The following is a 55,618-nucleotide window of genomic DNA, read 5'->3' as shown; positions in this document are numbered from 1 at the left end:
CAGGGTGTCACCGGTGAACAGCTCGCCGCGGCCGTCGGCGCCGTCGGCCCAGTGCGCCACCGCGCTGCCCGGGAAGTGACCGCCGGCCTGGACGAGCGTGACGCCCGGGAGCACCTCGGCCGTGCCCGTCCACCACCGGACGTGGGCGTCATCGCTGCGCAGCCAGCGGCGGTCGTCGTCGTTGAACCAGAACGGCGCGTCGAACCGGGCGGCCCACGTCGCGGCCGCCCCGACGAGGTGCGGGTGGCTCGCGGCGACCGCCGCGACGCCGCCGAGGTCGCGGACGTCCTCCACCAGCCTCTCGGTGACGACGCCGGACGGCTCCCACAGCAGGTTGCCGCCCGGGGTCCGCAGGAGCAGCGTGTGCTGCCCGATCGCGAACCGCGGCTCGACGACCAGGCCGTGCAGCCCTGGCTCGAGCTGCACGACGTCCGTGCCGTGCGAGTCGGCGAGCTGGTCGGGGGTGGCCCAGGCCTGACCCTCGGGCGGGACGTACTGGCGCTCGTCCGCGCAGATGTCGCAGACCTCGGGTGGCACGGGTGACTCGCGGTGCTCGACACCGCACGCGACGCAGATCCAGGTGCTCATGCCTCCACCGTCCACCCTCGACCCAGGTTCAGGTCAAGACCGAGAGGTCAGGTGCCGACCACGGACGCCGCGTCCTGGACGAGGAGGATGCCGATGATCGCCAGCGCCCAGTACAGGGCGTTGCCGGACTGGCGAAGCAACCAGTCCGACAGTCGGGCCAGCGGGCGCTCGAGACGGCGTCCGAGCGTGAGCCTGACGCCGAGCAGCACGAGCGCCGGCAGCACCATCACGGCCGTGTAGGCGAGCACGAGGGGCACCCAGCCCACCGCCGGGAGGTCGGCGGCGGTGATGATGCCGACCGCGGCGAGGAACGGCAGCATCGACGCCACCTCCACCAGCGCGGCCAGCAGACCGACGCCCGCGACGGCGGCGTAGCTCGCGTCAGGTCCGACGAGCCGGTCGCGCCACTGCGTCGCGCGGGTGGGCGTCCCGTCGGGCCGGGGCTCCGGCTCGCGTCCGAACCAGCGCCGTGGGTCGCCGAAGACCCCCACGGCCAGCATCGCGGCGCCGACGACGAGCTGGGCGTACCGGAGCGGCCGGTTCTCCGCGAGACCGGACGCGACCTCGACCAGCCACCCGGCACCGGCGACGAGCGCGACGCCCACGACGGCGTAGAAGCCCGCGACCGTCGCGAGGTAGACGCAGTAGCGGCCCACGTGCACCCGGGGCGACAGCAGGATCAGCACCGGCAGCACCAGCGTCCCGATGCTCGTGCTGTCGACCAGCGCCAGGCCGACCAGACCGGCCACCGACGCGATGCCCATGACCTCCCCCTTTTCCACACGGCTGTGTCGTCATCCATCTCAACACACCTGTGCTACAAAGTCCACGTGCCCAAGATCGTGGACCACGACGCCCGTCGCGCCGAGCTCGCCGCCGCCATGCACCGCGTCATCCTGCGCGACGGGGTCGAGGCGGCCTCGGTCCGCGGCGTCGCGGCCGAGGCCGGCTGGTCGCCCGGCGCCCTGCGTCACTACTTCCCCGACCAGGCCGCGTTGCTGCGGTTCGCGGTCGCCCTCATGCTCGCGGACGTCCCGGCGCGCGTCGCCCGTCATCTCACGGACGGACCTGCCGGCGTCGAGGAGGTGCAGGCCCTCCTCGAGGAGGTGCTGCCCCTCGACGACGTGCGGCACGTCGAGATGCACGTCTGGCTCGCGACGATGGACCGCGCCCGCCACGACGCGGGGTTCGACGAGGTGCGACGCCAGGCCTGGGAGGGCATCGAGCAGGTCTGCCGCGTCGGCGTCGCCCGTCTGCTCGGCCGGCCGCTCACCGACTCGTCGGCACCGCTGGACGACGTCGCCGAGGTGGAGGTGGGACGCACCCAGGCCCTCGTCGACGGCCTGGCGGTGGAGGCGTTCCACTACCCCGAGCAGATGCCCGCCGACCGGCTCCGCCGCATCTTGCGCGCCCACCTGGACGCCCTGGCAGCGGGTTAGGACCCGCCCCGCTTCAGCCGACGCTGCTCGCGGTCCTGCTGCTTGGTGAGCCGTCGGACCTTGCGGGTCACGATCTGCTCGTGCTTGAAGAAGGTCTGCGCCACCGGGATCGCGGTGAACACCAGGGGCCAGGCGGGCCAGAAGTAGTAGAAGCCGTCCGGGATGCTCGTGAGCAGGTAGATCGCCACGAGCAGCGCCGAGAGGCCGAGGTAGCCCATCAACGAGGTGCGCATGTCGTGGCGCCACGCCTCCTGGGCGCGGCGACGCAGCTCGTCCGGGCTTGCCCGGCGCACCAGGTCGGTCGTCGGCACCAGGTCGGTGATGAGCGCGGGCACCTCGCCGAAGGTCTTGACCGACTGTGCGGTGCCGACCCGCTCGTCGTGCTCCTCGGGGTCCAACCGACCGTCGGCGTAGGCCTCGCCGAGCGCGTCGAGCAGGTGCGCGCGGTCGCGGTCGGACATCCTCAGCCCCGACACGGAGGGGTCCCGCGGGTCGCGCGTGAAGCCGCTCCAGAACGTCCCCGGCGTCAGCGCGTCTCCCATGTCCCGATGATTCCACGCAGGGCCCAGCGGGCGGGAGTGCGAGACGTCCCGGTTCGGCCGTGACAGGCGTCAGGGGAGCACGTAGGTGTGGACGAGGGGGTGGGGCCCGGCTGGACCGAACCAGTCGGCCGGCCGCGACCCGGTGCGCCGCCAGCCGCGGCGCTCGTACAGCGCGACGGCGGCGCGGTCGTCGTCCATCACGAGCAGGCTCAGCGTCGCCCCGACCTGCCGGGCGTGGTCGTCGATGACGTCGAGCAGCGCGGAGCCCAGGCCCAGCCCCCGGGCGTCGGGGTCGACGAAGAGCCGGACGACCGACAGCACGCCGTCGCCGTCGTCCTGGAGCGCCACGTGGCCGACGACGGTGCCGTCGACCCTCGGCCACCCAGGCGACCTCGACCTGCTCGACGAGCCACGCGGCGTCGACCCGGCTCGCTCTCACGGGGTAGGCGTCGAGCCGGTGGGTCCGGCCGAGGATCGCGACGAGCGGCTCGAGGTCGTCGTCGCGCCTCGCACGGACCGGCGACGTCACCGGGTGGCGATCAGCTCGGCGATCTGGACGGTGTTGAGCGCGGCGCCCTTGCGCAGGTTGTCGTTGCTGACGAACAGCACGAGGCCGCGGTCGTCGTCGACCGACTGGTCCTGACGGATGCGTCCCACGTAGCTGGGGTCGCGGCCCGCGGCCAGGAGCGGCGTGGGCACGTCGGCCAGCTCGACGCCCGGGGCGGACGCGAGCAGCTCGGTGGCCCGCGCCACCGTGAGGGACGACGCGAACTCGACGTTGAGCGACAGCGAGTGGCCGGTGAAGACCGGCACGCGCACGCAGGTGCCCGACACCCGGAGCTCGGGGATGCCGAGGATCTTGCGGCTCTCGTTGCGGAGCTTCTGCTCCTCGTCGGTCTCGAACGAGCCGTCGTCGACGACCGAGCCGGCCATCGGGAGCACGTTGAACGCGATGGGCGCGACGTACTTCTGCGGCGCCGGGAAGTCGAGCGCGCCGCCGTCGTGCGTCAGCTCGGACGCCCGGTCGACGACCTTGCTGGCCTGCGACTGCAGCTCCTCGACGCCGGCCAGGCCCGAGCCCGAGACCGCCTGGTAGGTGCTGGCGACGACGCGCACGAGGCCCGCCTCGTCGTGCAGCGGCTTGAGCACCGGCATCGCGGCCATCGTGGTGCAGTTGGGGTTGGCGACGATGCCCTTGACGGCATGCTCCAGCGCCTCGGGGTTCACCTCGCTGACGACCAGCGGCACCTCGGGGTCCTTGCGCCACGCCGACGAGTTGTCGACGACGATGACGCCCGCCGCGGCGAAGCGCGGGGCCTGCTCGCGGCTGGTGCTCGCACCGGCGGAGAACAGCGCGACGTCCAGGCCGCTCGGGTCGGCGGTGGCGGCGTCCTCGACGACGACCTCGCCGCCGGCGAAGGGGAGCCGGCGACCGGCCGAGCGGGCGGAGGCGAACACGCGCAGCTCGGCGATGGGCAGGTCGCGCTCGGCGAGCAGGCGCAGCATCACGGTGCCCACCTGGCCGGTGGCGCCGACGACGCCGACGCGCAGGCCGTGGCCGGGGGTCACGTCGCTCATCGGCCCGACCCCCCGTAGACGACGGCCTCGACCTCGGTGGCGTCCAGGTCGAACGCGTGGTGCGCGGCGCGGACGGCGTCGTCCACCCCGGCCTCGTTGACGACCACGGAGATGCGGATCTCGGAGGTGGAGATCATCTCGATGTTGACGCCGGCGTCGGAGATGGCCTTGAAGAAGCGGGCCGTGATGCCGGGCTCGGTGCGCATGCCGGCACCGACGAGCGAGATCTTGCCGACCGCGTCGTCGAACTGGATCTGCTCGTAGCCGACCTCGTCCTTGAGGCGCGCGAGCACCGACATGGCGGTCTGTCCGTCCGCGCGCGGCAGCGTGAAGGAGATGTCGGTGAGCGCCGTGGCCGCGGCGGAGATGTTCTGCACGACCATGTCGATGTTGATGTTGGCGTCGGCCAGGACCTCGAAGATCCGGGCCGCCTCGCCGATCTTGTCCGGGACGCCGACCACGGTGATCTTGGCCTCGCTCCGGTCGTGCGCGACTCCGGAGATGATCGCTTGCTCCATGGATGGGTCCTCCTGGACGGCGTCCGCCGGCACGACCCACGTGCCGGTCTTGGTCGAGAACGACGAGCGCACGTGGATCGGCATGTCGTTGCGTCGGGCGTACTCCACGCACCGCAGGTGCAGGATCTTCGCGCCGTTGGCCGCCATCTCGAGGGTCTCCTCGTACGACAGGCGCGGGATCCGGCGTGCGGTGGGCACGATGCGGGGGTCGGCGGTGAAGATGCCGTCGACGTCGGTGTAGATCTCGCAGACCTCGGCGCCGAGCGCGGCGGCGAGGGCGACGGCGGTGGTGTCGGAGCCGCCGCGTCCGAGCGTGGTGATGTCCTTGCTCGACTGCGACACGCCCTGGAAGCCCGCGACGATGGCGATCGCGCCGGTCTCGAGGGCCGAGACGATGCGGCCGGGCGTCACGTCGATGATCTTGGCCCGGCCGTGCTCGGCGTCGGTGATGACGCCGGCCTGGGAGCCGGTGAACGAGCGCGCCTCCATGCCGAGGTTGGCGATGGCCATCGCGACCAGCGACTCGCTGATCCGCTCGCCCGCGGTGAGCAGCATGTCGAGCTCGCGGCCCGGGGGCAGCGGCGACACCTGGTGCGCCAGGTCGAGCAGCTCGTCGGTGGTGTCGCCCATCGCGGAGACGACCACGACGACGTCCTTGCCGGTCTTCTTGGTCGCGACGATGCGCTGGGCGACCCTCTTGATGCTCGCGGCGTCCGCGAGGGAGGAGCCGCCGTACTTCTGCACGACAATGCCCACGGAGTTTCCTGACGTCGGTAGCGGTGACTTGGCGTTCGGCGCCACGCTGCGCACCGGCGAGTCTAGTGGACGCGCGTCTGCCGCTCCCCCGCGGCGAGAGCGGTGAGATCCGCGGCGGCGAGGTGGCGACGCAGGGTGGCGGGGTGAGGCAGGATGGCGGGGTGCGTGACACCTCGGCGTTCGACCATGGTGCCTCCGACGACACCGCGTTCTCCCGGGCGTGCCACGAGGTGCTCGACTACCTCCAGGGCACCATGCCGTTCAGCACCTGGAGCGTGTCGCGGCTCGACGACCACGAGCAGACCCACGTCTACGTCAGCGGTGGGGGCTTCCACCAGCCCGGCGACTCGCTCGCCGCGGACAAGACCTTGTGCCACCGAATGATCGACGGGGCCCCCCGCGTCGTCGGCGACGCCACCACCCACGCCGCCTACGACGACGTCGCCTCCGCGCTGGGGATCCACGGGTACGCGAGCGTCCCGATCCGCCTGAACCCCCGGGAGCCGGTCGGCGCGCTGTGCGGCCTGAGCGACGCCCCGATCGACCCCGACCTGGTCGACGAGGACCTGCTCACGCTGCTCGCGAGCATGCTGTCGCACGCGTTCGCCCTGACCCAGCGGGCACGCCGGCTCGACCTGCAGCTGCGGGTGGCGCGCGACGACGCGATGACCGACGCGCTCACCGGGCTCCTCAACCGCAGGGGCTGGGAGGAGGTCAGTGCCGAGGCGGCCCGCCGCACCCTCGTCCTCGGCGACCGCTTCGCCGTCCTGGTCGTCGACCTCGACGGCCTCAAGGCGGTCAACGACGCCGAGGGCCACGCCGCCGGTGACGCCCTCCTCGTCCGGGCCGGGCAGGCCCTGTCACGGCACATCCGCCAGAGCGACTCGGTGGTCCGCATGGGGGGCGACGAGTTCGTGGTCCTCGTCGAGTCGGCCTTCCAGCGCTCCGACGGCGAGGTGGTGGCCCGGCGTCTGCGCCGCGGCCTGCAGGAGGCCGGCGTGGAGGCGTCCGTCGGGCACAGCGACCTCGGCCGCGGCGAGTCGCCCGCCCTCGCCCTCGCCCGCGCCGACCGCTCCATGTACGCCGACAAGAAGGCCCGTCGCACCCCCTCGACCGCCTGAGCACGCACCTGACCGCGTCGCCTCGTCAGGCACGCCCTCGGGCGGCCGAGGCACCAAGACCGGTCACGCGGGAACACCGAAGCTCGCGAGCACCTCCTGGTCGTACTCGCGGGGGGCCCCGAGGTGGAAGCCCTGCCCGAGGCCGACACCGAGGGACCCGAGGAGCACGGCGGTGGCCTCGTCGACGACGTACTCCGCGACGGCCTGGCGTCCCGCACCCTGGGCGAGGGCGACGACCGAGGCGATGATCAGACGGTCCATCGGGTCGCGCGTGCAGCCGCGGACGAACTCGCCGTCGATCTTGATGTAGTCGAACGGCAGGTGCTTGAGGTAGTAGAACGAGCCGTAGCCGGCACCGAAGTCGTCGAGCGCGAGGCGGCAGCCGAGCGCCTGGACGCGGGTGGCGAAGGCGCGGGCGCGCTCCATGTTGCCGATCGCGGCCGTCTCGGTGATCTCGAAGGTCAGCCCGTTGGGGTCGATGCCACCGGCCGCGATCTCGTTCTCGACGTCGTCGGCGAACGCGGGGTCGTTCAGCGAGTGCGCGGACACGTTGATGGCGATCTCGAAGTCGGGTCGCTTGGCCTGGATGTCGGCCAGGCGGGCGATGCCCTCGTGCACGACCCAGCGGTCGATGTGGGGCACCAGACCCATCCGCTCGGCGATGTAGAGGAACCGGCCCGGCGGCACCAGGTCGCCGTCCTCGTCGACCATCCGCAGCAGCAGCTCGGCGCCGACGGCCGTCCGGGTCTGCAGGTCCATGACGGGCTGCGCGTGCAGCACGAAGCGGTCCTCGCGCAGCGCCGCGCGGATCTTGGCGCCCCAGGCGATGCGTGCGCCCGAGCGCGGGGTGTCGTGGTCGCGGAAGTCGAAGATGGCGTAGCAGTCGCGGCCGGCGTCCTTGGCGTCGTACATCGTCAGGTCGACCGTCGACAGCAGCTCACCCGCGGAGATGTCGGGCTCGTTGATCGTCACGACGCCGATGCTCGCGGTGACCGTGCGGCCGAGCGCGTCGTCGAAGCTGGACGAGTGGTTGCGCACCGCCGCCACCAGGCGGTCGGCCACCAGCTCGGCCTCGTCGCGGTTGGCGTTCGGCAGCAGGATCGCGAACTCGTCGCCGCCGAGACGCGAGATCACGTCGGAGTCGCGCAGGGTCTCGCGCAGCACCGCCGTGACGCCGACGATCAGCTGGTCCCCGGCCTCGTGACCGAGGGTGTCGTTGACCTCCTTGAAGTGGTCGAGGTCCATCATCATCACCGCACCCTGGGCGCCGTAGCGCTGGCAGCGTCGCAGGTGGCCCTCGAGCTCGTCGTCGAACCGGCGACGGTTGGCCAGGCCGGTGAGGGGGTCGTGCGAGGCCAGGTGCTCCAGGCGCTCCTCGAACCGGCGCCGCTGCGACACGTCGTGCACGTGGAAGAGCACGCTGGACGGCTCGCCCGCCGCGTCGTGCAGGTACACGCTGCTGACCGACAGGTCGAGCGGACGACGTCCGGTGCCGTCGATGCGCACCTCGGTGAGCAGCCGCCCGGACGGCGACCCGGTGACCTGGGCCAGCGCGTCGGTTCCCCGGTGGTCGCCGAGCAGCCCGAGCTCCATCACCGTCGTCGAGCGCGCGTCGGCCTCGGACCGACCGAGGATCTCGAGCAGCGCGACGTTGACGCGGGTGACGCGACCCTCCAGGTCGCAGACCGCGATGCCGGTGGGCGCCTCGCGGAACAGCTGCTCGACCTGCTCCCTCAGGACCTCGATCTGCGCCTCGCGCTCGCGGGCCCGGCTGACGTCGCGGGCGACGACGAGGATCTGGTCTTCGCCGTGGTGGTTGAACGGCGCCACGGCCACCTGCTGGGCCGAGCGTCCGTGCGTCGCCGGCATCTCGTCGGTGCTGGAGCGTCCGTCGAGGGCGTCGCGGTACATCGGCTCGAGTCGCGCGACGTTCTCGGGCGAGGAGGTCTCCTGCAGGGTGCGGCCCACGTTGTGCTCGAACTTGACGCTGCCCGCACCGGCCCCGCCGATGAACTGGTAGCGCATGTCCCTGTCGGCGACCATGACGATCGTGTCGGGCAGCTGCCCGAGCAGCACCCGCCAGCGACGCTCGGCGGTGTTCGCGTCCTCCACCGCCTCGGAGCGCTCGCGCTCACGCTGGTGCAGCGTCCGGACGACCGACTGCACGGTCGGCCCGATGAACGCGACGATCGCGATCCAGACACCGGCGCGACGCCAGTCCGAGACCGGGTAGGTGGGGTCGCCGATCACCAGCAGCGGACCGATGAACACCGCGGCGGTGCAGAACGCGGCCAGGACCATCTCGTTGCGGGTTCCGTAGAGCGCGACCCACAGGACGGGCAGGGCGACCATGTTGTTGGCGGCGCTCTGCGCGCCGGAGACGTCGCGCAGCAGGACGATGACCGCGAAGAAGGCGAAGGGGAGGATCGCGTGGGTCCAGAGCGGCCAGCGCTCCCACGGCAGGGCCACGGAGAGGGCCGCCATGACGGCCATGAGCAGGCCGCCCACCAGGAGCTGGGCCAGGTTGCCGTGCGACGGGGGCAGCAGCAGCGTGCCCCAGCAGACGAACCCGCAGAGCACGAACGGGTACAGCGCACTGGTGCGGATCGGGGGTCGAGCCCGGTCGGCATATCGGGCGGGCACGGCCGCCTCCCTTCTCCCCACGCGCCGCTCAGTATGGCGCGCCGGGTGTCCGGGAGCGAGGAGATCACGACGGAAAGTCGCGGCGAAACCGTCGAGATCGGCGGTCCGGGGGCCCCAGAGGGGAGGAACCGACCGTCAGGGGAGCTCGGCGGCGATGACGACCGCGTCGAACTCGCGCTCGGCGAACCCGTCGACCTCGGCGTCGAGGCGGTCGTGCGCGACCACCGACTGCAGCGCCCGCAGCGCGGCGCTCGCCTCGCTGCCCCAGGCCGAGACGTAGGAGAACTGCCACCACCACAGCGCCTCGTCGATGCGGCCGGCGGCGTGGTGCTGCAGGCCGTGCGCGACGCTCTGCGCGATGGCGGCGACGTCGTCGGAGATGCGGGAGACGACGAGCTCGGGCTGCTCGTCGTAGGGGTCGAACACCTCGGTGTACTCGTCGAGGCCGCCGAGCACGTCGCCGAGCGCGATGCGGACCGCGTCGAGGTCGGGGTCGGGGCCGGCGTCGGGCTCGTACCGGTCGCTCGGCACGAAGTCGACCTGGGCGCCGAGGCGGGCGCCGGCGAGCAGCAGCTGGCTCACCTCGAGCAGCAGCAGCGGCACCACCTGGCCGGCGTCGCGCGTCTGGGCGAGCTCGCGCACCGCGAGCAGGAAGCTGGTGGCCTGGTCGGCCACGGACTGCGCGAGGTCCTCGAGGTCGGAGTGGCTGGAGCCACCCGCGGCACTCGCGCTGCTCACGTCACTGGACACTGCGTCTCCCCTCGAAGGCTCGGCCGAGGGTCACCTCGTCCGCGTACTCGAGGTCCCCGCCCACGGGCAGTCCACTCGCCAGACGCGTCACGCGCAACCCCACGGGCACCAGGAGTCTCGTGAGATACGTCGCGGTGGCCTCGCCCTCCAGGTTGGGGTCGGTGGCGAGGATGACCTCGGTGACCTGCCCGTCGGCCAGGCGCGTCATCAGCTCCTTGACGCGCAGCTCGTCGGGCCCGATGCCCTCGATCGGCGAGATCGCGCCGCCCAGCACGTGGTAGCGGCCGCGGAACTCGCGCGTCCGCTCGATCGCGACGACGTCCTTGGACTCCTCGACCACGCAGATGACGGTGAGGTCGCGACGCGCGTCGGAGCAGATGCGGCACTGCTCGGACTCGGCGACGTTGCCGCAGACCACGCAGAAGCGGACCTTGTCCTTGACCTCGGTGAGCACGGACGCGAGCCGGCGGACGTCGACGGGGTCGGCGTCGAGGATCCAGAACGCGATGCGCTGGGCGCTCTTGGGACCCACGCCGGGCAGGCGGCCCAGCTCGTCGATCAGGTCCTGGACGATGCCTTCGTACACGGGAGGGTCGCGTCCTCAGCCGAAGCCGATGGGGCCGGGACGCCCGCCGTCGCGGTCGCCGGAGCCACCCGGCAGACCGGGGGTGTCGTCGCCTCCGCCACCGAACAGGCTGCCGAGGTCGCCCATGCCGCCCTCGCCACCACCGCCGGCCAGCGGGCCGAGCCTCTCGGCGGCCATCGCGTCGGCCTGGGCGCGCGCGTCGCGGATGGCGGCGACGACCATGTCGCCGAGCGTCTCGGTGTCGTCGGGGTCGACGGCCTCGGGCTTGATCGTCACCCCGACCACCTCGCCCGCACCGGTGACGGTGGCCGAGACCAGCCCGTTCGCGGCGGAGCCCTCGACCTGCGCGGCGTCGAGCTCGGCCTTGGCCGACAGCAGCTGCTCCTGCATCTGCTGGGCCTGCGCCAGCAGCGCGGACATGTCGGGCATCTGCGATCCGTCTCCGAACACGGTGGTCCTGCCTCACTTGGGGTGCGTCGGGGGCTGTCCGACCAGCCTAACGGGGACCCGTCGGCACGCCGGACGGCCGCGCGGGCGGCGTCAGCTGCTCGGGAACTCGTCGATGACCTCGGCACCGAGCTCGCGGCTGAGCAGCTCCTCGTGCGTGAGGTTCTCGCTCTCCTCGGTGGGGTCGTCGCGGTGGGCGTCGGCGTCGGGGTCGGACGGCGGACCGGTCTCGGCCCGCGGGGCCCGCATCTGCTCGCGCGCCGCGGCCACGCCCTCGGCGGAGGCGCGCGGACGGGCGGGCTCGGGCGGCGGCGCCGGTGCCGCGGGCTCGGCGGGAGCCGCGGGGCGTCCCGACGGGGGCGGCGGCGCGACGTTGCCGGGGCCGGCGTCGGGCGACACGACGGCCTCGATGCGCCACTCGCCGCCGATCACCTCGGTGACGGCCCGGCGGACGATCTCGTCGGACCCGCTGCGCGTGAACGAGTCGCGCGCACCGGAGTTGACCAGCGCGATGGTGAGCACCTTGCCGTCGACGGCGTGCACCTGCGCGTTCTGGCTGAGCATGACCCAGGTGAACCGGCGCAGGCGCATGACCTCGTCCAGGATCTGCGGCCACAGCCTGCGGATGTCGGTGACGCCGGGGGTGCCCGTGGCGGGCGGCTCGGCCTCGGCCCGGACCGGCTCGGGAGCCGGGGCGGGCTCGGGTGCGACCGGCGCCTCCTGCGCGGCCGGTGCCGGTGGGGCGGCCGGCTCGGGCTCGGGCTCGGCAGCCACCTCGGCCGGCGTGGGAGCGGCGGGCTCGGGCGTGGGAGCAGCCGGCTCGGGCGTCGGCGGAGCCGGGCTCGGGGCGACGTCAGCGTGGGACGTGGCGGCCACCGGGACGACGGTGGGCTCGGGCATCGGGCGCGCCGGGGGCGTCGCGGGCGGGCCGTCGCCGACGATGGCCAGGCGTCGCTCGATACGGTCGAGGCGCGCCTGCAGCCCCTCGGTGGAGTGGTCGGCGCCGGGGAGCATGACGCGCGCGCAGATCAGCTCGAGCAGCAGCCGCGGCGCCGTGGCTCCGCGCAGCTCGCCCAGCCCGTCGCTGACGACGTCGGCGGCGCGCGTCAGGTCGGCGGCGCCGAAGCGGTTGGCCTGGTTGGCGATGCGGTCGGCGCGGTCGCCCGGGATCTCCAGCAGGCCCTTGCCCACGGCGTCGGGCACCGCGGACACGATGATCAGGTCGCGCAGGCGCTGCAGGAGGTCCTCGGCGAAGCGTCGGGGGTCCTGCCCGGCCTCCATCACCTTGTCGACGACGCCGAACACCGAGCCACCGTCGCCGGCGGCGAACGCGTCGACGACCTCGTCGAGCAGCGAGTCGGGGGTGTAGCCGAGGAGGTTGGCGGCGAGCTCGTAGGTGACGCCCTCGGGTCCGGCGCCGCCGAGCAGCTGGTCGAGGATCGAGAGGGTGTCTCGCACGGACCCGGCACCGGCGCGGACGACGAGCGGGAGCGCGGTGGGCTCGAGGACGACCTGCTCGGCCTGGCACAGCTGGGCCAGGTAGTCGCCGAGCGTCTTGGGCGGCACGAGCCGGAACGGGTAGTGGTGGGTGCGCGAGCGGATGGTGCCGATGACCTTGTCGGGCTCGGTGGTGGCGAACACGAACTTCAGGTGCGGCGGCGGCTCCTCGACGAGCTTGAGCAGGGCGTTGAAGCCCTGGCTCGAGACCATGTGCGCCTCGTCGATGATGTAGACCTTGAAGCGGCTGCGGACGGGCGCGAAGAAGGCCCGCTCGCGCAGGTCGCGCGCGTCGTCGACACCGCCGTGGCTCGCGGCGTCGATCTCGTGCACGTCGACGCTGCCGGGCCCGCCGCGCGCGAGGTCGACGCAGCTCTGGCACTCCCCGCACGGCTCGGCGACGGGCGCGCGCTCGCAGTTGAGGGTGCGGGCGAGGATGCGCGCGCTGGTGGTCTTGCCGCAGCCGCGGGGGCCGGAGAACAGGTAGGCGTGGTTGACGCGGTTGTTGGCCAGCGCGTGCCGCAGCGGCACGGTGACGTGGTCCTGACCGATGACCTCGGCGAACGTCTCCGGCCGGTAGCGCCGGTACAAGGCGAGGGGTGCGTCCACCCACCGAACCCTACTGACCGGCTCCGACACCGACGAGGCCGTGTCCACGCGCGACGGGGACCGCGGGGGTGCGGGCATGAAAGGACCCCTCGCGCACCCGGCAGAGCTTGCTGACCCTTGCTGCCTTCCGGCCCTGGGGGAGTTGGGCTAGGTGCCGCCGCGCGAGGGGCTGGGGCCAGCGTACCGGGGACCACCCCGTCGGGGACAGCCGGGCGAGGAGGCCGGGCGAGGACTAGGTTCGGCCCGGTGAGCACCCCCGACGCCCCCGTGACGCCTCCCCCGCTACCCGGCACCGGTCGACGTCGGGTGGTCGTGGCGGTCGTGGCCGCGCTCGTCGTGGTGGTGGTCGCGGCCGCGGCGGTCGTCGCGGTGCTCTCGAGCGGCGGCGGCGACTCCCGGGCCGACGCCGAGGACGCCGCCCGCGCGTTCGGCGTCCAGATGAACACCTACGACGCCACCGAGCCCGACGACTTCCTGGACCGGATGGAACCGTTCCTCACGCCGGGCTACCGCGCCGACTTCGCCGGCCTGGTCACCCCGCTGCTGGGGTCGCTGGCCGAGGTGGAGCAGACGAGCGACCGGGCCAGGGTGGACGGCGTCGACCTCGTGGGCGTCGACGGCGACCGCGCCCAGGCCCGGCTGGACGTCAGCTCGCGCGTCAGCCGGTTCGGTGAGCCCGCCCCGCAGCGCGTCCGGCAGGTGTGGCGGGTGGAGCTGCAGCGGGTGGACGGCCGCTGGCTCGTCTCCGCGTTCGCCTTCGGTGCCGGCGGGTCCCAGGCGCTCGACAGCGGCCCGACCGCCGACGCCTGACGCACGACCGGTAATCTCCTCGACGGAGGATTCGCATAGTGGCCTAGTGCGCACGCTTGGAAAGCGTGTTGGGTTAACGCCCTCAGGGGTTCGAATCCCCTATCCTCCGCCAACGTGCTGTGGCCCCGCCCGAAGGGTGGGGCCACAGTGCGTTTCCCCCCGTCCCGCCGAGTGGCGCAAATTCGGGGCCGACACGCGTCCGGCAGCCCGATCTTGCGCCGCTCGAGTCGGGTTTTGCGCCACTCGACGGATTGGGATCGCCGGGGTCAGGGGCGGGTGAGGACCGTGGCGAGGTCGGGGACGCGGGCGAGGTGGGTCTCGACGATGGCCCGCGCGCTGGTCACCGAGTCCACGAGCGGGTGCAGGGCCAGGGCCTTGACGGCGGTGGCGCGCGAGCCCGAGAGCGCCGCCTCGATCGTGGTGCGCTCGACGGCCTTGACGGTGGTGACGAGGCCCTGCGCGTGGGCGTCGAGCGGCGAGACGTCGAGCGGACGGGGGCCGCGGGCGTCGACCACGCACGGCACCTCGACGACGGCGTCGGTGTCGAGCCCGGCGAGCAGCCCGCGGTTGGGCACGTTGAGCACGAGCGTCGCGGGCTCGTCACGGGCGATGGCGCGCATCAGCTGGAGGGCGACGCGGTCGTAGCCACCGCCGTCGAGGTCCTCCTCCTCGCGCTCGCCGGCACCGCTCGCGTCGCGGCTGTCGGCCATGTACGACTCCTCGCGGTCGCGACGGGTGCGCACCCACCGCGCGAGCGCGTCGTCGGTGCCCCCGTCGTAGAACGCCCCCTGCTGACGGGCCAGGTACTCGCCGCGCGTCTCGCCGGCCTTGGCGATCGCCTCGACGGCGTCGCGGTTGTAGTACCAGTACCAGAGGTACTCGTTCGGGACGGCGCCCAGCGACGCCAGCCACGCCGGGTCGAACAGGCGGCCCTCCTCGGTGCGCAGCATCGCCGACGGGTCGGCCAGGAAGCGCGGCAGGACGTCCTCGCCGTCGACGACCACGCGACGCAGCCAGCCCAGGTGGTTGAGGCCGGCGTAGTCGAAGAACGCGGTCCCGTGGTCGACGCCCAGCACGCGCGCGACCCGCTTGAACATGCCGACGGGCGAGTCGCAGATGCCGACCACCCGGTCGCCGAGCACCTCGGCCATGGCCTCGGTGACCATGCCCGCGGGGTTGGTGAAGTTGATGACGAAGGCGTCGGGTGCGTGCCGGCGCACGGTCCGCGCCACGTCCACCGCGACGGGCACCGTGCGAAGCCCGTAGGTGACGCCGCCCGCACCGGTCGTCTCCTGGCCGAGCACCCCGACGTCCAGCGCGGCGCGCTCGTCGCACACCCGGCCGGCGAGCCCACCGACGCGGATCGCCGAGAACACGAAGTCGGCGCCGGTCACGGCGGCCGTCAGGTCGGTCTCGGTGCGCACCCGCGGCACCGGACCGGTCGCCGCGGCGGCCTGCTCGGCGAGCACGGCGCCGACGGTGGCCAGGCGGCCCGCGTCGTGGTCGTGCAGCACCAGCTCGGTGACGGCCGAGCCGGGCGACGCAGCGGCGTCGTCGAGCAGGGCCTGGAACACGAGCGGCACGCGGAACCCGCCACCGCCCAGCACGACCAGCCTCATGGGTTCGTCCTCTCGTCGTCGGCGGGCGCGCGGACCACGTCCGCACCGGCCTCGGTGAACGCGGCGAGGGTCGCCACGTCGGCGCGGGCCCCGGTGACGACGACGTTGACCGCGTCGGGCCCGCACACGCGGGCGAACCCGCTGCCCGGGAACTTGGAGTCGTCGGCGACCAGCACGACCCGGTCGGCCGCCTTCAGCATCGCCTGCTTGACGGGCACCTCGACGGCCGTCGTGTCGAGCACGCTCCCGTCGGGACGGACGCCGCTCGTGCCGAGGAACAGCCGGTCGGCGTGCACCTGCGCGACGGCGTGCTCGGTCAGGAACCCCACCAGCGAGCGGTAGTTGCGACGGACGGTGCCGCCGAGCAGCAGCAGGTCGACCGCCGGGTCCCGCCCGAGCTCGTCGTAGACCGCGAGGCTCGAGGTGATCACCGTGACCGGACGGCCACGCAGCCGGCGGGCGATGGCGGCGGTCGTGGTGCCGATGTCGAGGAGCACCACCTCGCCGTCCCCCACGAGCGAGGCTGCGCGCGCGGCGACCGCCTCGCGGTCGGCGGCGTGGTGCGACACCACCTGCTCGAACGGCGCCTCGGCGCTCCCGCTCGGCGCCGCGCCGCCGTGCACCCGGTCGAGACGGCCCTCGGACTCCAGCTGCGCGAGGTCGCGGCGCACGGTGGCGGCGCTGACGTCGAGCATCGCGGCGAGGCGGGCGACCTCGGCGGGGCCGTCGTCGCGCAGCGTCGCGAGGATGCGCTCGTGACGGCGGCGGGCCAGCATGCGCGCACCATAGCAATCAAAACCGCGCAAGGTCACGCAGAGGTCACGGGCTCTTGCGCAGATGTGCGCATCTGGGTGAGACTCGGCGCCGGGAGGTCCACCGTGCCGTCACCTGAGCCGCACCAATCCGCCGACGCCTCGAGCGACGCGGAGCCGTTCGACGTGCTCGTGGCCGGCACGGTCTTCCTCGACATCATCTTCACCGGCATGGCCGCCGCACCCGTCGGGGGCCGGGAGATCCTCACCGACGGCATGGGCTCCAGCCCCGGCGGCGCGGCCAACCTCGCGATCGCCGCCTCCCGCCTGGGCCTGCGGACGTCGCTCGCCGCCGCGTTCGGCGGCGACGTCTACGGCGAGTACTGCTGGTCGACGCTGTCCGACGCCGAGGGCGTCGACCTGTCGCACTCCCGGCGGTTCCCCGAGTGGCACTCCCCCGTCACCGTCTCGCTCGCCTACGACGACGACCGCGCGATGGTCACGCACACCCACGCGCCGCCCGCCGACGGGCCCGACCTCGTCGCCGACCCGCCGCCCACCCGCTCCTGCTTCGCCGACATGGGGGCCGAGCGGCAGCCCTGGCTCGACACCGCGATCTCCCGCGGCAGCCTGGTGTTCGCCGACGTCGGCTGGGACCCCACGGGCGCGTGGGACACCGCCCTGCTGCGCGACCGGCTCGAGGGCTGCCACGCCTTCGTGCCCAACGCGTCCGAGGCGATGGCGTACACCGGCACCGACAGCCCCGGCGCCGCGCTGGAGGCCATCCGCGACTGGGTGCCGCTCGCCGTGGTCACCGCGGGCAGCGGCGGCGCCTTCGCCGCCGACGCCACCACCGGCGAGACCGTGTGGGTCCCCGGCCTCAGCGTCCCCGTCCTCGACCCGACGGGCGCCGGCGACGTGTTCCTGGCCGCGCTGGTCTCGGGCACGCTCGCGGGCTGGGACCTGCAGGAGCGCGTCCGCTTCGCCAACCTGTGCGCCGCGCTCTCGGTGCGCGACTTCGGCGGCGCCCTCGCCTCGCCGGGCTGGGCCGACGTCTGCGACTGGTGGAACGGCGTCGACCCCTCGAGCCGACAGGCCCGCGACTACGCCTTCCTCGTCGACGTGCTGCCCACCGTCGAGCACCGCGTCTACGACCGCGCCCTGCCCACCATCGGCTTCCCCCGCCCGTTCCACGACCACTCCCGCCACGGCGCCCCCGCCGTCGGCACCACGTCCGACCCCGTCCCCCCGCTGGGGCAGAGCTCCGAGGAGAGCGCATGAGGATCCCCGCACGACGACTCACCGGCGGGCTCGCGGTGCTCGCCCTGCTCGCGACGGCCGCCTGCGCGCCCGGCAGCTCGGGAGGCGAGGGCACCGAGACCAAGGCGTCCGACGTCGAGACCAACGTCGCCGACATGGGCGACATCACCCTGACCGTGTGGGACCAGGAGGTCCGCGGCGGCCAGGCCGAGCAGATCAAGCAGCTGAACGCGGCGTTCCAGGAGAAGTACCCGAACGTGAAGATCAAGCGGGTCTCGCGGTCCTTCGACGACCTCCGCAAGACGCTGCGCCTCGCGATCACCAACGACGAGGCACCCGACGTCGTCCAGGCCAACAACGGGCGCTCGGACATGGGCCAGTTCGTCTCGGCCGGGCTGCTCCGCTCGCTCGACGGGTACGCCGAGACGTACGGCTGGGACGACCGCTTCCCCGAGTCGATCCGCGCGCTGTCGTCGTACGGCGACCAGGGCAAGGCGTTCGGCGAGGGCAACCTCTACGGTCTGCCGCAGGCCGGCGAGCTGGTGGGCCTCTGGTACGACAAGCAGAAGCTCGGCGAGCTCGGCCTCGACGTCCCGCGCACCACCGACGACCTCGAGAAGGCCCTCGCCGCGGCCAAGCAGGCCGGTGAGACCCCGATCCAGTTCGGCAACCTCGACGGCTGGCCCGGCATCCACGACTACGGGTTCGTGCAGAACCAGTTCGTCTCCCGCGACGACGTCCGCCAGCTCGGCTTCGGCCGCGAGGGCTCGTCGTGGACCTCCGACGCCAACCAGCAGGCCGCCGACACCTTTGCCGACTGGGTCTCCAAGGGCTACTTCACCCAGGACTTCAACGGCCTCGGCTACGACGCCGCCTGGCAGGACTTCGCCAAGGGCAACGGCGTCTTCCTCGTCGCGGGCACCTGGCTGCTCGCCGACCTCGCCAAGCCCATGGGCGACCGCCTCGGGTTCGCGCTGCCGCCGGTCGGGGCCGACGGCGAGCAGGCCGTCACCGGTGGCACCGGCCTGCCGTTCGCGATCACGCAGGAGAGCAAGCACGCCGACGCCGCCGCGGCCTACATCGACTTCATCACCGACGAGAAGGCGATGCAGATGATCTCCGACGCGGGCAACCTGCCGGTCGTCGACGCCAGCGCCGACGGCCTGAGCGGCGCCCAGGCCGAGGTCGTGAAGGCCTGGGAGAGCGCCAGCGACGACGACGCGATCGTGCCCTACCTCGACTACGCGACGCCCGACTTCTACGACCTGCTCGTCTCCGAGGTGCAGAAGCTCGGTGCCGGCTCGGTGAAGCCCGACGCGTTCCTGTCGACGTTGGAGGACGAGTACTCCTCGTTCACGAAGGGCGATGGCTGACACGACCGCCGCCGCCCCCCGGACGGACGACGACGTCCGCCCGGGGGCGTCGCCCAGCCCCGGGCGGCCGCGGCGGCAGGGCCCGCCGGGGGAGCCGCGCCGGGTGGCCTACCTGTACCTCGCGCCGGCCCTGCTGGTGTTCGGCCTGTTCCTGCTGCTCCCGCTGCTGCACGCGGTCTACCTGTCGTTCTTCGAGTGGGACGGCCTCGGCCTCGGCACCTGGGTGGGGCTCGGCAACTACGCCGACGTCCTCACCGACCCCGAGCTGCGGGCGCCGTTCTGGCACGCGCTCGTCCTCGTGGCGTTCTTCTGCGTCGTCCCGGTCTCGCTGGGCCTGCTGCTCGCGTCGCTGATGACGCGCAGCGCCGTGCGCGGTGCGGGCTTCTTCCGCTCGGTGATCTTCCTGCCGCAGGTCGTCGCCCTGACGGTCGTCGCCGTCGCCTGGCGCGACATCTTCGCGCCGCAGGGGCCGCTCAACGACGTTCTGCGCGCCGTCGGGCTCGACGCCTTCGCCCGCGGATGGCTCGGGGACGCCTCGTGGGTGCTCGTCGCCGTCGGCGTCGTGGGCGTCTGGGTCGGCACCGGCCTGTGCATGGTGCTGTTCCTGGCCGGCCTGTCCAACGTCGGCCGCGAGCTGTACGAGGCCGCCCGCATCGACGGCGCGGGGTTCTGGCGCGAGCTGGTGTCCATCAGCCTGCCGTCGTTGCGCGGGGAGATCGCCGTCGCGGTCACGTTGACGATGGTCGCCGCCCTGCGCACCTTCGACCTGGTCTACGTGATGACCGGTGGCGGTCCCGGCCGGGCGTCGACGGTGCCGTCGTACGAGGTCTACCAGCGCGCGATGGAGAGGGGACAGGTCGGCACCGGCGTCACGGTCGCGCTGCTGCTCACCGCGGTGATCCTGCTCGCGACGGTGCTCGTGAACCGACTCGCCGAGGAGCGCGACCGATGACCGGCCGGCTCGAGCGGTCGCTCACCTACGTCGTGCTGGTCGCCGCCGCGGCGTTCGCGCTCTACCCGCTCGGGCTCATCCTCGCCACGGCGGTGCAGCCCGACGCCATCGGCGCCGCGGGCGGCATCGACCTCGGCAACTTCGCCACCGCCTGGCGCGAGGGCCGGTTCGGCACCTACCTGCGCAGCAGCGTGGTCGTCTCGGTCAGCGTGGTGGTGATCGCGACGCTGCTGTCGTCGATGGCGGGCTACGCCTTCGGCACCATGAGGTTCCGGGGCTCGACGGTGCTGTTCTACCTGCTGCTGCTCGGCCTGATGGTGCCGAGCGAGGCCATCGTCGTCCCGCTCTACTACGACCTGCGCGGGCTCGACCTCGACAACACCTACGTGTCGCTGATCTTCCCGCAGGTGGCGCAGTCGCTCGCGTTCGGCACGTTCTGGATGCGGGCGTACTTCCGCAGCACGTCGCGCGAGGTGGTCGAGGCGGCACGTCTCGACGGCGCCGGCCACGTGCGCGTCTTCTGGTCGGTGCTGCTCCCCATGGGGCGTCCGGCCGTGCTCACGATGATGGTCCTGTTCTTCATGTGGACCTGGAACGAGTTCCTGCTGCCACTGGTGATGATCACCGACGAGGGCCTGCGCACCGCGCCCCTGGGACTCGCGTTCTTCAAGGGCCAGTACACGGCCGGCACCTCACTGCTCGCGGCCGGCGCCGTCCTCGTCGCGCTGCCCGTCGTCGTCTTCTACCTGTTCGCCCAGCGTCACTTCATCCGCGGCATGGTCGAGGGGTCGGTGAAGGGCTGAGCCCTACCAGCCGCACGTCGGAGGAGCACGAGATGAGATCACCGTCCAGGAGGACCGTCGCCGTCCTCGGTTCACTGCTGCTGTCGGCGGGGCTGCTCGCGGCGCCCGTGCAGGCGGCGTCCGCCGCGAGCGCCCCGTCCAGCGGGTGGGGCAAGGCCGCGAAGGTGCCCAAGGCCGACCTCGACGTGCTGTACGTCGGCGCCCATCCCGACGACGAGGCCGGCCGGCTCTCGATGTTCGGCGAGTGGCGCGAGCGCTTCGGCGCGAAGACCGGCGTCGTGACGATCACCCGGGGCGAGGGCGGCGGCAACGCGGTCGGCCCCGAGGAGGGCCCCGACCTCGGCCTGATCCGCGAGCGTGAGGAGCGCGGCGCGGTCGCCGAGGCCGGCGTCACCGACGTCTACAACCTCGACAAGGTCGACTTCTACTACTCGGTCAGCGCGCCGCTGCACCAGCAGGCCTGGGACGAGAAGGAGACGCTGGCCCGCCTGGTCCGCGTCATCCGCTCGACGCGTCCCGAGCTGGTCGCGACGATGAACCCGGCGCCCTCGCCCGGCAACCACGGGGGCCACCAGCTCGCGGCGCGGCTGGCCGCCCAGGCGTACCAGGTGGCGGGCGACCCGAAGGTCTTCCCCGAGCAGATCACCAAGGAGGGCCTCGAGCCCTTCGCACCGTCCAAGCTGCTGTCCAACTCGGCAGCCGGCACCCCGGGCGCCAACGGGGCGTCGTGCACCACGACGTTCAAGGCCGCCGACCCCACCGACGACGTCTACGGCGTCTGGTCCGGACGTCGGGCACGCTCGGGCCAGACCTGGGCGCAGATCGAGCGCGAGGCGCAGCGCGAGTACGCCTCGCAGGGCTGGAGCGGGTTCCCCGACGTCTCGGCCGACCCGGCCGGCCTCGGCTGCGACTACATGCTCCAGGTCGAGTCGCGGGTGCCGTTCACGCGCGGCGACATGTCGCCCGACGCGGCGCCGTCCGACACGATGCTGCAGGGCGCGGTCCGCCAGGCGCCCGGAGGACTCCCGCTCGGCACCGGTCTTGCCGTGACCACGTCCGACTTCGAGGTCGTGCCCGGCGGCTCGACCACGGTGAAGGTCCAGCTCACCGCACCGCGCCGCACCACGCTGCGCGACGTCCGCGCCGCCGTCACCCTGCCGCAGGGATGGCAGGGTCCGAGCACCGTGCGGATGGGCACCGTCAGGGCCGGCCGCACCGTCACCCGCACCCTGACCGTCACGGCCGCCGACGACGCGACCACCGGCAAGCGGGCGCTCGTCGGCGTCGACGTCACGTCCGGCAGGCGGTCGGGCCACAACAGCCAGCAGCTCGAGGTCGTCGGCGCCGCCGACGGCAAGCAGCAGGCGCTGCCGCAGGTCTCGGAGTACGACACCTGGGCCGCCGACAACGGCCTGCCACAGCTGGCCGGCCGCGTCACCCGCGTCCTGACGCTCCCCCAGGGCGGCAGCAGCGGCGGCGGGTGCTCGTGCCCGTCGTGCTGCGGTCGCACCGTGGGCGTCGACGTCCGCAACAACGGCGGGTCGGCCGAGTCGGGGACCGTGACGCTCGACCTGCCCGACGGCTTCACCGCCGACGCGACGTCACGTCGCTACGAGGGCCTCGCACCGGGCGAGACCAGACGCGTCGACTTCGAGGTGAGCGTCGAGGACCCGGACCTGCCGACGTCCAACCAGGGCGGCGCGGCCGGCGACTACGCCTACACGATCACGACCACCAGCAGCACCGGCTCGTCCACCAGCACGCCCGCGCTGGAGCTCGTGCCGACCGCGCAGGCCGACCAGACGGCGGCGCCCACGCTCGACGGCACGGTCGGCGAGGGCGAGTACGCCGCGAAGATCGACCTGTCGCGACGCTGGGAGGGCGACGCGTGCACCAGCGCGGCCGACTGCTCGGCCACCGGCTGGATCACCCGCAGCGGTGACGCGCTGTACGTCGCCGCCGAGGTCACCGACGACACGCTCGGCACGGTGCTGTCGGCCGAGGACTGCAAGCGCCACTGGCGGGTCGACTCCGTCGAGATCGCCATCGACCCGACGGGCCGCTCGGAGAACACGTCCACGACCTTCAAGGCCGCCGTGCTCCCCACGACCACCGAGGGTGTCGCCTGCGCCTCGCGCGACGCCGACAACCGGCAGGGACCGATCGGGCAGTTCCCGCAGGTCGACGGCACGGGCACGCCCGCCGAGGGCGACGGCGGCACCGCTCCGGGGTTCGAGGCCGTGTCCAAGGTCAGCGAGCCCTACACCGGCTACGTGATCGAGGCGAAGATCCCGTTCTCGGCGCTGCCGGGGACGGTCGACCCCGAGCAGATGGCGATGAACATGTTCGTCTACGACTCCGACACCCAGGACAAGACCGGGCAGACCCGGATCGGGTGGTCCACCTGGGGCGGCGTCCAGGGCGACCCGTACCGCTGGGGCCGGGTCGCGGTCGGCGGCGACGCACCGCCGCAGGTGGAGACCCGTGAGCCGGAGCTGAACTTCCCGGCCCTGGACAGCCTCGACTCCCCGCAGTCGATCGAGCAGGCCGTCCGGACGGGCGTCGCGCTCGCCGGGCTGCCCGCGGCGCGCGAGAACCGCTCGGCGCGCCTGCGGTCCGCCCGCCTGCGCGGGGACGACGTCGCCGCGTCGGTCCGCGTGCTCGGCCCGGGCCGGGCGCACCTGTCCGCCGTCGACGCCGACGGGAAGGTCGTCGGCCAGCGCACAGTCGAGCTCTTCCGTGGTCGCAGCACCGTCAGGTTCGAGGCGCCGGGCGCCGTCCGCGTGCTGCTCGGGTACGCGGCCGAGGCCGGTGGGTCGACGAGCTCGGCGGTGCGGGTGCGGTGAGTGCGCGCGAGGGGCCGGTGGTCCGCCTCCTGCCCTGCGGTCGCTCGACGGAGGTTCTCGCACGACGGCGCTGATCCGTCGGTTCGTCAGCACCGATCCGCTCGGAGTCGCTCGGCTCTCCGCAGCACTCCGGGCGGATCGGTGCCGCCGAAGCCCCCGGATCAGCTCCCCGGCTGGGAGCCGGGGGTCAGGCCCAGAGCTTGTCGCCGAAGACGGCGAGGATGGTGCCGATGACGACCACGTAGGACACGAACACCAGCAGCACGTGGTAGTCGACGACCACGCGGGCGGCCGCACCGGGACGGCCGCCGCTGACGGCGACCAGGTTGCGACGGGTGACGTACCAGAAGATCGGGATCATCATCGCCCACACGACCATGCAGTAGGGGCACAGCGCCCCGATGGCGAAGATGCTCTGCGTCATCAGCCAGACGATGAACGCCATGCCGAGCACGACGCCTACCTGCAGGCCGCCCCACACCCAGCCCGCGAGGCGGCTCCCGCCGAGCAGCACCATGCCGATCGTCACGACGACGGCGAAGCCGATCATGCCCATGAAGGAGTTCGGGAAGCCGAACACCTCGGCCTGCGGCTGCGTCATGACGCCGCCACAGCTGACGAACGGGTTGAAGTCGCAGCTGAGCGCGGCCTGCGGGTTCTCGGTGATCTTGAACTTGTCGTAGGTGAGCACGCTGGCCGCGGCGAGCGCGACACCGCCGAGGACGACGAGCAGCACGCCCAGCGTCCGGTCGGAGACCCGACGCTCCCGGGTGTCGTGCTCGAGCTCGAGGTCGTCGTCGAACCCGTCGTCGCCGTCGGAGGGACGCACGTCGGTCTCGGTGGTGCTCATGCGTCGATGGTAGACGAGGAGGTCACGAGCAGGCCTTCTGCGAGGCCTTGCTCGACTGCAGCGGCGGGGCGTCGGCGTCCTCGGACGGCGAGGCCGACGCGCTCGGGTCGCCGCCCTCGACGGTGAGGGGGTCCGTGCGGCTGTCGGCGCCCACGAGGATGGTGACGGCGGTGACGTCGGCGACCTCGACCTGCGAGTCGTCCAGCCCGAGCAGCGCGGCGGTGCGCTTCGCGTCGCGCAGGCCGGCCTTGGTGTCGGGGTGCTGGATCGTCGTGGTCTCGACGCGCTCGGCGTTGCCGATCTCGCCGACCTCCACGTCGGCCGTGCGCAGCTTGTTGGCGAGCGACGTCGCCGACCCGCCGACGCCGCCGGCGTTGAGCACGGTGACCGGGGTGGACGGCAGCGCCGTCTCCTCTGCGGTCGGCGTCGCCGACGGCTCGTCGCTGCCGTCGATGGGCAGGTCGGAGGCCAGCTTGGCGAACAGGGGCTCGGCACCCGAGGCGGGCACCACGCGGTTGACGTCGTAGGGGTCCTCGGCCCACGGCATGGTGGCGAAGGTGATGTCCTTGCTCGGCACCTCGGCGACCTCGCGCGCCAGGCCCGCCAGCGAGGCGACGCTGTCGAGGCCCTCGTCGACGGTGAGCGACGACGTCACCGCGTCGACGAAGCGGACGAGCCGGTCGGGGCGGGTGAGCACCGCCGAGCTCTGCGCGCGCTGCACGACCGCCGACATGACGACCTGCTGGTGCGCGAGACGGCCGATGTCGCTGCCGTCGCCGACGGCGTGCCGGGTGCGGGCCAGCGCGAGGGCCTCGCGGCCGGTCAGCTCCTGCTCGCCCGCCGGCAGGTCGAGGTCGGCGCGGGGGTCGACCATCGCCTGGTCCAGGCAGATCGGCAGGCCGCCGAGCGCGTTGATCATCCGGGCGAACCCGCGGAAGTCGATCTCGATGTAGTGGTCGATGCGGTTGTCGGTGAGCGACTCCACGGTCTTGACCAGGCACGGTGCGCCGTAGTCGAGCACGCCGTTGATCTGCTCACGCGCCGCGGCGAGCCGCTTGCCGTCGGTGTCGCGGCAGGCGGGGCGCTCGATCATGGTGTCGCGCGGGATCTGCACGGCGTCGATGCGCTTCCGGTCGCCCGAGACGTGCACCATCATCAGCGCGTCGCTGCGCTTGGTGCCGTCGTCGGCGCCGTAGCGGCCGGAGACGTCCTTGCGGGTGTCGGAGCCGATGACGAGCACCGTGATCGGCTGCTGCGGACCGGCGACGACGGTGGGACGGTCGCCCATGTCGTCGCTGTTGATGTCGGTGACGTCGAGGTTGGCGTTGAAGCGCAGGTACAGGCCGGCACCGGTGCCCAGCACGACGACGAGGACGCCGACCAGCGTGGTGAGCGCCCAGCGCTTCCAGCGGGCGACGCCGCGCCAGCGCTGCCACGTGCGGGCGAGGCGGCCCGGTCCCTTGCGCGCGCTCACCGGCGGCGGCCCGTGCGGAAGATGCCGCGGACGATCTCGCGCGCGAGCGTCCGGCCCGCCTCGCCCAGCATCTTCTCGGCGGGGGTCTGGCGGGTGGACGTGCGCCGCGGACGCGAGCCGCTGCCACGCGTGGCCCGCTCGGCCTCGCGGCGGAGCCGGTCGGTGCGGTCGTCGGCCCTCGCGGCGTCGGATGCGTCGGCCTCGGCGCGCTTCTCGGCGGCGGCGGCCTCGGCCCCGGCCTCGAGCCGGGCGAGGAGCATCTCGCGCGCGGACTCGCGGTCGACGGCCTGCCCGTACCTGGGCGTCAGCGGGGACGCGGCGACGAGCGCCTCGACGTCGGCCGCGGGCAGCGGGTCCATCGACCCCTGCGGCGCGCGCAGGCGCGTCCAGGCGACGGGCGTCGGCGCACCGCGGTCGCTCATCACGGTCACCACCGCCTCACCGGTGGGCAGCGCGGTGAGCACCTCGGCGAGGTCGTACTCCGAGGTGGGGTAGGTCGAGACGGTGGCCTTCAACGACTTGGCGTCCTCAGGAGTGTGGGCGCGCAGCTGGTGCTGCAGGCGGGATCCGAGCTGGGCGAGCACCTCGGAGGGCACGTCCTTGGGGGTCTGCGTGACGAAGAAGATGCCGACGCCCTTGGAGCGGATCAGCCGGACGGTCTGGGCGACCTGGTCGAGGAAGTCCTTGGACGCGTCGCGGAACAGCAGGTGCGCCTCGTCGAAGAAGAAGACGAGCCTGGGCTTGTCGGTGTCGCCGACCTCGGGGAGGTCGGCGTACAGGTCGGCCAGCAACCACATCAGGAAGGTCGAGAACAGCGCCGGCTTGTCCTGGACGTGGGAGAGCTCGAGCAGCGAGACGACGCCGCGGCCGTCGGCGTCCACACGGAGGAGGTCGGCGGTGTCGAGCTCGGGCTCGCCGAAGAACGCGTCGGCGCCCTGGTCGGCGAACGTGACCAGCTCGCGCAGGATGACGCCGGCCGTGGCCGACGACAGTCCGCCGAGCTCCTTGAGCTCGGGCTTGCCCTCGTCGCTGACCAGGTAGGTGAGCACCTGACGCAGGTCGGCGAGGTCGAGCAGCGGCAGGCCGGCCTGGTCGGCGTAGTGGAAGACCAGCCCGAGGCTCGACTCCTGCGTGTCGTTGAGCCCGAGCACCTTGCTCAGCAGCAGCGGGCCGAAGGCCGAGACGGTGGCGCGCACCGGCACGCCCGTGCCGAGGCCGCCGAGGCTGAGCAGCTCGGTGGACGACGCGGTGGGCGTCCACTCCTGGCCGATGCCGCGGGTGCGCTCGAGCAGCTTGTCGCTGGACGTGCCGGCGGCGGCGATGCCCGACAGGTCGCCCTTGACGTCGGCCGCGAACACCGGGACGCCCTGCGCCGCGACCTGCTCGGCGAGCACCTGGAGCGTCTTGGTCTTGCCCGTGCCCGTCGCGCCGGCCACCAGGCCGTGACGGTTCATCATCGCCAGCGGGATGCGGACGCCGACGTCCGCGCGCGGCTCGCCGCCGTCGACCAGGGCGCCGATCTCGACGACGGCGCCGTCGAAGGCGTACCCGGCGCGGACGGCGGCGACCGTCCCGCTGTCGTCGGCGGCCGGCGGGGCTGCGGCCGACTCGGCCTGCGCGGCGGCGGCAGCCGCGGCCTCGGCCTGCTCGGCGCGCGCGACGGCGGCCTCGGCCTCGGCCCGGGCGACACGAGCCGCGTCGGCCGCAGCGGAGGCCGAGGAGTCGGCCGCGGGCGGCCCGCTCGCGCTGGTCATCCGGTCAGGGTATAGGGGGCGGCCACGTCCGACCCGGCTACGTCGGACGTCGGGGACGAAACAGATCGCTCCCCTACACTTGCGGCGTGATCTTCAAGGGCGTCGGGGACTCCAAGCCGTACCCCGACCACGGGCTCTCGCAGTCGCAGTGGGCCCAGGTGCCGCCGCAGCAGGTGCGGCTGGACGAGCTGATCACCACCAAGCAGGAGCTCGACCTCGCCACCCTGCTCGACGAGGACTCCACCTACTTCGGTGACCTGTTCGCCCACGTCGTGTACTACAGGGGCGACATGTACCTCGAGGACGGCCTGCACCGCGCGCTCCGTGCCGCGCTGCAGCAGCGGCACGTCCTCCATGCCCGTGTCCACCTGATCGAGACCGGACGGCACCGATGACCAGCGAGTCCACCCGCCGCGCGCGCCGCAGCATCATCACGATGAGCGCGCTCGTCGCCCTCTTCGTCGTCGGGACGTTCGTGGGGTTCCGGCTGCTGTTCGCCGACGCGCCGTCGCTGGCCGACGCCACCACCGACGACACCGCCCAGTGCGAGGACGCCACCATCCCCGCCGGCGGCAACCTCCCGTCCGGCCAGGTGACGGTCACCGTCTACAACGCCGGCTCGGTGTCGGGCCTGGCCAACCGGACGCTGATCAACCTCCAGCAGCGCGGCTTCCGTCCGGGCAAGGTGGGCAACGTGCCCGAGGGCATCCAGGCGGCCAACAACATCACCCTGATCACCGCCGACCGCGAGGACCCCGCAGTCCGGCTGGTCGCCCGCCAGTTCAAGGGCAAGATCACCTACGTCCAGCCCACGCAGGCCCAGGGCGACAACGTCGAGATGATCGTGGGGCCGCGGTACGCCGGGCTGCGCAAGAAGTACCCCGCCCAGATCCAGGTCGACCGGGCCGTCCAGATCTGCGTGCCGGTCGAGGCCACGCCCGACGCACCCTGACCCGATCGGCTCAGCGGTCGTCGAGCCACCCGGCCAGACGGCCACGGCGGCCGACGGCGCGCAGCCGCTCCTCGGTCTGCTCGCGCACGGCGCGGGGCGCCACGACGAGCAGGTCGTCGTCGCGGTGGATGCGGTAGGTCCGGTGGGGCACCGACGCCTCGCCCTCGCGCACCACGAGCGCCACCGACGCGCCGGGCGGCAGGCGCAGCTCGCCGATCTCGACGCCCACCAGCCGTGAGCGCCGGGGCACCTTGATCTGCAGGAGGTCGGCCGACACCCGCTCCAGCGGTGCGGCCTCGACCTCGACCTCGCGCGCCCCGTCGTCGGCGACACCGAGCCAGGCGGCCGCGCGTCCGAGGGTCGGGGCCTGCACGAAGGTGTAGACGACCACGAAGACGAACACGATGTTGAACAGCTGGGTGGCGTTCGGCACCCCCTCGGCCAGCGGGATCGTGGCCAGGACGATGGGCACCGCGCCGCGCAGGCCCGCCCACGACACGAAGGCCTGCTCGCGCCAGGGGACGCCCAGCGGCGTCGCGCACATCAGCACCGACAGCGGTCGGGCGACGAACGTCAGCAGGGCGCCGGCGGCGATCGCGATCCACACGTCCTCGAACCGGATCATGCCGGGCGAGACGAGCAGGCCCAGCATGACGAACAGACCGATCTGGGCGAGCCAGCCGATGCCCTCGGCGAAGGAGCGGGTGGCGCCGCGGTGGGGCAGGTCGGCGTTGCCCAGCACGAGCGCCGCGACGTAGACGGCGGCGAACCCGCTGGCGTGCACGTACACGGTGCCGCCGTAGGCGAGCACGCAGAAGGCCAGGACGGCGATCGGGTAGAGGCCGGACGACGGGAGGGCCGCGCCGCGCATGACCCAGGCGCCGACGCGTCCGACCACGAAGCCGATGAGCGCGCCGCCGAACAGCTCGACGGCCACGATCGCGGCGAACACCGGCAGCGAGTGGTCGTCGGCAGCGCCGGTGCTGACCGCCGCGACCAGCAGGACGATCGGGGCGTCGTTCAGGCCCGACTCGGCCTCGAGCGTGCCCAGGACGTTGCGCGTCAGCGGCACGCGTCGCAGCACCGAGAACACCGCGGCCGCGTCGGTGGGCGAGGTGACGGCGGCGAGCAGGATGGCGATCTGCCACTGCAGGCCCAGCACGTAGTGCGCGCCGACGGCCACGACGGCGACGCTGACGGTGACGCCGACGGTGGCGAGCAGCAGTCCGAGGCCCATGCTCGGACGGACCTCCTCCCACTTGGTGGTGAGGCCTCCCTCGGCGAGGATGAGCACGAGCGCGCCGAAGCCGAGCGCGTGGGCGAGGTCGGCGTCGGAGAAGCTGATGCCGAGCACCGACTCACCGAGGACGATGCCGATGCCGAGGTACACCAGCAGGCTCGGCAGGCCCGCGCGCACCGAGAGCCGCACGGCCAGGATCGCCGCGAGCAGCACGCCGGAGCCGACCAGCATGAAGGTGTCGAGCGCCTCGAGGTCCACCGCGAACCCCCTTCGCCGCCGACACCCGGAGCCTCATCCTAGGGGGCCCGCCCGACACGTCCGGACATGTCCGTGGCCGACGGGCGTCCTGCTGGTGGCCGTCGCGGTGCTCGCGGGTTGCTCGGGCGGTGACCCCGCGCCGGCCGCGGACCCGCTGGACGGCTCGGTCGGGCTCGGCGAGCGGCTCGACTCCGCCGGCGGCGCCCACGCCGTCGCCGCGATCACCGACGCGCTCGACCCGACCGCGGTCGGCGAGCCCGTCCAGGTGGCCCCGGACGAGCAGCTGGTCGCGGCCGTCGTCACCGAGTGCGCGTCGACGGATCGGGCGATCACCGTCTCGGAGAAGGGGTGGAGCGTGGTGCTCGGCGACGGGTCGAGCGTGCCGTCGCGGTTCGAGCCGACCGCGGCCACCGAGGGGTCGCCCAGCATCGACGAGACGCGACGCGTGCCCGCGGGCGAGTGCCGCTACGCGCGGCTGCTGTTCGCCGTCCCCAAGGACGCGACGGTCGCCGCCGTCCACGTCGACGCGGTCGACGACGCCCCCGCGGCGACCTGGCGGGACACCGCTTCTGCCTCCGTCGGCGACTGACCGGCCCTATCGTGACGGCCGTGAGCGCACCGGCCCCGTGGGGAGCACCCGCCCCTCCCCGACCTCCCGCGCCCGCCGGGGTCGTGCTCGGCCGGGTGGTGACGATCGTGCTGCTGGCGCTCGTCGCGGCGTGGGCGTTCGGCCTGCTGTTCGTCTCGGTGGCCTCGGTGATGACCGCGGGCGCGTGCGGGAGCGCCGAGCCCGAGCCCACCGCCTGCGTCGCGCGCGGGACGGTCGCGCTGTTCACCCCGTGGATCGGCTGGCTCCTCGGCCTGGTCGGCGGCATCCTCGGCACGGTGCTGCACTGGCGCCGCCGGGCGGTGTGGGTGTGGGGGCCGTTCGGCGTCGTGATGGCGGCGCTCGGGCTGCTCTCGGCACTCGTGCTGCTGTTCGGCTGGACGTTCTGGAGCTGATCCTGCGCCCCGCCCCCCGCGGGGCGACGATGGAGCGATGAGCAGCCAGGCACAGGAACCGTCCGAGGTCGACCCCGACGCGTTCGAGCCCACCGAGCCGTCCGCGTCCGCGCCGTCGGGCGAGGACGAGACCGACGACTCCAACGTCGCCGAGACGTCCGACCCCACGTCGGCCCCCAGCGACGGCAGGACCGGCCCACGCCCCGACCTGCCGCACGGCGGGAAGTAGCCCGGACGCACGCGACCCCCGGACACTGGGCGTCCGGGGGTCGACTGGCGGTGGCGGTGGGATTTGAACCCACGGTAGGTCTCCCTACACACGCTTTCGAGGCGTGCTCCTTAGGCCGCTCGGACACGCCACCGCCGGAGAATCTACCTCAGCCCCCGCGCCCGGCCACCATCCGCCCCCGGCCGGCCCGCCGCCCGCCTCCCAGCGGTGGGTGTGCCCCCAGGATCGGGCCGAACGTGGGGGCATGCCCACCGCCGACCCGTGGAGGTGGTGCCGTACCCACCGCCGGGTCAGCGGCGGGCGGCGAAGAAGTCGCGCAGCAGGACCGACGCCTCGTCGGCGAGGACGCCCGACACCACCTCGGGGCGGTGGTTGAGGCGGCGGTCGCGGACGACGTCCCACAGCGAGCCGACCGCACCGGCCTTGTCGTCGAACGCCCCGAAGACCAGGCGCTCGACGCGGGCCTGGACGAGGGCGCCGGCGCACATCGTGCACGGCTCGAGGGTGACGACGAGCGTGCAACCGGTCAGCTGCCAGTCGCGACGGGCGGCGGCGGCCTCGCGCAGCGCCACCACCTCGGCGTGGCCGGTGGGGTCGGCGTCGCGCTCGCGGGTGTTGCGGCCCCGGCCGACCACGGCGCCCTCGGCGTCGAGGACGACCGCGCCCACCGGGACGTCGTCCGAGGCGAGCGCCTGCGACGCCAGCGCCAGCGCGTCGCGCATGGCCGGCTCCCAGGTGCGTGCCACGTCCAGCCCTCCGTCAGTCGACGAGGTCGGTGAGCTGCTGGCCGAACCCCAGGCGGGCGGCGACGTCGCGCAGCACCTCGTCGGGGTAGAGGTCGTCGTCGTCGCACATCACGGCGAGGTCCATGGCGGTGACGCCGAGGTCGTCGACGATGCCCATGTCGCCCGCGGGCTGCGGGTCCTCGTCGTCGTCGGGGTCGGGGAGGTCGAGCAGGTCGGCCACGCCGCTCGCGAGCGGCCACTCGTCGACGGCCGTGACGTCCGACAGCATCAGCCGAACCTCGTCGCCCTGGACGCGGGCCAGGACGAAGAAGTCCTCGTCGACGGCGACCATGCCGATGACCCCGCCATCGGCCGGCCAGGGGCGCAGCGCGGCCACGAGCTCGTCGACGTCCTCGCCCACGACGTCGGGGAGCTCGGCGAGCTGCCAGACGCCCTCCTCGCGGTAGGCGGCGACCGCGAGGTCGACCGTGTCGTCCTGCGCCATGTCGGTGCCTCCAGGGTCGAGCGGTGCGTGCCCCTCGATCGTCGCAGAGCGAACCGCCATTACCTAGCGAGATCTGCCTCGTCCCGTCGTCACCTGCGTCCCCTAGGCTGCGGGCCATGCAGATCCACGTCGCGGACCACCCGCTGATCACCCACAAGCTCACGACGCTCCGCGACGAGACCACCGACTCCCCGACGTTCCGCCGGCTGGCCGACGAGCTCGTCACCCTGCTGGCCTACGAGGCCACGCGCGACGTCCGCACCGAGCCCGTCGAGGTGCGCACGCCCGTCGCGCTCGCCCAGGGGGTGCGGCTGTCGAGCCCCCGCCCGCTCGTGGTGCCGATCCTGCGCGCGGGCCTGGGCATGCTCGAGGGCATGCAGCGCCTGCTGCCCACCGCCGAGGTCGGCTTCCTCGGCATGATCCGCGACGAGGAGACCCTCGAGCCCTCGACCTACGCCGAGCGCCTGCCCGAGGACCTCGCCGGCCGCCAGTGCTACGTGCTCGACCCGATGCTCGCCACCGGCGGCTCGCTGTCGGCGGCGATCAAGTTCCTCGTCGACCGCGGCGCCGACCACATCACCTGCATCACCCTGCTCGCCGCGCCCGAGGGCGTCGCGCGCATCGAGAAGGACATGGAGGGCGTCGGCGTCCCCGTCGCCCTCGTCACCGCCGGGCTCGACGAGAAGCTGAACGAGGTCGGCTACATCGTCCCCGGCCTCGGCGACGCCGGCGACCGGTTGTACGGGGTGGTCTGAGCTTCCGGCCGCACCGGTCGACCGATTACCAGGATCTCCTGGTAAACGGTCGCGGACCACGGCGGAGTTGCCGCGGTCCGCGACCGTTCGCCGTGGTCCGTCTGCCCGTCACAGGCTCTTGACGGCGTTGAGCAGCTTGCCCATCTGGTCCTTGGCGTCGCCGAAGAGCAGCGTGGTGCGGGGCTCGAAGAGCAGCTCGTTCTCGATGCCGGCGAACCCCGGACGCATCGAGCGCTTCATGAACACGACCTGACGGCCCTGGTCGGCGTCGAGGATGGGCATGCCGTAGATCGGGGCGCCCGGTGACGTGCGCGCCGCCGGGTTGACGACGTCGTTCGCGCCGACGACGAGCACGACGTCGGCCTGCGGGAACTCGCCGTTGACGTCGTCCATCTCGCGCAGCTGCTCGTAGGGCACCTGGGCCTCGGCGAGCAGGACGTTCATGTGGCCGGGCATCCGGCCGGCGACGGGGTGGATGGCGTAGTCGACGACGGTGCCGCGCGCGGCGAGCACCTCGACGAGCTCGCGCAGCGTGTGCTGGGCCTGGGCGACGGCCAGCCCGTAGCCCGGCACGACGATGACGCGGTCGGCGTACCCCAGCATGATCGCGACGTCCTCGGCGTTGGCCGAGCGGACGGGGCGGTCGCTGGCCTCGCCGGCGCCCAGCGTCGAGCCGCCCTTGAGCGCCCCGAACAGGGTGTTGGCGACCGACCGGCCCATGCCACGGGCCATCAGCACCGTGAGCAGGGTGCCGGACGCGCCGACGAGCGTGCCGGCCACGAGCAGCAGCGTGTTGCCGAGGACGTAGCCGCCGGCGGCGACCGTCAGGCCGGTGAAGGCGTTGAGCAGCGAGATGACGATCGGCACGTCCGCGCCGCCCACCGGCAGGACGAGCAGCACCCCGACCACCAGGCCGAGCACCGCGATCACCACCCCCACCCAGACGACGGGGTCGGCGACGACCAGCCCGCCGAGCACGACGGCTCCCACCAGCGCGGCGACGAAGGCGATCGGCAGGCCCGGGAACACCACCGGACGGGTGGTCATCAGCTCCTGCAGCTTGGCGAACGTCACCACCGACCCGGCGAAGGACACCGAGCCGACCAGCACGGTGAACGCGGTGGCCACCAGGACGACGGCCGGCGCTAGACCGCCCGCCGCCACGATCTCGTCCAGCTCCAGCAGCGCGACGAGCGCCGCCGCTCCGCCGCCCACGCCGTTGAACAGCGCCACGAGCTGGGGCATCTGCGTCATCTGGACGCGCCGTGAGCCCACCACGCCGATCACCGTGCCGACGACGATCGCCGCGACGATGGGCAGCACGTGGTCGAGGTCGCGCTCGAAGAACACCACCACGGTGGCGACGGCCGCCGCGGCCGCGCCGAGCAGGTTGCCGCGGCGCGCGGTGCCCGGCGACGACAGCCCCTTGAGGGCGAGCACGAAGCAGACTGCCGCGGCGAGGTAGACCAGCTGCACCCAGACCGGGGCGCCGGTGACCATCAGCGGTCCCCGTCCGTCTTGGCCGCGGGCCTGCGGCGCGCGCCGAACATCTGGAGCATCCGATCGGTCACCACGAAGCCGCCGACGAGGTTCACGGTGGCGAGCACCACCGCCACCAGGCCGACCACGAGCGTCAGCGTGCTCTCGGCTCCCCCGGTGACCAGGATCGCGCCCACCAGGATGATGCCGTGGATCGCGTTGGCGCCCGACATCAGCGGCGTGTGCAGCGTGGAGGACACCTTGGAGACGACCTCCACGCCGACGAACACGCTCAGCACGAAGATCGTCAGCCAGACGACGTCGGGGTTCACGACGGCTCCTCGGTGTCGGGGTCGGGCTCGGGCGGACCGCCCAGCAGGTCGCGCGTGGGCCCGTGACGGACGTGGCCGCCGTGCGTGACGCACGCGCCGAGGACGATCTCGTCGGAGAAGTCGGGCGCGAACCTGCCGTCGTCGCCGGTGACCAGCGCCAGCAGGTTGACGACGTTCTGCGACAGCAGCCGGCTCGCCGGCCCCGGCATCTGGCTGGGCACGTTGCGCCCGCCCCACACCTGGGCGTGGCCGAGCTGCACGATCGAGCCGGCCTGCACGCCCTCGACGTTGCCGCCGCTCTCGGCCGCGAGGTCGACGACCACCGAGCCGGGGCCCATCTGCTCCACCATCTCGGCGGTCACCAGGATCGGCGCGACGCGTCCGGGCACCGCGGCGGTGGTGATGAGCACGTCGGCGGCGGCGACGTAGGGCGCGAGCAGCTCGCGCTGACGGTCGGCGCGCTCGTCGGACATCTCGCGGGCGTACCCGCCGGCGCCCTCGAGCGTGGGCAGGTCGATCTCGATCGCCTTGGCACCCATCGAGCGGATCTCCTCGGCCGCCGCGGCGCGCACGTCGTAGGCGCGCACCACCGAGCCCAGTCGGCGCGCGGTCGCGATGGCCTGCAGACCCGCCACCCCCGCACCGAGCACGACGACCTGGGCGGGCTGGACCGTGCCCGCCGCGGTCATGTTGAGCGGGAAGAACTTGCGGAGCAGACCGGCCGCGACGATCGCGCCGCGGTAGCCGGTGACGAGCGCCTGCGACGACAGCGCGTCCATGCTCTGCGCCCGGGAGATGCGGGGCACCAGCTCGAGCGCGAACGAGGTGGCGCCGACGTCGCGCAGGTCGGCGACGAGGTCGAGGTTCTGGGCGGTGGGCAGGAACGACAACGTGCCCGCGCGCGGACGCAGCGCACGCACCTGGTCGTCGCGCAGCGGCTGCACGGACAGGACGAGGTCGGCGTCGGCGATGCCGTCGACCACCTCGGCCCCGGCGTCGAGGTACTGCTGGTCGGCGTGCTGCGCCGCGGCGCCGGCACCGGGCTCGACGTCGACCTCGTGGCCCGCCGCGACCAGTGCGGCCACCGACTCGGGCACCAGCGCGACGCGCGCCTCACCGTCCTGGGTCTCCCTGGCCACGGCGATCCGCATGCGGTGAACCTAGTAGGAGGACGGGGACGCGCCCGGCATCTGCCCGGCGCGTCCCCGTCGACGGTGTCAGCGCAGCTGCGCGTCCTGCAGCGCCTGTCGCACCAGCGCGTCGCCGGACGTCGCCGGCGCCAGCTTGGCGCTCGGCGCACCCGCGGCCGGCGTGGGCGTGGGCGCCGGCACCGGGTCGCACTGCAGGTCCGAGCGGCTGCCCGAGACGCGGGCGGGGACCGCACCGGTCTTCAGGTAGGCGCCGATCGCGTCGTCCACGCAGGCGACGCCGTTGAGCGAGCCCGCGTGCGTGGTTCCGCCGACGCCCTCGATCAGCGAGGCCGACGGGAACAGGCTGCGCACCTTGAGGCTGCCGCTGTACGGCGTGGCCGCGTCGAGCGTCTCGGACACCAGCAGGATCCTGCTGTCGACCTTGCTGCCGCTGACCTTGACGGGCGTGGACGCCTTGCCGGGCCACGTCAGGCACGGGCCGTTGAACCACGCGTTCGCCCAGGTCTCGAACGGCGCCTCGGCGTAGGTGCGCCAGTTGTCGAGGCGGATCCTGGCGAAGCTCTCCGGCCACGGCGCGTCGGTGCAGACGGTGGCGAGGTACATCGCGGTGCCGTTGTCGGCGCCCTCCCCACCGGGCACCGGGTACTGGGCGAGCAGCGCGGTGGCGTCGCCGCGGTTGACCAGGTCGGACAACGCGTGGCCGAGGACGTCCCAGTCGAACACGTAGTACCCGGCGCTGAGCAGGACGTCGTTGAGCTCGTCGGGGCCGAGCTTGCCCTGCGCCGGCTGGGCGTCGAGCTTCTCCAGCTGGTCCTCGTACGCGGCGCGCACCTCCGCGCCGCTGTCACCGAGGCCGTAGACGTCGTCGTGGTCGCCCACCCAGTCGAACCAGACCTGGATCGTCTTCTCGAAGGCGAGGTCCTGGTCGAGGTTCGACCGGTACCAGACGCGCGTCGGGTCGACGTTGCCGTCCATGACGAACCGGCGGACACGCGTCGGGTGCTGCGTGGCGTAGACCTGCGCGAGGTAGGTGCCGTAGGAGAAGCCGTAGAAGTTCATCCGCTCCTGGCCGAGGGCCTTGCGGATGCTCTCCATGTCCTTGACCGAGTCGGTGGTCTTGACGTGGTTCAGCAGGCGGGCGCCGTCGGCGTACTTGCAGGCGGTGGCGTAGCGCTCGGACTTCTTGAGCCAGACCTTCTCCAGCGCCCGCGTGGTGGGCACGTAGTTCGGCCGGTCGTAGCCGGTGAAGTCGGGGTCGCACGACAGCGACGGCGTGCTCGACCCGACGCCGCGGGGGTCGAAGCCGATCCAGTCGTAGTCGTCGTCACCGGTGCCCGGGACGATGTCGCCGCGTCCGAGGACCGACAGCGACAGCCCCGACCCGCCGGGCCCGCCGGGGTTCGTCAGCATGATGCCCTGGTAGTCGGCGGCCGACGAGCGGTGCTTCAGCCGCGACACGGCGAGCTTGATCGTGGCGCCCTTGGGCTTGGCGTAGTCGAGCGGGACGACCAGCGTGCCGCACTCGATCTTGTTGGCGGTCAGCGCCGGGTTGGCGCAGGTGCCGAAGGTGAGGGGTCTCGGGGTGAACGCGGGGGCCTTGGCTCGCGGGGCGGGCTGGGCCTGCGCGGGCAGTGCCACGGCGCCGGCGAGCACGGCCGCCAGCGTCGACACCAGGACGAGCAGCTTCTTCATGACGGGGGTCTCCGATCTCCGCCGGCGTCGTCGCGCCGGACTCGCGAAGACTGCCCCGGCTCGACCTGGTTGTCCAGAGCAACCGACGCAACGACGATCGACGTGCCCGCGGCCCGCGACCGTCGGTCGGGCGTACTAGCGTCGGCGGCATGAGCACCCGCATCGGAGCCCACGTCGACCAGGCCGACCCCATCGCCGACGCCCGCGCCCGCGGCGCCGACGTCGCGCAGATCTTCCTCGGCGACCCGCAGGGCTGGAAGGGCCCGACGGTCGCCTACGAGGGCGGGGCCGAGGCCCTGCGCGCGGCCGCCGAGGACGCCGGGATCGGCCTCTACGTCCACGCCCCCTACGTGCTCAACGTCGCCACCACCAACAACCGCATCCGCATCCCCAGCCGCAAGCTGCTGCAGAAGCACGTGACGCTCGCCGCCGAGGTCGGCGCGCTCGGCGTCATCGTCCACGGCGGGCACGTGCTCGCCGCCGACGACCCCGAGGTGGGCTTCGACAACTGGCGCAAGTGCATCGACCAGCTCGACGCACCCGTGCCCGTCCTCGTCGAGAACACCGCCGGCGGCGACCACGCCATGGCGCGGCACCTCGAGCGGATCGCGCGGCTGTGGGAGTCGATCGGCGACGCCGAGGGCGGCGACCAGGTGGGCTTCTGCCTCGACACCTGCCACGCCTGGGCGGGCGGCCTCGACCTCGCGACGGCCGTCGAGGAGGTCCGCGCCGTCACCGGACGCATCGACCTCGTGCACCTCAACGACAGCCGCGACGTCGCCGGCTCGGGCGCCGACCGGCACGCCAACCTCGGCCAGGGCCACGTCGACCCCGACCTGCTGGTGGGGGTCGTGTCCGCGGCGAGCGCACCCGTCGTCGTCGAGACCCCCGGCGGCATCGACGAGCACGCCGCCGACATCGCCTGGCTCCGCGAGCGCCTCCCCGCCTAGCCGCGATCCGCCGATCCGCGCGCATCGGTCCGTCGATCGACGTCGCGCGAACCGACGGACCGGTAGACGCGGATCGGCGGATCGCGGGGGTGGCGGATTTCAGATACCGACGGTATCTTGAATCCATGACCCAGAACCTGACCGGCAAGGTCGCCCTCGTCACCGGTGCCGCCCGAGGCATCGGCGCGGGCGTCGCCCGTGAGCTCGCCGACCGTGGCGCCCGCGTGGCGCTGCTCGGCCTCGAGCCCGACGAGCTGGCCAAGGTGGTCGCCGACATCGGTGCCGACCGCGCCGCCTGGTGGGAGGCCGACGTCCGCGACGGCGAGCAGCTCACCGAGGCCGTCGACGCCGCCGCCGAGCACTTCGGCGGCATCGACCTGGTGCTCGCCAACGCCGGCATCTCGGCCTACGGCACCGTCCGTCAGATCGCCGAGGACGACTGGGAGCGCGTCGTCGACGTCAACCTCAACGGCGTGTACCGCACGCTGCACGCCACGATCCCGCACCTGGTGCGCTCCGGCGGGTACGCGCTGGTCGTCTCCTCGCAGGCCGCGTTCACCCCGCTGGCCGGCCTCGCGGTCTACAACGCGAGCAAGGCCGGCGCCGAGGCCCTGGCCTTCGCCTGCCGCCAGGAGGTCTCGCACCTCGGCGTCGGCGTCGGCGTGTGCCACCCGTCCTGGGTCGACACCGACATCGTCCGCGGCGCCGAGGCCGACCTGCCGTCGTTCCGCGACGTCCGCACGAAGCTGCCGTGGCCGGCCAACGGCACCACCGACCTGCCCACCTGCATCCGGCTCATCAGCGACGGCATGGGACGACGCGCCCGTCGCGTCTACGTGCCGCGCGAGGTGCGCGTCTCCAACGTCACCCGCCAGCTGCTGACGTCGGGTCTGCTCGACCCGATCGTGCGCCGCATCGCGGGCCGCACCGTGCCGCAGATGGAGCGCGAGGTCGACGCCCTCGGCCGCGCGCACTCCAAGCACATCCCGGTGACGCAGCGGAAGTCGCGCGCCTAGCCGGCGGGCGTCAGGCCGACGCGCTGACGGACGCCGCGAGCGCCGTCAGGTGATCCAGGCGCGCGAGCTCCGAGCCCAGCACCTCGGGCCCGCCGTGCCGGCCCAGCACGATGACCATGTCGCGACCCGGGACGCGGGCGCCCGCGAGCACCGTCGACTCCCACGCCGGGACGCCCGGCAGCAGGGTCGCCCTGGAGATCGTCAGCCACTCGGCGCACTCGGCCACCAGCTGCGGCGCGGTGTCGGTGGCCCGCACCAGCGCGACGTCGCCGTCGGGCTCGGCCCGCAGCGACATGGCCCAGTCGGCGCGGAACGTCGCGGGCACGAGATCCACCAGGCTCTCGAGCGCCCGGGACGGGTCGTTGGTGAACGCCTCGACGGTCTCGAGGTCCATCGTCAGGTTGGCGCCGGCGTTGTAGCGGGACACCCACTGCACGCGCACGCCGTCGAGCTTGTGGCAGGCGGTGACCAGGGCGTCGGGCATGACGCTGGGGGGCAGCTCGAGGAGCACGTCGTCGACGGCCTTGCCGTCGCCGCGGTGCTCGATGATCTCGATCGCCTCGATGTCGGCACCCGCGGAGCCGAGCGCCGTCGCGAGGGCGCCCAACGACCCGGGGACGTCGGGCAGCTCCACCCGCAGCAGGAACGCCATGGGCCCCATGCTCCCAGCCCGACGTTTCGGGCGAGGTCACACCTCCCGCATGGTGGACCGCTGGGCCCGGTCTGGCAGGCTCGTGGCGTGAGCCAGACCGAGCCCCTGACTTCCGTCCACACCCCTCTGCGCCGTGCCTTCGCGGTGGTCGCCTTCGCCGAGGCCGCCTCCTGGGCGGGCCTGCTCGTGGGGATGTACTTCAAGTGGATCGCCGGCACCACCGAGCGCGGCGTGGAGGTGATGGGCCCGATCCACGGCGCCATGTTCGTGCTCTACGTCGTGGTGGCCCTGCTGTGCTGGCGCACGTTCCGCTGGTCTCCGCTCGTGCTCCTGGCGGCGCTCGCGGCGAGCATCCCGCCGTTCGCCACCGTGGTCTTCGAGCGCTGGTCCGAGCGCTCTGGCCGTCACATCTGGCAGCGGTAGGCCACCTGCGGGGTCGCGCCGCGCGTCCTACGGTGTGGGGACGCCGACGACAGGAGCCACCATGGCGACCGACAAGACCGTGCTCGAGTCCGACTTCTTCGGCTACGAGTCGCTGCTGACCGACGACGAGGCCGACACCGTCCTCAAGGTCCGGGCGTTCATGGAGGACAAGGTCCAGCCGATCGCCAACCAGGCCTGGATGGACGCGGAGTTCCCGCACGACCTGGTCCCCGGCATCGCCGACCTCGGCATCATCGGCATCGCGTTCCCCGACGACGACACCCCCGCCGCGCGACCGCTGCTCACCGGGTTCATCGGTGCCGAGCTGGCGCGCGTCGACGCCTCGATCGCCACGTTCTACGGCGTGCACAACTCCCTCGCCATGGGCACCATCTCGGTGCTCGGCTCGGTCGAGCAGCAGGACCGCTACCTGCCGGCCATGCGCCGGATGGAGAAGATCGGCGCGTTCGGCCTCACCGAGCCCAGCGGCGGCTCCGACGTCGCGGGCGGCCTGACCACCACCGCCCGTCAGGACGGCGACGGCTGGGTGCTCAACGGCGCCAAGCGCTGGATCGGCAACGCGACGTTCGCCGACCACACGATCATCTGGGCCAAGGACGAGGCCGACGGCGAGGTCAAGGGCTTCGTCGTCGACGGCGACACCCCCGGCTTCACCGCCACCAAGATCGAGAACAAGATCTCGCTGCGCACGGTGCAGAACGCCGACATCGTCCTGGAGGACTGCCGGGTGCCCGCCGAGGCCAAGCTCGAGCACGCCAACTCCTTCGCCGACACCAACAAGGTGCTGCAGGAGACGCGCGGCGGGGTGTCGTGGTCGGCGGTCGGCGCGCAGATGGGCGCGTACGAGCTGGCACGCGCCTACGCCGTCGAGCGCGAGCAGTTCGGCCACCCCATCGCGCACTTCCAGCTGATCCAGGCGCACCTGGCCAACATGCTCGGCAACGTCACCGCCTCGCTCGGCATGACGGTGCGCGTGGCGCAGCTGCAGGAGGCCGGTGAACTCACCGACGAGCAGGCGGCGCTGGCCAAGTCGTTCACCACGACGCGGCTGCGCGAGACCGTCGCCTGGGGACGCGAGCTGTTCGGCGGCAACGGCATCGTCGTCGACCACGGCATCGCCCGCTTCTTCGCCGACGCCGAAGCGCTGTACTCCTACGAGGGCACCCGCGAGATCAACGCCCTGATCGTCGGCCGCGCCATCACCGGCGAGCAGGCCTTCGTCTAGCCCCCTCCCCTCCCCCGCCCCTCCCGCCGAGTGGCGCAAGATCGGGGTCGACACGCGCGATCCGGCCCGATCTTGCGCCACTCGGGACGGGTTCTGCGCCACTCGGCGTTCCACGACGGCCCCGACGGGTGCAGGATCGGGGGCGTGCACGTCCTCCCCCACCTGGTCCCGACGACGGCCGACGCGCGCCGTCCGGAACACACGGGCACCCCGACGGGTTCCACCCCCACGTGAACGAGCCCTCCAGCCTGCCCACGCGGCCCGGCCCCGAGACGCGGGTCAGGCTGCCCGTCGCGGCGCCCGCCGTCCGGCGGTTCATGGCCACCGAGTCCGGCGGCGCGGTGCTGCTGCTGGGCGCCACGGTGCTGGCGCTGCTGTGGGCCAACTCCCCGTGGTGGGAGACCTACGAGCAGGTCTGGGGCACCCACGCGGGCCTCGGGATCGGTGACGTCGCCCTCGACCTGAGCCTGCGGCACTGGGTCAACGACGCCCTGATGGCGATCTTCTTCCTGGTCGTCGGGCTGGAGATCAGCCGCGAGGTCTGGGTGGGCGACCTGCGCAACCCGCGGACGGTGGCCGTCCCCGCGCTGGGTGCCGTCGGCGGCATGCTGCTGCCCGCGCTCATCTACCTGGCCTTCAACCCCAGCGGCCCCGAGGCGGCCGGGTGGGGCATGGCGATGTCGACCGACACCGCGTTCCTGCTCGGCGTGCTCGCACTGTTCGGCCCACGCTGCCCCGACCACCTGCGCCTGTTCCTGCTGACGCTCGCCATCGTCGACGACATCGGCGCGATCGCCGTCATGGCGGTGTTCTACAACGACGGGCTCCAGCTCGGGGCACTGACCATCGCCGTGGTGCTCGCCGCGCTGCTGGTCCTCATGCGCCGCGCCGGGGTCTGGCAGGTGACGCCGTACGCGATCGTCGGCCTGGGCCTGTGGCTCGCGGTGCACGAGTCGGGCGTCCACGCGACGATCGCCGGCGTGGTCATCGGGCTCGCGGTGCCCGCGGCCCTGATCGACAAGAAGCAGCGCGACCGGATGACGTTCTACGTCAACGCCCTGCAGGAGCGCGCCGCCCCCGACCGCGCGCAGCTGACGATCTCGGCCGCGCGCGCGACGATCTCGACCAACGGCCGCATGCAGTACGCGCTGCACCCCGTGAGCGCGTTCGTCGTCGTGCCGCTGTTCGGCCTGGCCAACGCCGGCGTGCACCTCGACGGCCCGACGCTCGCGGCCGCGGCGACGTCGTCGATCACCATCGGCATCGCCGTGGCCCTCGTCCTGGGCAACGCGGTGGGCATCAGCGTCTTCTCGGCCGTCGCCCTGCGCTCGGGCCTGGGCGACCTGCCCGGGCGCGTGCGCTACGGCCACCTGATGGGCGGCGCGGTGCTGGCCGGCATCGGCTTCACGATCTCGTTGTTCATCGCCGAGCTCGCGTTCGACGACGCCGCGCTGCGCGACCAGGCCAAGATCGGCATCCTCACCGGCTCGCTGCTGGCCGCCGTGCTCGGCTCGGTGCTGCTGCGGACGCTCGGCGAGCGGCTGCCGATGTGCACGCCCGACGGCGACGGGATGCGGTGGCCGGAGCTACCGCCCCGACCGTGGAGAGCCCCCACGGGCTGACAGGCCGACGGCCGCGCGCAGGTCGCGCAGCTCGAGCCGCCCCTGGTACGGGCGGCCGTCGACGAAGACCCCCGGCGTGCCGCGCACGCCGAGCGCGACCGCCGCGGCGTAGTCGTCCTCGACGACCTCGCCGAACCGTTGCGGCTCGTCGCCGACCAGCGAGGTGCCGTCGATGCCGAGCTCGGTGCCATACGCGACGAGGTCCTCGTCGGTCAGCCGGTCCTGGTGGGCGAACATCTGACGGTGCAGCGGCCAGAACAGCCCATGCTCGCCCGCCGCCTCCGCCGCCAGGGCCGCGGTGAGCGCGTAGGGGTGGCGCTGGAAGAGCGGCAGGTGACGGAACACCAGCTGCACGTGGCCGTCGGACTCGTCGACCAGCCGGTGCAGGACGGGCGCCGCCGCCCCGCAGTACGGGCACTCGTAGTCGCCGAACTCCACGATCGTGACCGGCGCGTCCGGGTTGCCCAGGACGTGCCGGGAGTCGCCCTCCGGCACGAGGTCGACCGGCTCGGGGCTCTGGGTTTCCGTGTCGCTCATGCACCCAGCCTAGGCCGGGCCCGGAGCCTCAGGCGGCGCTGAACGTCAGGCAGTCGGCGACGTCGGCGCCCGCGCCCACCCGGACGTTCTCGGCGCCGCACTCGAGCTGGTCGTTGTGCACGCACTCGGTGCGGTGGCACGCGCCGACGTGCGCCTCGGCCGACGCGGTGCCGCCCTTGTCGGCGGTGTCGACGAACGTGCCGCAGGCCGCGGACGAGCCGGTGACGGTGATCGCACCGGCGTGGCAGTCGTCGTCGTGGTTGTACGAGCACCCCGCGACGCTGCAGGTGCTGACGATGGGAAGGCTGGTCATGGTCATGGTGGCTCCCGGTGGTCGATGCTCCGTGGCACCACCATGCGACGGGAAACCGGTCTTGAGAAGCCTGGAGAGGCTTGCCTGACCGGGGTGCCGAGGTCAGTCCGAGAGGTCGACGACGGTCGCGTCGAGCGCCGTCAGCAGCGCGGCGGCGTCCACCAGGACGCCGTGCCCGTGGCTGCCCGAGCCGAGCGCGATGCGCCCGCCGATGCGGGAGTCGGCGTACACCGGCCAGGCCGTCGTGCTGCCGAGCGGCGTGATGGTGCCGCGCTCGTACCCGGTGGCCGCGCGGGCCACCGACGCGTCGGGCATCGAGAGCCGGTTGGCGCCGACGGCCTCGCGCAGGCGCGGCCACGAGATCGTCCGGTCGCCCGGAACGAGGACGAACAGGTGGTCGTCGTCGCCGCGGCGCACCACGAGCGTCTTGACGAGCGCCGCCTGCTCGACGCCGAGGCCGGCGGCGGCCTCGGCCAGGCTGCGCGCGGGAGGACGTTCGCGCACCTCGATCTCCAGGCCGCGCTCGGCGGCGTCGGCGCGGGCCCGGGCGGTGGGGTCGTCGGTCACCGCCCCATCATGCTCAGGTGAGCCTGGGCTCACGACCGGCGGGCGTCGGCGGCCCGTCCTAGCCTGCCTGCCATGGACATCACGCAGGAGATCCTGGACGACCACGCCGAGCAGCGGAAGCTCTTCTCGGTCATCGAGCAGATCGACGCCGGCAACACCGACGCACTCAGCGCGGTGTGGGGCCGGCTCGAGGCGCTGCTGGACTCGCACGCCGAGGCCGAGGAGCAGCTGTTCTACCCCGTGCTGCTGAAGAAGGGCGAGGGTGCGGGCGGCACCGACTCCCCCGAGGCCGAGACCGACGACGCGATCGGCGACCACAACGACATCCGTGACGCCGTGGCCGCGGTCGGCGACCACGAGGTCGGCTCGGACGCCTGGTTCGAGGCCGTGGCCAAGGCCAATGAGGCCAACGGCGACCACCTCGCCGAGGAGGAGCGCGAGGGACTCACCGACTTCCGCGAGAACGTCTCGCTCGAGGAGCGCCACCGCCTCGCGGTCGAGTTCGTCGCCTTCCAGGCCGCGCACGTCACGGGCGTCAAGCGCGTCGACAAGGACCCGCAGGAGTACATCGAGCAGCACTCCTAGTCCGAGGGCCCCGGCAGGCGTCCGTAGCTGTTGCGGTACGTCCTTCCGGGCCGTGGGCGGGTGAACTTCAGGCCCGCCCACGTGTCGTCGACCCGCAGGCACGTGCTCTCGACGAGGCCGTGGTCGTAGCCGATCTCGATGACGGCCGGCAACCCGAGGTCGGAGCCGAGCCGATGACCCTTGGGCCACGACACCCAGAGCGCGCCCCGGGGTGCCAGGCGGTCGCGCAGGCGCGGGAACGCGACGGTCATCTCGGCCCGCGTGACGACGAACAGGTGCGCGAGGTCGAGGACCCCGTCCGGCTCGTCGGTCAGGTCGAGGTCGGGCAGACCCATCGACCGGACGACGTCGGTGGGTGCGTCCACGAGGTGGGCCCGGCAGCCCGGCCGCACCACCATCTTCTCGGCGACGGTGTGGGTCATCGGGGCCTCCGGGGGCGGGGCGCCCGCGCGTCGGGCGTCGACGTGGCAACACTGGGACCGGGCACTGACAATTCCGCCCGGATCGCGCAAAACCCTCCCGCCGCCGCCGTCACCGCAGCATGATGGGTCTCGTCAATCTTGAGGAGATCCCCCGTGCCCCGTCCTCGCCTGTCCGCGCGTCTCGCCCGGCGTGCCGCCGTCGTCACGACCCTGCTCGCCGTGGCCGTGTCGGTGACGCCCGGAGTCGTCGCCGGCGCCCCCGTCGCCGCACCTCAGCGGGCGGCGTCGTCGTCGCCCCGGATGTGCACCCACGCGGCGCACGACGTCACCCAGGTGCCCAAGCTGTCGGCGATGGTGCGGCGCGAGTACAGCTGCGTGCTGGTGTTCAACGACGCCGCCACCAGCTGGCGCGGCATCAGCGACCCGTGGTTCATCGTCCACAACGACCCCAAGTACCGCTGGGACCGGTGGGTGCAGGCCAAGCGCGGCCGGCAGCTCGTCATCGCGCAGTCGCTGATCCCCGCCGGCGCGCCGAGGAACTGGCGCGCGCTCGGCGCGACGGGGCGCTACGACGCGCACTTCCGGCGCCTCGGCGCCAACCTCGTCGCCGCCGGGCTCGGCGGCTCGGTGATCCGCCTGGCGCACGAGGGCAACGGCGACTGGTTCCGGCACCGCGCCGGCACCACGCGCAAGCAGCAGCGCCAGTGGGCGAGGTACTGGGCGCGCGCGGCCAGGGCGCTCAAGTCCACGCCCGGCTCGAGCTTCACCCTCGACCTGACGGTCGCCGCCGGCTCGCCCGTCCTGCCGATGAAGTACTGGTACCCCGGCGACAAGGCCGTCGACGTCATCGGCGCCGACTTCTACGACCGCGTGCTCCCCGGCCAGCCCCGTCGTCAGCCCAAGCGCTGGCGCTTCCAGCGCACCCAGCGTGGCGGACTGGACGACCTCGCGAGGTTCGCCCGCGCGCACCGCAAGCCGCTGAGCATCCCCGAGTGGGGGCTCGCCGCGCGCAAGGTGGGCGGCGCCGGCGACAGCCCGGCCTACATCCGCAAGATGATCGCGTTCGCCCGCAGGAACGACGTGGTCTACATGGGCTACTGGAACAGCCCCGGACCCAGCCACCTGCGGAACAACCCCAAGTCGCTCCGCGAGTACCGGCGGCTCGTCAAGCACGCACGGTTCTGACGTCGGCCGCCCGGTGGCGGCAGCCCCGGGCCCGCGAGAGACTCCTGCCGAGCGCGCCGGGACCGCCGGCGTCCCGACCCCAGGAGCAGCGTGGACGTGACCCGCACCGCCCTCGTCACCGGAGCGGGGCGCGGCATCGGCCGCGCGATCGCCGAGACCTTCCACGCACGGGGCTGGCGCGTCGGGGTCTTCGACGTCGACGGCGACGCCGCCGAGGCGCTCGCGTCGTCGCACGAGCACATGCTCGCCGGGACGATGGACGTCCGCGACGAGGACGCGTGGACGTCGGCGCTGGAGCGTCTCTGCGGTCCGAGCGGCGGGCTCGACCTGCTGGTGAACAACGCGGGCCTGCTGCGCTCGGGGCCGTTCGCGACGATGCCCGTCGCCGACCACCGGGTGCAGGTCGACGTCAACGTCTCCGGGACGCTGCTGGGCGCCCGTCTCGCGCACCACCGGCTCGCCCGCAGCCGAGGGATGCTGCTCAACCTGTGCTCGGCGTCGGCGATCTACGGCCAGCCGATGCTCGCGACCTACGGCGCCACCAAGGCCGCGGTGAAGTCGCTGACCGAGGCCCTCGACCTGGAGTGGCGTGGCGACGGCGTGCGCGTGCGCAGCCTCCTGCCGCTGTTCGTCGACACCGACATGGTGAGCGGGGACGCCACCGGCGCGGCGAGCGTCCAGCGTCTCGGGGTGCGCCTCACCACCGACGACGTCGCGCGCGCGGCGTGGCGCACCTGGAGCGAGCGAGGCGTGCCGCTGCGCGGGCCGCACCGGGTGGTGGGCCGTCAGACCCTGGCGCTGCGGTCGGCCGCCTCGGTGGCACCGGACTGGGTGGTCAGGCAGGCCATCCGCCTCACCTCGGGCTGAGCGGCGCCGAGGCGACGCGGCCGACCGTCAGAGCAGACCGTTCTCGGTGAGCCAGTCGCGGGCGACGGTGACGGCGTCGTCCTTGTCGATCTGGACGCGTGCGTTGAGCTCGGTGAGCGTGGTGGTGTCGAGCTTGGCCGAGATCTCGTCGAGGACGTCGGCGGCGCCGTCGGGAACGGTGTCGGTGTTGACGAACGGGATGACGTTCTGGACCCCGAAGACGTTCTCGGGGTCGGTCAGCGCGACGAAGCCCCGCTCCTCGATCTCGGGCGTGGTCGAGTACAGGATGCCGGCGCCGACGTCACCGTCGGCCAGGGCACTGATGGTGAGGGGGCCGGCCTGGTCGAGCGGCTTGAACTCCTTGAACTTCAGCCCGTAGACCTCCTCGAGTCCGACCAGGCCCTGGTAGCGGTCCTTGTCCTCCGGGGCGCCGGCGAAAACCAGCGAGGGAGCGACCGGGGCGAGATCGGCGATCGACTCCAGGTCGTTCGCCTCGGCCGTCTTCTCGGTCACCACCACGGTGTTCTTGTCCTGCGCGGGCGACGGGTCGAGGACCTCCAGGTTGGCCGGCAGCAGCTCGATCAGGGCGGCGTCGACGGTCTCGGTGGTCGTCGAGGTGTCCTTGGCGTCGAGGTAGGACAGCAGCGCGCCGTTGTACTCGGGCAGCACGTTGACCGACCCGTCCTTCATGGCCTCGTAGAGGATCTCGCGGCTGCCGATGTTGAGCTTGGTCTCGACGGTGAACCCGGCCTTCTTGAGCGCCTCGGAGTACATCTGCGCGAGCAGCTCGTTCTCGGCGAAGTTGGCCGAGCCGACGACGATGGTGCCCTCGTCGGCGGAGGCCTCCCCCATCGCGTCGCCACCTCCGCAGGCGGTCGCGGCGAGGACGACCCCCGACAGGGCGGCGATCAGGCGGACGGTTCGGGACGGGTGCGGGCCTCGCATGGGGATGACCTCCAGGTCGGTGTGGTCTCGGGGGGACGGTGCAGGACCGAGCGTGGCGCGCGCTCGTGCCCCACGGGATGGTGCCGTGCGAGGGGTGTGCGGGTGGTGCGACGAGGGTCAGGCGGTCCGGCCGTAGAAGAGCTTCTGCGTGAGCGCGTTCATCTTGTCGTCGGGCCTCTCGGAGTACGCGAGCACGGCGTTGACACGGCGCTGCGAGCCCGCGACGGGCGTGACGCGGTGCATCGAGTACTGGCCCCGGAACATCGTCAGCGCCCCGGGAGGGCTGGTCAGCGTGATCCGGTTGGGGTGGGCGTCGTCGAGGGCCGCGAGGACACCGGCCTCGTTCTCGTCCTCGGCACCGCGCAGGTGGTGGTGGTACTGGTACTCGCCCCCGTCCTGCGACGGCTGCAGCATGACGGTGACGGCGAACGGCGAGCGGTCGAAGTGCCAGCCCAGCTCGTCGCCCTCGTCGAAGACCATCAGCGACGCCGCACCGAGCTCGTCGGCGTAGGGGTGGAAGTCGTCCATGGCGAGCGCCCGGCCGAGGAACGCGGTGAGACCGTCCCACTCGTAGGCCGTGCGCAGGGGCGAGTCGGCGTCGACGAGGTCCCAGGCGACGGCGGCCTTGGACGTGTGCTGCAGGCGGTTGCGGGGGACGTCGGGTCCACCGTCGTCGGTGACCTTCTCGAAGTAGACGTTGTGCTTGTCGTCGGTGCGCCAGGCCACGTCCTGCTTGCGCAGCGCCTCGTCGACCAGGGCGGCGACGGCCTCGGGTCGGAAGAACCCCGGCAGCTGGCAGGCACCCTCGAAGGCCAGGGCGGCGTGGCAGAAGGCGAGCAGCTCCTTGCCGCGGGGGCTGTCGAGGTCGTCGATCGGGTACCGGTCGAGATCGATGACACCGCGGACGGCGTCGAGGTCGGTGGACATGTCGAGGTGGTTCCTTCCCGTGCGACACCCGCGGACGTGGGTGGGTGTCGCCAGCATCGACCTGGCGCGAACATCAGCACCAGTGCGTTCTCGTGCTTGCGAACATCACGGCTGCTTATGATTCGACGATGGCGACACCGCTGTGGGCCCGGCTTGACTCCCGCCACCTGGTGACCCTGTCGGAGGTCGCCCGGTGCGGCTCGTTCACCGCCGCGGCGACCTCGCTGGGCTACACCCAGTCGGCGGTGAGCCAGCAGATCGCCCGGCTCGAGCGGATCGTCGGCCACGCGCTGGTGGACCGGCTCCCCGGAGGACGCTCGGTCTCGCTGACCCCCGCCGGACGGGTGGTGCTCCAGCACGCGGACGTGGTAGCGGCCACCGTCCAGCGGGCCGCCGCCGACATCGCCGCACTCGACCAGGGAATGGCGGGCACCCTGCGGATCGGGTGCTTCGAGAGCGTCGGCACGGGTCTGCTCCCGGACGCGCTGGCGATCTTCTACGAGACCTTCGACCGGGTGCAGGTGGTGCTCAGCGAGCTGCCCGACGACGGCGACCTCCTCGACCGTCTGGGCCGCGACGAGCTGGACCTGTCGTTCGTGGTCTACCCCCTCGCCCCCGGTCCCTTCGAGAGTGCGGCGCTGCTCGAGGACCCCTACGTGCTCCTCGTCGCCGAGGACTCCCCGATGGCCACGGTGACCGGTGCGGTCGACCTGGACGACTACCCCGAGCTGCCGCTCGTCGGCTACGGCGAGATGCGCGCCGTCCACTCGATCGAGGCCCGCCTCGGACGCCCCTCCTACGGCAGCCGGATCGTGTTCCGGAGCAACCAGAACTCCACCATCGTGAGCCTGGTGCAACGCGGGCACGTCGCAGCCGTCCTGCCGCGGCTGTCCGTGGTCCCGTTGCCGCCGGGCCTGAGGACCGTCGAGCTGCGCCGCGTCAGCCCTCGCGTCGTGGGGCTGGCCTGGCACCGCCACCGCCCGGTCAGCGAGGCGGCCGCCGGCTTCATCCGCGCGGTTGAGGAGGTCGTCGAGGCGTGAGGCCGTCATGCAGGAGGCCCCCACCGCACGCGGTGGGGGCCTCCTGATGGGGTGCGCCCGAAGGGATTCGAACCCCTAACCTTCTGATCCGTAGTCAGATGCTCTATCCGTTGAGCTACGGGCGCAGGCCCTCGTCGAGGGCAGCCCACACCATATCCCGGCCGGTCGCGCGAGGTGAAATCGGGGCCTCGGTCACGGGGGTGCACCACTGTGTGCATTCGCCGGACGGGCGCATGTTCTGACGGATACCTTGTGTCCGTCTTCGCCGAGTTCGCGGCGATCGAACTGGGGGTACGACCACGTGAAGAGCTCTGTCCTGTCCGCGCGACGACGGGCCCTCGGGCTGACGCTCGCCGCCGTGGTCGCCGCCGCGACCGCCGTCGCCGCACCGATCGCCTCGTCGCAGGCCGCGCCCAACGACGCGCTGTGCCCCGACGCCTACCCGGCCGCCGACCTCACCGACGGCCAGGCACTGACCGGCAAGGTGACGACGAACGGCACCACGCCCGACGCCCTGACCGGCACCTACGAGGGCACCATCGAGGACGGCATCGCGCCGGGCGTCGACCTGCTCATCGTCAAGGTCGCGGGATCGCGGGTCACCAAGGCCGACGGCTCGGTCGACGCCGGCATCTGGGCCGGCATGTCGGGCAGCCCGATCTACGCCTCCGACGGTCGCCTCGTCGGTGCGGTGTCGTACGGGTTCAGCCTGCAGTCCAGCGACTACGCGGGCGTGACGCCCGCCGCCGACCTGTACGCGATCGACCCCGCGGCCAGGCCGGCCGCCAAGGTCGCCGTCCAGGGCGGCCTGGCCCGGACGATGCGCGCCGACGGCGTCAGCGCGGCCTCGGTCGACCGCGGCCTGCAGCGCCTGCGCGTCCCCCGCAGCATCAGCGGCGGCCTCTCGCGCACCCACCTGAACAGCTACGCCCGCAAGACCGGCTACTCGGCGCCCGCGTCGCAGGCGGCCACCACCGGCTCGCGCGCCAGCAGCACCGTCTTCCCGATCGCCCCCGGCAGCGCCGTGGGCACCTCGGCGTCGTACGGCACGATCACGCTCGCCGGCGTCGGCACCGTGACGGCCGTCTGCGGGTCCAAGGTCTTCGCCTTCGGCCACCCCGACTCCTTCACCGGCCCGTCCACGCTGACGATGCACGGCGCCTCGCCCGTGTTCATCCAGCGCGACGACTCCGCCGGGTCGTACGTCCTGGCCAACGTCGGCGCGCCCCGCGGCCAGATCACCCAGGACCGCACCGCCGGCATCCTCGGCGCCCTCGGAGCCGCCCCGCGCAGCGTCCCGGTGACGACCCGGACCGTCGTCGCCGGCAAGGACCGCACCTCGGTCACCCGCGTCAGCGTCCCGGAGGCCGTCGCGTTCATCACGGCCGTGCAGACCGAGTCCGAGGTCGAGAACGTCTACGACGGCTACCAGCCCGGGACCGCCGACGTCTCGTACGCCGTGCAGATCCGTCGCGCCAACGGCCAGGTCGTCTGGTACCGCCACGCCGACCGCGCGTCGGACCGCTCCGACGTCAGCGTCGTCGCGCCCAACGCGCTCGGCAACGACCTGCAGACCATCATCGACAACGACTTCGAGGACGTCACCGTCCTCGGTGTCTGGCAGACCACGCGCATCGCCACGAAGTACTCGGCCTACACGGTGGGCCGCGTGCAGGCCAAGCAGAAGGGCAAGTGGCGCACGGTCACGGAGAGCTCAACGATCGCCGCCAAGGCCGGCAACAAGGTCAACCTCAAGGTGACGCTCAAGCCCGGCCGCGGCAGCGCCGGCAGCACCCGCACCGTCAAGCTCGCCGTCAAGATCCCCAAGCGCTACCGCGGGGCGCGGGGCATCGTCCGCGTCGCCGGCCTCGCCGACCAGATGGGCGGCTACTCCTCGGACTACTTCGAGGAGGAGTCCGACGAGGAGGACGACATGTACTACTCGTCGTCCAAGGAGACCACGGTGACGTCGTTCCCCGCGCTGCTCAAGGAGCTCGCCGCCGCACCGCGCAGCGACGACCTCGCGGCCTCGATCGACATCCTCGACGAGGAGGCCGAGGAGATCGTCCCGCTCCGCAAGTCCGTCCGTCGCGCACCGGCGCCGGTCTCGGGCGGCATCACGGTGGCCCTGAAGGTCCGCCGCTGACGAGTCCCACCACCACCTGACGCGACGGGCGTCCGACCCACGGGGTCGGGCGCCCGTCGTGCGTCCCGGCGGTCTCGGACGGCCGCAATTGTCGCTCTGACCATTTGCGAAATGCCCCGGGAAATGCTGGGAACATGCGTGAAAAATAGTCACTGTCACCACGCTTCTCGTCAGTCTGACCAGCACCGAATTCCGTCAGGATGACCAGAATTGCAGGGCTCTGAGGTGTGAGCCGACTCACGGGGGTGGAGTTTCCGATTCCTTTCCCGGCCCTTTAACGTGAGCCCACGGCGCATTTGCGGAGCCATTGTGGTTTCCGACAACAAATGCGTCGTCGACCGTTCACCACCCGCCGCCTCCGGGCGGCAGACCCCTTTCAGGGGGTCGACGACGCGAAGGGCACCCACGATGGCCGCAGAGACCGTCACCGAGACCAGCACCTCCACCGGCACCAGCCACGCGCAGCTCCAGGCGTGGGTCGACGAGGTCGCACGACTCACCCAGCCCGACAGCGTCCACTGGGTCCAGGGCACCGACGCGGAGTGGGCCACGCTCACCGACCGGCTCGTCGACGCCGGCACGTTCGTGCGCCTCGACGAGTCCAAGAAGCCGAACTCGTTCTGGTGCGCCTCGGACCCCACCGACGTGGCGCGCGTCGAGGACCGCACCTTCATCTGCTCGGTCGACGAGAAGGACGCGGGGCCCACGAACAACTGGAAGGCCCCCGCCGAGATGAAGGCGATCATGACCGAGCTGTACGCCGGCTCGATGCGCGGTCGCACCATGTACGTCATCCCGTTCGTCATGGGCCACATCGACGCCGAGCACCCGATGTTCGGCGTCGAGATCACCGACTCGGAGTACGTCGTCGCCTCCATGTCGGTGATGGCGCGCATCGGCCGCGAGGTGCTCGACGCGATCGAGGCCACCGACGCCGACTACGTGCCCGCCCTGCACTCGGTCGGCGCGCCCCTGGCCGACGGCGAGCAGGACGTGGCCTGGCCCTGCAGCGACACCAAGTACATCGTCCAGTTCCCCGAGGAGCGGGCGATCTGGTCGTACGGCTCGGGCTACGGCGGCAACGCCCTGCTGGGCAAGAAGTGCTACTCGCTGCGCATCGCCTCGGCGATGGCGCGTGACGAGGGCTGGCTCGCCGAGCACATGCTCATCCTCAAGCTCACCTCGCCCGAGGGCGACGTCAAGCACGTCGCCGCGGCGTTCCCGAGCGCGTGCGGCAAGACCAACCTCGCGATGGTCGAGCCCACCATCCCGGGCTGGAAGGTCGAGACGCTCGGCGACGACATCGCCTGGATGCGCATCGGCCAGGACGGTCGCCTGTGGGCCGTCAACCCCGAGGCCGGCCTGTTCGGCGTCGCACCGGGCACCGGCTGGGAGACCAACGCCAACGCGATGCGCACCATCGCGCAGGGCAACTCGGTCTTCACCAACGTGGCGCTCACCGACGACGGCGACGTGTGGTGGGAGGGCATGACGCCCGAGGCACCGGCGCACCTGACCGACTGGAAGGGCCGCGACTGGACGCCGGAGTCCGACGAGCCGTCGTCGCACCCCAACAGCCGCTTCTGCACCCCGATCCGCCAGTGCCCGATCCTCGCGCCGGAGTACGACGACCCGCGCGGCGTCCCGATCGACGCGATCCTGTTCGGCGGCCGTCGCAAGACGACCATCCCCCTGGTCACCGAGGCGCGCGACTGGACCCACGGCACCTTCATGGGCGCCACGCTCAGCTCGGAGACCACCGCCGCCGCGACCGGTGCCGTCGGCGTCATCCGCCGCGACCCGATGGCCATGCTCCCGTTCATCGGCTACGACGCCGGCGACTACCTGAACCACTGGATCACGATGGGCAAGGACAACGACGCGTCCAAGATGCCCAAGGTGTTCTACGTCAACTGGTTCCGTCGCGACGACGACGGTGGCTTCCTGTGGCCCGGCTTCGGCGAGAACAGCCGCGTCCTGAAGTACGTCGTCGACCGTCTGGCCGGCCGCGTCGAGGCCGTCGAGACGCCCATCGGCCACGTCCCGGCGCCGGGCTCGCTCGACCTCGACGGGCTCGACGTCTCGCCCGAGCAGATGGAGAAGGCGCTCACCGTCGACCCGGCCGAGTGGCGCGAGGAGCTGCCGCAGATCGCCGAGTGGTTCGAGAAGTTCGGCGACACCCTTCCCGCCGTCCTGTGGACCGAGCTCGACACCCTCAAGGCCCGCCTCGGCTGACCCCCCGGCCTCCGCCGAGTTGTCGGTGCCTCACAGGGTCATGGCCCTGTGAG

Annotated in this window: 54 protein-coding genes, 3 tRNA genes, 1 other RNA gene and 1 pseudogene (1 of these 59 cut by a window edge); 26 read left to right on the top strand and 33 right to left on the bottom strand. The window is 72.7% G+C overall.

Annotation, left to right across the window (positions count from 1 at the left end; genetic code table 11):
• Positions 1-588, bottom strand: the 5' portion of a protein-coding gene (locus tag ACI6PP_RS09115) for an MBL fold metallo-hydrolase (protein ID WP_421110980.1). It extends 246 nt beyond the left edge of the window; only the first 588 of its 834 coding nucleotides appear in the window; it begins with the start codon at positions 586-588; the stop codon falls past the left edge of the window.
• A 47-nt stretch (positions 589-635) separates the two neighbouring features.
• On the bottom strand, positions 636-1,352 hold the full coding sequence (locus ACI6PP_RS09110) for a GAP family protein (protein ID WP_421110979.1): 717 nt from the start codon (positions 1,350-1,352) through the stop codon (positions 636-638).
• 66 nt (positions 1,353-1,418) lie between these two features.
• Between ACI6PP_RS09110 and ACI6PP_RS09105 the strand changes: the two genes are divergently transcribed.
• The gene (locus ACI6PP_RS09105; protein WP_421110978.1) at positions 1,419-2,027 is read left to right on the top strand and encodes a TetR/AcrR family transcriptional regulator; all 609 of its coding nucleotides are present in this window, start codon (positions 1,419-1,421) and stop codon (positions 2,025-2,027) included.
• Here ACI6PP_RS09105 and ACI6PP_RS09100 read toward each other — a convergent pair.
• The 4 genes and pseudogenes from ACI6PP_RS09100 to ACI6PP_RS09085 form a co-directional block, all read right to left on the bottom strand.
• On the bottom strand, positions 2,024-2,569 hold the full coding sequence (locus tag ACI6PP_RS09100) for a DUF1707 SHOCT-like domain-containing protein (RefSeq protein ID WP_421110977.1): 546 nt from the start codon (positions 2,567-2,569) through the stop codon (positions 2,024-2,026). The two genes, ACI6PP_RS09105 and ACI6PP_RS09100, sit on opposite strands and share 4 nt — an antisense overlap.
• Positions 2,570-2,638: 69 nt before the next feature.
• Positions 2,639-2,929, bottom strand: a pseudogene (locus tag ACI6PP_RS09095) (GNAT family N-acetyltransferase); the annotation flags it as partial.
• A 165-nt stretch (positions 2,930-3,094) separates the two neighbouring features.
• The gene (locus ACI6PP_RS09090) at positions 3,095-4,147 is read right to left on the bottom strand and encodes an aspartate-semialdehyde dehydrogenase (protein WP_421110976.1); all 1,053 of its coding nucleotides are present in this window, start codon (positions 4,145-4,147) and stop codon (positions 3,095-3,097) included.
• Positions 4,144-5,421, bottom strand: a complete 1,278-nt coding sequence (locus ACI6PP_RS09085; protein WP_421110975.1) for an aspartate kinase — start codon at positions 5,419-5,421, stop codon at positions 4,144-4,146. Before ACI6PP_RS09085 ends, ACI6PP_RS09090 begins: the two co-directional genes overlap by 4 nt.
• Before the next feature lie 161 nt (positions 5,422-5,582).
• On the opposite strand from ACI6PP_RS09085, the gene ACI6PP_RS09080 reads away from it, so the two are divergent.
• Positions 5,583-6,542 carry a GGDEF domain-containing protein gene (locus ACI6PP_RS09080; RefSeq protein ID WP_421110974.1) on the top strand — a complete coding sequence of 320 codons (960 nt, stop codon included), beginning with the start codon at positions 5,583-5,585 and terminating at the stop codon, positions 6,540-6,542.
• 63 nt (positions 6,543-6,605) lie between these two features.
• Here ACI6PP_RS09080 and ACI6PP_RS09075 read toward each other — a convergent pair whose 3' ends face one another.
• The 6 genes from ACI6PP_RS09075 to ffs form a co-directional block, all read right to left on the bottom strand.
• Entirely contained in the window at positions 6,606-9,185 is a 2,580-nt protein-coding gene (locus ACI6PP_RS09075; RefSeq protein ID WP_421110973.1) for a putative bifunctional diguanylate cyclase/phosphodiesterase, read from the bottom strand.
• Positions 9,186-9,320: 135 nt separating this feature from the next.
• Positions 9,321-9,923, bottom strand: coding sequence for a DUF5063 domain-containing protein (locus tag ACI6PP_RS09070; RefSeq protein WP_421110972.1), 603 nt, complete (start codon positions 9,921-9,923; stop codon positions 9,321-9,323).
• Between the two features lies 1 nt (position 9,924).
• Complete coding sequence (gene recR, locus ACI6PP_RS09065) at positions 9,925-10,521, bottom strand: recombination mediator RecR (RefSeq protein WP_421110971.1); 597 nt, start codon at positions 10,519-10,521, stop codon at positions 9,925-9,927.
• A gap of 15 nt (positions 10,522-10,536) precedes the next feature.
• Entirely contained in the window at positions 10,537-10,950 is a 414-nt protein-coding gene (locus tag ACI6PP_RS09060) for a YbaB/EbfC family nucleoid-associated protein (protein WP_421110970.1), read from the bottom strand.
• A gap of 111 nt (positions 10,951-11,061) precedes the next feature.
• Positions 11,062-13,074, bottom strand: a complete 2,013-nt coding sequence (locus ACI6PP_RS09055) for a DNA polymerase III subunit gamma and tau (RefSeq protein WP_421110969.1) — start codon at positions 13,072-13,074, stop codon at positions 11,062-11,064.
• Between the two features lie 77 nt (positions 13,075-13,151).
• Positions 13,152-13,248, bottom strand: an RNA gene (ffs, locus tag ACI6PP_RS09050) — signal recognition particle sRNA small type.
• 72 nt (positions 13,249-13,320) lie between these two features.
• On the opposite strand from ffs, the gene ACI6PP_RS09045 reads away from it, so the two are divergent.
• Together ACI6PP_RS09045 and ACI6PP_RS09040 are read left to right on the top strand one after the other, a co-directional pair.
• Entirely contained in the window at positions 13,321-13,884 is a 564-nt protein-coding gene (locus ACI6PP_RS09045; RefSeq protein WP_421110968.1) for a hypothetical protein, read from the top strand.
• A gap of 24 nt (positions 13,885-13,908) precedes the next feature.
• A tRNA-Ser gene (locus ACI6PP_RS09040) sits at positions 13,909-13,996 on the top strand.
• Positions 13,997-14,150: 154 nt separating this feature from the next.
• Here ACI6PP_RS09040 and ACI6PP_RS09035 read toward each other — a convergent pair.
• Together ACI6PP_RS09035 and ACI6PP_RS09030 are read right to left on the bottom strand one after the other, a co-directional pair.
• Positions 14,151-15,503, bottom strand: a complete 1,353-nt coding sequence (locus ACI6PP_RS09035; protein WP_421110967.1) for a 6-phospho-beta-glucosidase — start codon at positions 15,501-15,503, stop codon at positions 14,151-14,153.
• Positions 15,500-16,279: a DeoR/GlpR family DNA-binding transcription regulator gene (locus ACI6PP_RS09030; RefSeq protein WP_421110966.1), complete on the bottom strand. Its 780-nt coding sequence runs from the start codon at positions 16,277-16,279 to the stop codon at positions 15,500-15,502. The genes ACI6PP_RS09035 and ACI6PP_RS09030 overlap by 4 nt, the downstream gene beginning before the upstream one ends.
• A 102-nt stretch (positions 16,280-16,381) precedes the next feature.
• Between ACI6PP_RS09030 and ACI6PP_RS09025 the strand changes: the two genes are divergently transcribed.
• The 5 genes from ACI6PP_RS09025 to ACI6PP_RS09005 are packed head-to-tail and all read left to right on the top strand — an operon-like array spanning position 16,382 to position 23,489.
• Positions 16,382-17,536 carry a carbohydrate kinase family protein gene (locus tag ACI6PP_RS09025; RefSeq protein WP_421110964.1) on the top strand — a complete coding sequence of 385 codons (1,155 nt, stop codon included), beginning with the start codon at positions 16,382-16,384 and terminating at the stop codon, positions 17,534-17,536.
• A complete protein-coding gene (locus ACI6PP_RS09020) occupies positions 17,533-18,888 on the top strand; it encodes an extracellular solute-binding protein (protein WP_421110962.1) in 1,356 nt (451 codons plus the stop codon). Before ACI6PP_RS09025 ends, ACI6PP_RS09020 begins: the two co-directional genes overlap by 4 nt.
• The gene (locus ACI6PP_RS09015) at positions 18,881-19,840 is read left to right on the top strand and encodes a carbohydrate ABC transporter permease (protein WP_421110960.1); all 960 of its coding nucleotides are present in this window, start codon (positions 18,881-18,883) and stop codon (positions 19,838-19,840) included. Before ACI6PP_RS09020 ends, ACI6PP_RS09015 begins: the two co-directional genes overlap by 8 nt.
• On the top strand, positions 19,837-20,643 hold the full coding sequence (locus tag ACI6PP_RS09010) for a carbohydrate ABC transporter permease (RefSeq protein WP_421110958.1): 807 nt from the start codon (positions 19,837-19,839) through the stop codon (positions 20,641-20,643). The genes ACI6PP_RS09015 and ACI6PP_RS09010 overlap by 4 nt, the downstream gene beginning before the upstream one ends.
• A 32-nt stretch (positions 20,644-20,675) precedes the next feature.
• Positions 20,676-23,489 carry a sugar-binding protein gene (locus tag ACI6PP_RS09005; RefSeq protein WP_421110957.1) on the top strand — a complete coding sequence of 938 codons (2,814 nt, stop codon included), beginning with the start codon at positions 20,676-20,678 and terminating at the stop codon, positions 23,487-23,489.
• Positions 23,490-23,676: 187 nt separating this feature from the next.
• Here ACI6PP_RS09005 and ACI6PP_RS09000 read toward each other — a convergent pair whose 3' ends face one another.
• Genes ACI6PP_RS09000 through ACI6PP_RS08990 form a run of 3 tightly spaced genes read right to left on the bottom strand, consistent with a single transcriptional unit; the run spans position 23,677 to position 27,567 of the window.
• Positions 23,677-24,339, bottom strand: coding sequence for a vitamin K epoxide reductase family protein (locus ACI6PP_RS09000; RefSeq protein ID WP_421110955.1), 663 nt, complete (start codon positions 24,337-24,339; stop codon positions 23,677-23,679).
• Positions 24,340-24,361: 22 nt separating this feature from the next.
• Positions 24,362-25,813 (bottom strand): LCP family protein, encoded by a 1,452-nt coding sequence (locus ACI6PP_RS08995; protein WP_421110953.1) that lies wholly within the window; start codon positions 25,811-25,813, stop codon positions 24,362-24,364.
• Positions 25,810-27,567 carry a helicase HerA-like domain-containing protein gene (locus tag ACI6PP_RS08990; RefSeq protein WP_421110951.1) on the bottom strand — a complete coding sequence of 586 codons (1,758 nt, stop codon included), beginning with the start codon at positions 27,565-27,567 and terminating at the stop codon, positions 25,810-25,812. The genes ACI6PP_RS08995 and ACI6PP_RS08990 overlap by 4 nt, the downstream gene beginning before the upstream one ends.
• An 86-nt stretch (positions 27,568-27,653) precedes the next feature.
• On the opposite strand from ACI6PP_RS08990, the gene ACI6PP_RS08985 reads away from it, so the two are divergent.
• Together ACI6PP_RS08985 and ACI6PP_RS08980 are read left to right on the top strand one after the other, a co-directional pair.
• A complete protein-coding gene (locus ACI6PP_RS08985) occupies positions 27,654-27,962 on the top strand; it encodes a type II toxin-antitoxin system VapB family antitoxin (protein ID WP_421110949.1) in 309 nt (102 codons plus the stop codon).
• Positions 27,959-28,519: a LytR C-terminal domain-containing protein gene (locus ACI6PP_RS08980; protein WP_421110947.1), complete on the top strand. Its 561-nt coding sequence runs from the start codon at positions 27,959-27,961 to the stop codon at positions 28,517-28,519. Before ACI6PP_RS08985 ends, ACI6PP_RS08980 begins: the two co-directional genes overlap by 4 nt.
• Before the next feature lie 10 nt (positions 28,520-28,529).
• Here ACI6PP_RS08980 and ACI6PP_RS08975 read toward each other — a convergent pair whose 3' ends face one another.
• Positions 28,530-30,017: a potassium/proton antiporter gene (locus ACI6PP_RS08975; protein ID WP_421110945.1), complete on the bottom strand. Its 1,488-nt coding sequence runs from the start codon at positions 30,015-30,017 to the stop codon at positions 28,530-28,532.
• A 94-nt stretch (positions 30,018-30,111) separates the two neighbouring features.
• Between ACI6PP_RS08975 and ACI6PP_RS08970 the strand changes: the two genes are divergently transcribed.
• Genes ACI6PP_RS08970 through ACI6PP_RS08960 form a run of 3 tightly spaced genes read left to right on the top strand, consistent with a single transcriptional unit; the run spans position 30,112 to position 31,248 of the window.
• On the top strand, positions 30,112-30,606 hold the full coding sequence (locus ACI6PP_RS08970; protein WP_421110943.1) for a hypothetical protein: 495 nt from the start codon (positions 30,112-30,114) through the stop codon (positions 30,604-30,606).
• Positions 30,607-30,626: 20 nt separating this feature from the next.
• Positions 30,627-31,019 (top strand): hypothetical protein, encoded by a 393-nt coding sequence (locus ACI6PP_RS08965; protein WP_421110941.1) that lies wholly within the window; start codon positions 30,627-30,629, stop codon positions 31,017-31,019.
• A 37-nt stretch (positions 31,020-31,056) separates the two neighbouring features.
• A complete protein-coding gene (locus ACI6PP_RS08960) occupies positions 31,057-31,248 on the top strand; it encodes a hypothetical protein (RefSeq protein ID WP_421110940.1) in 192 nt (63 codons plus the stop codon).
• Between the two features lie 45 nt (positions 31,249-31,293).
• Here the strand turns inward: ACI6PP_RS08960 and ACI6PP_RS08955 are convergent.
• The 3 genes from ACI6PP_RS08955 to ACI6PP_RS08945 form a co-directional block, all read right to left on the bottom strand.
• Positions 31,294-31,381: transfer RNA gene (locus ACI6PP_RS08955), tRNA-Ser, on the bottom strand.
• Between the two features lie 157 nt (positions 31,382-31,538).
• The gene (tadA, locus tag ACI6PP_RS08950) at positions 31,539-31,970 is read right to left on the bottom strand and encodes a tRNA adenosine(34) deaminase TadA (RefSeq protein WP_421110990.1); all 432 of its coding nucleotides are present in this window, start codon (positions 31,968-31,970) and stop codon (positions 31,539-31,541) included.
• A 37-nt stretch (positions 31,971-32,007) separates the two neighbouring features.
• Positions 32,008-32,478 (bottom strand): tRNA adenosine deaminase-associated protein, encoded by a 471-nt coding sequence (locus tag ACI6PP_RS08945; protein ID WP_421110938.1) that lies wholly within the window; start codon positions 32,476-32,478, stop codon positions 32,008-32,010.
• Between the two features lie 116 nt (positions 32,479-32,594).
• On the opposite strand from ACI6PP_RS08945, the gene upp reads away from it, so the two are divergent.
• The gene (upp, locus tag ACI6PP_RS08940; protein WP_421110937.1) at positions 32,595-33,233 is read left to right on the top strand and encodes a uracil phosphoribosyltransferase; all 639 of its coding nucleotides are present in this window, start codon (positions 32,595-32,597) and stop codon (positions 33,231-33,233) included.
• A 108-nt stretch (positions 33,234-33,341) separates the two neighbouring features.
• Here upp and ACI6PP_RS08935 read toward each other — a convergent pair whose 3' ends face one another.
• From ACI6PP_RS08935 to ACI6PP_RS08920, 4 genes are all read right to left on the bottom strand, one after another.
• A complete protein-coding gene (locus ACI6PP_RS08935; protein ID WP_421110935.1) occupies positions 33,342-34,733 on the bottom strand; it encodes an NAD(P)(+) transhydrogenase (Re/Si-specific) subunit beta in 1,392 nt (463 codons plus the stop codon).
• The gene (locus ACI6PP_RS08930) at positions 34,733-35,044 is read right to left on the bottom strand and encodes an NAD(P) transhydrogenase subunit alpha part 2 (protein WP_421110933.1); all 312 of its coding nucleotides are present in this window, start codon (positions 35,042-35,044) and stop codon (positions 34,733-34,735) included. Before ACI6PP_RS08930 ends, ACI6PP_RS08935 begins: the two co-directional genes overlap by 1 nt.
• Positions 35,041-36,195: an NAD(P) transhydrogenase subunit alpha gene (locus tag ACI6PP_RS08925; RefSeq protein ID WP_421110931.1), complete on the bottom strand. Its 1,155-nt coding sequence runs from the start codon at positions 36,193-36,195 to the stop codon at positions 35,041-35,043. The genes ACI6PP_RS08930 and ACI6PP_RS08925 overlap by 4 nt, the downstream gene beginning before the upstream one ends.
• 66 nt (positions 36,196-36,261) lie before the next feature.
• The gene (locus ACI6PP_RS08920) at positions 36,262-37,887 is read right to left on the bottom strand and encodes an alpha/beta hydrolase (RefSeq protein ID WP_421110930.1); all 1,626 of its coding nucleotides are present in this window, start codon (positions 37,885-37,887) and stop codon (positions 36,262-36,264) included.
• Positions 37,888-38,036: 149 nt separating this feature from the next.
• Between ACI6PP_RS08920 and ACI6PP_RS08915 the strand changes: the two genes are divergently transcribed.
• Both ACI6PP_RS08915 and ACI6PP_RS08910 read left to right on the top strand, forming a co-directional pair.
• Entirely contained in the window at positions 38,037-38,837 is an 801-nt protein-coding gene (locus ACI6PP_RS08915; protein WP_421110929.1) for a deoxyribonuclease IV, read from the top strand.
• Between the two features lie 125 nt (positions 38,838-38,962).
• Positions 38,963-39,853 (top strand): SDR family oxidoreductase, encoded by an 891-nt coding sequence (locus ACI6PP_RS08910; RefSeq protein WP_421110928.1) that lies wholly within the window; start codon positions 38,963-38,965, stop codon positions 39,851-39,853.
• Positions 39,854-39,863: 10 nt separating this feature from the next.
• Here ACI6PP_RS08910 and ACI6PP_RS08905 read toward each other — a convergent pair whose 3' ends face one another.
• Positions 39,864-40,496 carry an ACT domain-containing protein gene (locus ACI6PP_RS08905; RefSeq protein ID WP_421110989.1) on the bottom strand — a complete coding sequence of 211 codons (633 nt, stop codon included), beginning with the start codon at positions 40,494-40,496 and terminating at the stop codon, positions 39,864-39,866.
• A gap of 96 nt (positions 40,497-40,592) precedes the next feature.
• Between ACI6PP_RS08905 and ACI6PP_RS08900 the strand changes: the two genes are divergently transcribed.
• From ACI6PP_RS08900 to nhaA, 3 genes are all read left to right on the top strand, one after another.
• Positions 40,593-40,928: a DUF3817 domain-containing protein gene (locus tag ACI6PP_RS08900; protein ID WP_421110926.1), complete on the top strand. Its 336-nt coding sequence runs from the start codon at positions 40,593-40,595 to the stop codon at positions 40,926-40,928.
• Positions 40,929-40,989: 61 nt separating this feature from the next.
• Entirely contained in the window at positions 40,990-42,174 is a 1,185-nt protein-coding gene (locus ACI6PP_RS08895; RefSeq protein ID WP_421110924.1) for an acyl-CoA dehydrogenase family protein, read from the top strand.
• Positions 42,175-42,404: 230 nt separating this feature from the next.
• Complete coding sequence (nhaA, locus tag ACI6PP_RS08890) at positions 42,405-43,796, top strand: Na+/H+ antiporter NhaA (protein WP_421110922.1); 1,392 nt, start codon at positions 42,405-42,407, stop codon at positions 43,794-43,796.
• Here the strand turns inward: nhaA and ACI6PP_RS08885 are convergent.
• The 3 genes from ACI6PP_RS08885 to ACI6PP_RS08875 form a co-directional block, all read right to left on the bottom strand.
• Complete coding sequence (locus tag ACI6PP_RS08885) at positions 43,761-44,333, bottom strand: DsbA family protein (RefSeq protein WP_421110920.1); 573 nt, start codon at positions 44,331-44,333, stop codon at positions 43,761-43,763. The two genes, nhaA and ACI6PP_RS08885, sit on opposite strands and share 36 nt — an antisense overlap.
• A gap of 28 nt (positions 44,334-44,361) precedes the next feature.
• Positions 44,362-44,646 carry a DUF1540 domain-containing protein gene (locus ACI6PP_RS08880; RefSeq protein ID WP_421110918.1) on the bottom strand — a complete coding sequence of 95 codons (285 nt, stop codon included), beginning with the start codon at positions 44,644-44,646 and terminating at the stop codon, positions 44,362-44,364.
• Between the two features lie 102 nt (positions 44,647-44,748).
• The gene (locus tag ACI6PP_RS08875) at positions 44,749-45,213 is read right to left on the bottom strand and encodes an aminoacyl-tRNA deacylase (protein WP_421110916.1); all 465 of its coding nucleotides are present in this window, start codon (positions 45,211-45,213) and stop codon (positions 44,749-44,751) included.
• A gap of 72 nt (positions 45,214-45,285) precedes the next feature.
• Here ACI6PP_RS08875 and ACI6PP_RS08870 point away from each other — a divergent pair, with 72 nt between their 5' ends.
• Positions 45,286-45,798: a hemerythrin domain-containing protein gene (locus ACI6PP_RS08870; protein ID WP_421110914.1), complete on the top strand. Its 513-nt coding sequence runs from the start codon at positions 45,286-45,288 to the stop codon at positions 45,796-45,798.
• Here ACI6PP_RS08870 and ACI6PP_RS08865 read toward each other — a convergent pair.
• Positions 45,795-46,220: a hypothetical protein gene (locus ACI6PP_RS08865; RefSeq protein WP_421110912.1), complete on the bottom strand. Its 426-nt coding sequence runs from the start codon at positions 46,218-46,220 to the stop codon at positions 45,795-45,797. The two genes, ACI6PP_RS08870 and ACI6PP_RS08865, sit on opposite strands and share 4 nt — an antisense overlap.
• Before the next feature lie 153 nt (positions 46,221-46,373).
• Between ACI6PP_RS08865 and ACI6PP_RS08860 the strand changes: the two genes are divergently transcribed.
• Positions 46,374-47,405 (top strand): glycosyl hydrolase, encoded by a 1,032-nt coding sequence (locus ACI6PP_RS08860; RefSeq protein WP_421110910.1) that lies wholly within the window; start codon positions 46,374-46,376, stop codon positions 47,403-47,405.
• Between the two features lie 96 nt (positions 47,406-47,501).
• The gene (locus ACI6PP_RS08855) at positions 47,502-48,272 is read left to right on the top strand and encodes an SDR family oxidoreductase (RefSeq protein ID WP_421110908.1); all 771 of its coding nucleotides are present in this window, start codon (positions 47,502-47,504) and stop codon (positions 48,270-48,272) included.
• A 27-nt stretch (positions 48,273-48,299) separates the two neighbouring features.
• Here ACI6PP_RS08855 and ACI6PP_RS08850 read toward each other — a convergent pair whose 3' ends face one another.
• Positions 48,300-49,217 (bottom strand): ABC transporter substrate-binding protein, encoded by a 918-nt coding sequence (locus tag ACI6PP_RS08850; protein WP_421110906.1) that lies wholly within the window; start codon positions 49,215-49,217, stop codon positions 48,300-48,302.
• A 117-nt stretch (positions 49,218-49,334) separates the two neighbouring features.
• Positions 49,335-50,144, bottom strand: coding sequence for a HalD/BesD family halogenase (locus tag ACI6PP_RS08845; RefSeq protein WP_421110905.1), 810 nt, complete (start codon positions 50,142-50,144; stop codon positions 49,335-49,337).
• 128 nt (positions 50,145-50,272) lie between these two features.
• On the opposite strand from ACI6PP_RS08845, the gene ACI6PP_RS08840 reads away from it, so the two are divergent.
• Complete coding sequence (locus ACI6PP_RS08840) at positions 50,273-51,184, top strand: LysR family transcriptional regulator (RefSeq protein ID WP_421110903.1); 912 nt, start codon at positions 50,273-50,275, stop codon at positions 51,182-51,184.
• A 52-nt stretch (positions 51,185-51,236) separates the two neighbouring features.
• On the opposite strand, the gene ACI6PP_RS08835 is transcribed toward ACI6PP_RS08840, so the two are convergent.
• Positions 51,237-51,309: transfer RNA gene (locus ACI6PP_RS08835), tRNA-Arg, on the bottom strand.
• A 176-nt stretch (positions 51,310-51,485) separates the two neighbouring features.
• Here ACI6PP_RS08835 and ACI6PP_RS08830 point away from each other — a divergent pair.
• Together ACI6PP_RS08830 and ACI6PP_RS08825 are read left to right on the top strand one after the other, a co-directional pair.
• Positions 51,486-53,330, top strand: coding sequence for a hypothetical protein (locus ACI6PP_RS08830; RefSeq protein ID WP_421110902.1), 1,845 nt, complete (start codon positions 51,486-51,488; stop codon positions 53,328-53,330).
• Positions 53,331-53,738: 408 nt separating this feature from the next.
• Positions 53,739-55,565, top strand: coding sequence for a phosphoenolpyruvate carboxykinase (GTP) (locus tag ACI6PP_RS08825; RefSeq protein WP_421110900.1), 1,827 nt, complete (start codon positions 53,739-53,741; stop codon positions 55,563-55,565).
• The last annotated feature ends 53 nt before the right edge of the window (positions 55,566-55,618 follow it).

The organism is Solicola agrisoli (assembly GCF_049059935.1).
GTDB lineage: Bacteria > Actinomycetota > Actinomycetes > Propionibacteriales > Nocardioidaceae > JAURVT01.
This window is presented reverse-complemented; position numbering and strand designations above follow the sequence as displayed.

Coding starts and splice junctions, on each gene's coding strand:
- ACI6PP_RS08915 (WP_421110929.1), top strand. CDS start 38,037: ATGAGCACCCGCATCGGAGCCCACGTCGACCAGGCCGACCCCATCGCC.
- ACI6PP_RS08960 (WP_421110940.1), top strand. CDS start 31,057: ATGAGCAGCCAGGCACAGGAACCGTCCGAGGTCGACCCCGACGCGTTC.
- tadA (WP_421110990.1), bottom strand. CDS start 31,970: ATGCGCGACGCGCTGGCGCTGGCGTCGCAGGCGCTCGCCTCGGACGAC.
- ACI6PP_RS08825 (WP_421110900.1), top strand. CDS start 53,739: ATGGCCGCAGAGACCGTCACCGAGACCAGCACCTCCACCGGCACCAGC.
- ACI6PP_RS08885 (WP_421110920.1), bottom strand. CDS start 44,333: ATGAGCGACACGGAAACCCAGAGCCCCGAGCCGGTCGACCTCGTGCCG.
- ACI6PP_RS08865 (WP_421110912.1), bottom strand. CDS start 46,220: ATGACCCACACCGTCGCCGAGAAGATGGTGGTGCGGCCGGGCTGCCGG.
- ACI6PP_RS08935 (WP_421110935.1), bottom strand. CDS start 34,733: ATGGTCACCGGCGCCCCGGTCTGGGTGCAGCTGGTCTACCTCGCCGCG.
- ACI6PP_RS08845 (WP_421110905.1), bottom strand. CDS start 50,144: ATGTCCACCGACCTCGACGCCGTCCGCGGTGTCATCGATCTCGACCGG.
- ACI6PP_RS08980 (WP_421110947.1), top strand. CDS start 27,959: ATGACCAGCGAGTCCACCCGCCGCGCGCGCCGCAGCATCATCACGATG.
- ACI6PP_RS08870 (WP_421110914.1), top strand. CDS start 45,286: ATGGACATCACGCAGGAGATCCTGGACGACCACGCCGAGCAGCGGAAG.
- ACI6PP_RS09060 (WP_421110970.1), bottom strand. CDS start 10,950: ATGCCCGACATGTCCGCGCTGCTGGCGCAGGCCCAGCAGATGCAGGAG.
- ACI6PP_RS09000 (WP_421110955.1), bottom strand. CDS start 24,339: ATGAGCACCACCGAGACCGACGTGCGTCCCTCCGACGGCGACGACGGG.
- ACI6PP_RS08850 (WP_421110906.1), bottom strand. CDS start 49,217: ATGCGAGGCCCGCACCCGTCCCGAACCGTCCGCCTGATCGCCGCCCTG.
- ACI6PP_RS08910 (WP_421110928.1), top strand. CDS start 38,963: ATGACCCAGAACCTGACCGGCAAGGTCGCCCTCGTCACCGGTGCCGCC.
- ACI6PP_RS09100 (WP_421110977.1), bottom strand. CDS start 2,569: ATGGGAGACGCGCTGACGCCGGGGACGTTCTGGAGCGGCTTCACGCGC.
- ACI6PP_RS09020 (WP_421110962.1), top strand. CDS start 17,533: ATGAGGATCCCCGCACGACGACTCACCGGCGGGCTCGCGGTGCTCGCC.
- ACI6PP_RS09110 (WP_421110979.1), bottom strand. CDS start 1,352: ATGGGCATCGCGTCGGTGGCCGGTCTGGTCGGCCTGGCGCTGGTCGAC.
- ACI6PP_RS09010 (WP_421110958.1), top strand. CDS start 19,837: ATGACCGGCCGGCTCGAGCGGTCGCTCACCTACGTCGTGCTGGTCGCC.
- ACI6PP_RS08880 (WP_421110918.1), bottom strand. CDS start 44,646: ATGACCAGCCTTCCCATCGTCAGCACCTGCAGCGTCGCGGGGTGCTCG.
- ACI6PP_RS08925 (WP_421110931.1), bottom strand. CDS start 36,195: ATGCGGATCGCCGTGGCCAGGGAGACCCAGGACGGTGAGGCGCGCGTC.
- ACI6PP_RS09030 (WP_421110966.1), bottom strand. CDS start 16,279: ATGCTGGCCCGCCGCCGTCACGAGCGCATCCTCGCGACGCTGCGCGAC.
- ACI6PP_RS09090 (WP_421110976.1), bottom strand. CDS start 4,147: ATGAGCGACGTGACCCCCGGCCACGGCCTGCGCGTCGGCGTCGTCGGC.
- ACI6PP_RS09005 (WP_421110957.1), top strand. CDS start 20,676: ATGAGATCACCGTCCAGGAGGACCGTCGCCGTCCTCGGTTCACTGCTG.
- ACI6PP_RS09035 (WP_421110967.1), bottom strand. CDS start 15,503: ATGAGGCTGGTCGTGCTGGGCGGTGGCGGGTTCCGCGTGCCGCTCGTG.
- ACI6PP_RS08840 (WP_421110903.1), top strand. CDS start 50,273: ATGGCGACACCGCTGTGGGCCCGGCTTGACTCCCGCCACCTGGTGACC.
- upp (WP_421110937.1), top strand. CDS start 32,595: ATGCAGATCCACGTCGCGGACCACCCGCTGATCACCCACAAGCTCACG.
- ACI6PP_RS08895 (WP_421110924.1), top strand. CDS start 40,990: ATGGCGACCGACAAGACCGTGCTCGAGTCCGACTTCTTCGGCTACGAG.
- ACI6PP_RS08920 (WP_421110930.1), bottom strand. CDS start 37,887: ATGAAGAAGCTGCTCGTCCTGGTGTCGACGCTGGCGGCCGTGCTCGCC.
- ACI6PP_RS09015 (WP_421110960.1), top strand. CDS start 18,881: ATGGCTGACACGACCGCCGCCGCCCCCCGGACGGACGACGACGTCCGC.
- ACI6PP_RS08945 (WP_421110938.1), bottom strand. CDS start 32,478: ATGGCGCAGGACGACACGGTCGACCTCGCGGTCGCCGCCTACCGCGAG.
- ACI6PP_RS08990 (WP_421110951.1), bottom strand. CDS start 27,567: ATGACCAGCGCGAGCGGGCCGCCCGCGGCCGACTCCTCGGCCTCCGCT.